Annotated in this window: 49 protein-coding genes (1 of these 49 running past the window's edge); 27 read left to right on the top strand and 22 right to left on the bottom strand. The window is 58.7% G+C overall.

The annotated features are described in order from the left end of the window. On the bottom strand, positions 1–2,133 hold the 5' portion of the coding sequence (locus ACR0C3_RS04525; protein WP_480757367.1) for an FAD-dependent oxidoreductase. Its footprint begins 345 nt before the window's first position; only the first 2,133 of its 2,478 coding nucleotides appear in the window; its start codon is at positions 2,131–2,133; its stop codon lies beyond the left edge, outside the window. A gap of 134 nt (positions 2,134–2,267) precedes the next feature. Here ACR0C3_RS04525 and ACR0C3_RS04520 point away from each other — a divergent pair, with 134 nt between their 5' ends. From ACR0C3_RS04520 to ACR0C3_RS04495, 6 genes are all read left to right on the top strand, one after another. After that, entirely contained in the window at positions 2,268–3,365 is a 1,098-nt protein-coding gene (locus ACR0C3_RS04520; RefSeq protein ID WP_480757366.1) for an aromatic ring-hydroxylating oxygenase subunit alpha, read from the top strand. Between the two features lie 168 nt (positions 3,366–3,533). Beyond that, positions 3,534–3,914: a carboxymuconolactone decarboxylase family protein gene (locus ACR0C3_RS04515; RefSeq protein WP_480757364.1), complete on the top strand. Its 381-nt coding sequence runs from the start codon at positions 3,534–3,536 to the stop codon at positions 3,912–3,914. A gap of 331 nt (positions 3,915–4,245) precedes the next feature. Further along, positions 4,246–5,241: an ABC transporter substrate-binding protein gene (locus ACR0C3_RS04510; RefSeq protein WP_170376958.1), complete on the top strand. Its 996-nt coding sequence runs from the start codon at positions 4,246–4,248 to the stop codon at positions 5,239–5,241. Between the two features lie 69 nt (positions 5,242–5,310). Continuing rightward, complete coding sequence (locus ACR0C3_RS04505; protein WP_170376956.1) at positions 5,311–6,117, top strand: taurine ABC transporter ATP-binding protein; 807 nt, start codon at positions 5,311–5,313, stop codon at positions 6,115–6,117. Further along, positions 6,114–7,379: an ABC transporter permease gene (locus ACR0C3_RS04500; protein ID WP_170376954.1), complete on the top strand. Its 1,266-nt coding sequence runs from the start codon at positions 6,114–6,116 to the stop codon at positions 7,377–7,379. The genes ACR0C3_RS04505 and ACR0C3_RS04500 overlap by 4 nt, the downstream gene beginning before the upstream one ends. Before the next feature lie 202 nt (positions 7,380–7,581). After that, a complete protein-coding gene (locus ACR0C3_RS04495; protein ID WP_480757362.1) occupies positions 7,582–9,588 on the top strand; it encodes an adenylate/guanylate cyclase domain-containing protein in 2,007 nt (668 codons plus the stop codon). 9 nt (positions 9,589–9,597) lie between these two features. Here ACR0C3_RS04495 and ACR0C3_RS04490 read toward each other — a convergent pair whose 3' ends face one another. Both ACR0C3_RS04490 and ACR0C3_RS04485 read right to left on the bottom strand, forming a co-directional pair. After that, a complete protein-coding gene (locus ACR0C3_RS04490; protein WP_480757361.1) occupies positions 9,598–11,739 on the bottom strand; it encodes an ATP-binding protein in 2,142 nt (713 codons plus the stop codon). Then, positions 11,736–12,443, bottom strand: a complete 708-nt coding sequence (locus tag ACR0C3_RS04485) for a response regulator transcription factor (protein WP_480757360.1) — start codon at positions 12,441–12,443, stop codon at positions 11,736–11,738. The genes ACR0C3_RS04490 and ACR0C3_RS04485 overlap by 4 nt, the downstream gene beginning before the upstream one ends. Positions 12,444–12,765: 322 nt before the next feature. On the opposite strand from ACR0C3_RS04485, the gene ACR0C3_RS04480 reads away from it, so the two are divergent. After that, positions 12,766–13,392, top strand: coding sequence for an adenylate/guanylate cyclase domain-containing protein (locus ACR0C3_RS04480; RefSeq protein ID WP_480757359.1), 627 nt, complete (start codon positions 12,766–12,768; stop codon positions 13,390–13,392). A gap of 132 nt (positions 13,393–13,524) precedes the next feature. On the opposite strand, the gene ACR0C3_RS04475 is transcribed toward ACR0C3_RS04480, so the two are convergent. After that, positions 13,525–14,292, bottom strand: coding sequence for a DUF5765 domain-containing protein (locus ACR0C3_RS04475; RefSeq protein WP_480757358.1), 768 nt, complete (start codon positions 14,290–14,292; stop codon positions 13,525–13,527). Between the two features lie 40 nt (positions 14,293–14,332). Here ACR0C3_RS04475 and ACR0C3_RS04470 point away from each other — a divergent pair, with 40 nt between their 5' ends. Continuing rightward, positions 14,333–15,187, top strand: coding sequence for a class I SAM-dependent methyltransferase (locus ACR0C3_RS04470; protein WP_480757357.1), 855 nt, complete (start codon positions 14,333–14,335; stop codon positions 15,185–15,187). 145 nt (positions 15,188–15,332) lie between these two features. After that, positions 15,333–16,295: a fatty acid desaturase gene (locus ACR0C3_RS04465; RefSeq protein ID WP_480757356.1), complete on the top strand. Its 963-nt coding sequence runs from the start codon at positions 15,333–15,335 to the stop codon at positions 16,293–16,295. Positions 16,296–16,303: 8 nt separating this feature from the next. Here ACR0C3_RS04465 and ACR0C3_RS04460 read toward each other — a convergent pair whose 3' ends face one another. The 4 genes from ACR0C3_RS04460 to ACR0C3_RS04445 all read right to left on the bottom strand — a co-directional run bounded on the left by ACR0C3_RS04460 (position 16,304) and on the right by ACR0C3_RS04445 (position 19,424). After that, entirely contained in the window at positions 16,304–17,230 is a 927-nt protein-coding gene (locus tag ACR0C3_RS04460; protein ID WP_480757355.1) for a hypothetical protein, read from the bottom strand. 66 nt (positions 17,231–17,296) lie between these two features. Beyond that, positions 17,297–17,584: a DUF6525 family protein gene (locus ACR0C3_RS04455; RefSeq protein ID WP_170640314.1), complete on the bottom strand. Its 288-nt coding sequence runs from the start codon at positions 17,582–17,584 to the stop codon at positions 17,297–17,299. Next, the gene (locus ACR0C3_RS04450; protein WP_480757353.1) at positions 17,581–18,216 is read right to left on the bottom strand and encodes a DUF1826 domain-containing protein; all 636 of its coding nucleotides are present in this window, start codon (positions 18,214–18,216) and stop codon (positions 17,581–17,583) included. The genes ACR0C3_RS04455 and ACR0C3_RS04450 overlap by 4 nt, the downstream gene beginning before the upstream one ends. Then, the gene (locus ACR0C3_RS04445) at positions 18,213–19,424 is read right to left on the bottom strand and encodes a GTP-binding protein (protein WP_480757352.1); all 1,212 of its coding nucleotides are present in this window, start codon (positions 19,422–19,424) and stop codon (positions 18,213–18,215) included. Before ACR0C3_RS04445 ends, ACR0C3_RS04450 begins: the two co-directional genes overlap by 4 nt. Before the next feature lie 104 nt (positions 19,425–19,528). Here ACR0C3_RS04445 and ACR0C3_RS04440 point away from each other — a divergent pair, with 104 nt between their 5' ends. After that, complete coding sequence (locus ACR0C3_RS04440) at positions 19,529–19,924, top strand: RrF2 family transcriptional regulator (RefSeq protein ID WP_480757351.1); 396 nt, start codon at positions 19,529–19,531, stop codon at positions 19,922–19,924. A 134-nt stretch (positions 19,925–20,058) separates the two neighbouring features. Here the strand turns inward: ACR0C3_RS04440 and ACR0C3_RS04435 are convergent, their stop codons facing one another. Then, entirely contained in the window at positions 20,059–21,072 is a 1,014-nt protein-coding gene (locus tag ACR0C3_RS04435; RefSeq protein ID WP_480757350.1) for a LacI family DNA-binding transcriptional regulator, read from the bottom strand. Positions 21,073–21,303: 231 nt separating this feature from the next. Here ACR0C3_RS04435 and ACR0C3_RS04430 point away from each other — a divergent pair, with 231 nt between their 5' ends. The 6 genes from ACR0C3_RS04430 to ACR0C3_RS04405 all read left to right on the top strand — a co-directional run bounded on the left by ACR0C3_RS04430 (position 21,304) and on the right by ACR0C3_RS04405 (position 27,499). Beyond that, on the top strand, positions 21,304–22,608 hold the full coding sequence (locus ACR0C3_RS04430; protein WP_170481536.1) for an extracellular solute-binding protein: 1,305 nt from the start codon (positions 21,304–21,306) through the stop codon (positions 22,606–22,608). A gap of 72 nt (positions 22,609–22,680) precedes the next feature. Then, positions 22,681–23,562, top strand: a complete 882-nt coding sequence (locus ACR0C3_RS04425; protein WP_170376925.1) for an ABC transporter permease subunit — start codon at positions 22,681–22,683, stop codon at positions 23,560–23,562. Positions 23,563–23,573: 11 nt separating this feature from the next. Next, positions 23,574–24,467: an ABC transporter permease subunit gene (locus ACR0C3_RS04420; protein WP_480757349.1), complete on the top strand. Its 894-nt coding sequence runs from the start codon at positions 23,574–23,576 to the stop codon at positions 24,465–24,467. Between the two features lie 11 nt (positions 24,468–24,478). Then, positions 24,479–25,525, top strand: a complete 1,047-nt coding sequence (locus tag ACR0C3_RS04415) for a sn-glycerol-3-phosphate ABC transporter ATP-binding protein UgpC (RefSeq protein WP_170481540.1) — start codon at positions 24,479–24,481, stop codon at positions 25,523–25,525. After that, the gene (locus ACR0C3_RS04410) at positions 25,525–26,541 is read left to right on the top strand and encodes an endonuclease/exonuclease/phosphatase family protein (protein WP_480757663.1); all 1,017 of its coding nucleotides are present in this window, start codon (positions 25,525–25,527) and stop codon (positions 26,539–26,541) included. Before ACR0C3_RS04415 ends, ACR0C3_RS04410 begins: the two co-directional genes overlap by 1 nt. A 217-nt stretch (positions 26,542–26,758) precedes the next feature. Then, complete coding sequence (locus ACR0C3_RS04405; RefSeq protein WP_480757348.1) at positions 26,759–27,499, top strand: 4'-phosphopantetheinyl transferase family protein; 741 nt, start codon at positions 26,759–26,761, stop codon at positions 27,497–27,499. Between the two features lie 133 nt (positions 27,500–27,632). Here the strand turns inward: ACR0C3_RS04405 and ACR0C3_RS04400 are convergent, their stop codons facing one another. After that, positions 27,633–28,556 carry an SMP-30/gluconolactonase/LRE family protein gene (locus ACR0C3_RS04400; protein WP_170555145.1) on the bottom strand — a complete coding sequence of 308 codons (924 nt, stop codon included), beginning with the start codon at positions 28,554–28,556 and terminating at the stop codon, positions 27,633–27,635. Between the two features lie 220 nt (positions 28,557–28,776). Between ACR0C3_RS04400 and ACR0C3_RS04395 the strand changes: the two genes are divergently transcribed. The 4 genes from ACR0C3_RS04395 to ACR0C3_RS04380 all read left to right on the top strand — a co-directional run bounded on the left by ACR0C3_RS04395 (position 28,777) and on the right by ACR0C3_RS04380 (position 33,088). Beyond that, the gene (locus ACR0C3_RS04395) at positions 28,777–29,826 is read left to right on the top strand and encodes a patatin-like phospholipase family protein (RefSeq protein WP_480757347.1); all 1,050 of its coding nucleotides are present in this window, start codon (positions 28,777–28,779) and stop codon (positions 29,824–29,826) included. Positions 29,827–29,959: 133 nt separating this feature from the next. Continuing rightward, positions 29,960–30,973: a catalase gene (locus tag ACR0C3_RS04390; protein WP_480757346.1), complete on the top strand. Its 1,014-nt coding sequence runs from the start codon at positions 29,960–29,962 to the stop codon at positions 30,971–30,973. 4 nt (positions 30,974–30,977) lie between these two features. After that, complete coding sequence (locus ACR0C3_RS04385; protein WP_170376913.1) at positions 30,978–31,694, top strand: hypothetical protein; 717 nt, start codon at positions 30,978–30,980, stop codon at positions 31,692–31,694. Continuing rightward, positions 31,691–33,088 carry a Dyp-type peroxidase gene (locus tag ACR0C3_RS04380; RefSeq protein ID WP_480757344.1) on the top strand — a complete coding sequence of 466 codons (1,398 nt, stop codon included), beginning with the start codon at positions 31,691–31,693 and terminating at the stop codon, positions 33,086–33,088. The genes ACR0C3_RS04385 and ACR0C3_RS04380 overlap by 4 nt, the downstream gene beginning before the upstream one ends. Before the next feature lie 10 nt (positions 33,089–33,098). On the opposite strand, the gene ACR0C3_RS04375 is transcribed toward ACR0C3_RS04380, so the two are convergent. The 4 genes from ACR0C3_RS04375 to ACR0C3_RS04360 are packed head-to-tail and all read right to left on the bottom strand — an operon-like array spanning position 33,099 to position 37,273. Further along, complete coding sequence (locus ACR0C3_RS04375; RefSeq protein WP_480757662.1) at positions 33,099–33,749, bottom strand: ATP-binding cassette domain-containing protein; 651 nt, start codon at positions 33,747–33,749, stop codon at positions 33,099–33,101. Continuing rightward, the gene (locus ACR0C3_RS04370) at positions 33,745–35,457 is read right to left on the bottom strand and encodes an ABC transporter permease (protein WP_480757343.1); all 1,713 of its coding nucleotides are present in this window, start codon (positions 35,455–35,457) and stop codon (positions 33,745–33,747) included. The genes ACR0C3_RS04375 and ACR0C3_RS04370 overlap by 5 nt, the downstream gene beginning before the upstream one ends. Next, entirely contained in the window at positions 35,447–36,643 is a 1,197-nt protein-coding gene (locus tag ACR0C3_RS04365) for an ABC transporter substrate-binding protein (protein ID WP_480757341.1), read from the bottom strand. The genes ACR0C3_RS04370 and ACR0C3_RS04365 overlap by 11 nt, the downstream gene beginning before the upstream one ends. Before the next feature lie 15 nt (positions 36,644–36,658). Further along, positions 36,659–37,273, bottom strand: coding sequence for a CDP-alcohol phosphatidyltransferase family protein (locus ACR0C3_RS04360; protein WP_480757340.1), 615 nt, complete (start codon positions 37,271–37,273; stop codon positions 36,659–36,661). Positions 37,274–37,610: 337 nt separating this feature from the next. Between ACR0C3_RS04360 and ACR0C3_RS04355 the strand changes: the two genes are divergently transcribed. Beyond that, the gene (locus ACR0C3_RS04355) at positions 37,611–38,585 is read left to right on the top strand and encodes a LysR family transcriptional regulator (protein ID WP_480757339.1); all 975 of its coding nucleotides are present in this window, start codon (positions 37,611–37,613) and stop codon (positions 38,583–38,585) included. Here the strand turns inward: ACR0C3_RS04355 and ACR0C3_RS04350 are convergent, their stop codons facing one another. After that, on the bottom strand, positions 38,586–40,106 hold the full coding sequence (locus ACR0C3_RS04350) for a trimethylamine methyltransferase family protein (RefSeq protein ID WP_480757338.1): 1,521 nt from the start codon (positions 40,104–40,106) through the stop codon (positions 38,586–38,588). It lies immediately after the preceding gene. Between the two features lie 194 nt (positions 40,107–40,300). Between ACR0C3_RS04350 and ACR0C3_RS04345 the strand changes: the two genes are divergently transcribed. Continuing rightward, positions 40,301–42,736 (top strand): GcvT family protein, encoded by a 2,436-nt coding sequence (locus tag ACR0C3_RS04345; protein WP_480757337.1) that lies wholly within the window; start codon positions 40,301–40,303, stop codon positions 42,734–42,736. Here ACR0C3_RS04345 and ACR0C3_RS04340 read toward each other — a convergent pair. Both ACR0C3_RS04340 and ACR0C3_RS04335 read right to left on the bottom strand, forming a co-directional pair. After that, positions 42,733–46,053, bottom strand: a complete 3,321-nt coding sequence (locus ACR0C3_RS04340) for an adenylate/guanylate cyclase domain-containing protein (RefSeq protein ID WP_480757336.1) — start codon at positions 46,051–46,053, stop codon at positions 42,733–42,735. The two genes, ACR0C3_RS04345 and ACR0C3_RS04340, sit on opposite strands and share 4 nt — an antisense overlap. Before the next feature lie 120 nt (positions 46,054–46,173). Beyond that, entirely contained in the window at positions 46,174–47,073 is a 900-nt protein-coding gene (locus ACR0C3_RS04335; RefSeq protein ID WP_480757335.1) for a LysR family transcriptional regulator, read from the bottom strand. A 114-nt stretch (positions 47,074–47,187) separates the two neighbouring features. Here ACR0C3_RS04335 and ACR0C3_RS04330 point away from each other — a divergent pair, with 114 nt between their 5' ends. From ACR0C3_RS04330 to ACR0C3_RS04315, 4 genes are all read left to right on the top strand, one after another. After that, positions 47,188–47,808: a glutathione S-transferase family protein gene (locus tag ACR0C3_RS04330; protein ID WP_480757333.1), complete on the top strand. Its 621-nt coding sequence runs from the start codon at positions 47,188–47,190 to the stop codon at positions 47,806–47,808. Between the two features lie 34 nt (positions 47,809–47,842). Then, on the top strand, positions 47,843–48,319 hold the full coding sequence (locus ACR0C3_RS04325; RefSeq protein WP_170767669.1) for a nuclear transport factor 2 family protein: 477 nt from the start codon (positions 47,843–47,845) through the stop codon (positions 48,317–48,319). Positions 48,320–48,342: 23 nt separating this feature from the next. Further along, on the top strand, positions 48,343–49,968 hold the full coding sequence (locus ACR0C3_RS04320; protein WP_480757332.1) for an FAD-binding oxidoreductase: 1,626 nt from the start codon (positions 48,343–48,345) through the stop codon (positions 49,966–49,968). An 80-nt stretch (positions 49,969–50,048) separates the two neighbouring features. Beyond that, entirely contained in the window at positions 50,049–50,648 is a 600-nt protein-coding gene (locus tag ACR0C3_RS04315) for a rhomboid family intramembrane serine protease (RefSeq protein ID WP_170554824.1), read from the top strand. A 331-nt stretch (positions 50,649–50,979) separates the two neighbouring features. Here the strand turns inward: ACR0C3_RS04315 and ACR0C3_RS04310 are convergent, their stop codons facing one another. The 4 genes from ACR0C3_RS04310 to bcoG all read right to left on the bottom strand — a co-directional run bounded on the left by ACR0C3_RS04310 (position 50,980) and on the right by bcoG (position 55,458). After that, entirely contained in the window at positions 50,980–52,206 is a 1,227-nt protein-coding gene (locus ACR0C3_RS04310) for a peptidoglycan-binding domain-containing protein (RefSeq protein WP_480757330.1), read from the bottom strand. A gap of 152 nt (positions 52,207–52,358) precedes the next feature. Then, entirely contained in the window at positions 52,359–53,783 is a 1,425-nt protein-coding gene (locus ACR0C3_RS04305; protein ID WP_480757329.1) for a carnitine 3-dehydrogenase, read from the bottom strand. Further along, positions 53,780–54,544, bottom strand: a complete 765-nt coding sequence (locus ACR0C3_RS04300) for an SDR family oxidoreductase (protein ID WP_480757327.1) — start codon at positions 54,542–54,544, stop codon at positions 53,780–53,782. The genes ACR0C3_RS04305 and ACR0C3_RS04300 overlap by 4 nt, the downstream gene beginning before the upstream one ends. Beyond that, positions 54,541–55,458, bottom strand: a complete 918-nt coding sequence (gene bcoG, locus ACR0C3_RS04295; RefSeq protein ID WP_480757326.1) for a 3-dehydrocarnitine:acetyl-CoA trimethylamine transferase BcoG — start codon at positions 55,456–55,458, stop codon at positions 54,541–54,543. Before bcoG ends, ACR0C3_RS04300 begins: the two co-directional genes overlap by 4 nt. Before the next feature lie 111 nt (positions 55,459–55,569). Between bcoG and ACR0C3_RS04290 the strand changes: the two genes are divergently transcribed. Beyond that, complete coding sequence (locus ACR0C3_RS04290) at positions 55,570–56,553, top strand: GlxA family transcriptional regulator (RefSeq protein WP_480757324.1); 984 nt, start codon at positions 55,570–55,572, stop codon at positions 56,551–56,553. Positions 56,554–56,564: 11 nt separating this feature from the next. Here the strand turns inward: ACR0C3_RS04290 and ACR0C3_RS04285 are convergent, their stop codons facing one another. Beyond that, the gene (locus ACR0C3_RS04285) at positions 56,565–57,542 is read right to left on the bottom strand and encodes an HpcH/HpaI aldolase/citrate lyase family protein (RefSeq protein ID WP_480757322.1); all 978 of its coding nucleotides are present in this window, start codon (positions 57,540–57,542) and stop codon (positions 56,565–56,567) included. Between the last annotated feature and the right edge of the window lie 129 nt (positions 57,543–57,671).

The following is a 57,671-nucleotide window of genomic DNA, read 5'->3' as shown; positions in this document are numbered from 1 at the left end:
CCCCAGATACTCTTTGTCCAGCTTGAAGAATCGGCCCACATTCGCCTCGGGCAAAGTGACCTCATTGGTCAGCTCACCAGCGCCAGGGAAGGCTTTCTCCATCCGCAAGCTGTTCATCGCGAACGAGCCGTAGTTCTCGATCCCAAATGCCTCACCCGCGGCCCAAAGCGCGTTGTAGACGTCAACGCAAGCTTCATCCGGCATGTGGAATTCCCAGCCCAATTCACCCGCATAGGACATGCGGAAGGCCCAGACCTTGTGCCCGGCGATGGTGATTTCCTGCGCCGACAGCCACCGGAAACCGGCATTGGACAGGTCGGCATCGGTGCATTTGGCCAGCACCTCGCGGGATTTTGGCCCGTTCAGGGACAAAGCCGACCAATCTTCGGAGAGCGTTTTGACGGAGACGGTCTCTCCCGCGAGGTTCTGGTTCAGGTGATCCACAAGGCGTTGCTCAAAGAACGCGGCGCAGACCAGATAGTAGCGATCTTCGGCCATGCGCACGATCGTGGTCTCAAGCTCGATCCGTCCCCTTCGGTTCAAAAAGTGCGTGAGCGTGATCGAGCCATCTTTTTGCGGCATCTTGTTCGCGGTCAGGCGGTCCAGCAGCGCATAGGCGTCCGGCCCCGAGGCCTCAACCTTGGTGAAGGCGGTCACGTCCATGATCCCCACGCGCTCACGCACGGCCTGACATTCCAGTGCAACCATGTCGAAGACCTCGTTACGGCGGAACGAGTAGTGGTCGCGCTGTTCCACGCCATTTCTGGCGAACCAACGGGGGCGTTCGTGGCCGAAGACCTCCTCATAAACCGCGCCTTTTTCCTTGAGGATCTCATATAGCGGAGACGGCTTGATCGGACGTCCCTCAAGACGGTTGAAATGCGGAAAGGGGATCTCGTGGCGCAGCTTATAGTCTTCATGCGCCTTGACGACTTGCCAGTCTTTCTTGGCGTAGCTGCCAAAGCGGCGCGGGTCATAGTCGCGCATGTTGATATCGGCGGCCCCGTGAACCATCCATTTCGCCAGTTCGCGGGTCAAACCCGGACCCCAGCCAATGCCGATCTGCGTGCCGCAGCAGCACCAGTAATTCTTAACGCCCGGTGCAGGGCCAACCATAGGGTTGCCATCGGGCGGATGGCTGATCGCGCCATGCACCTCGCGGGTAATACCCAGTTCGGCAAAGATAGGCATCCGCTCCAGCGAGTTTTCCAGCCACGGCATCACGCGGTCATAGTCGGCCTCAAACAGCCAGTTCTCGTACTCCCAAGGACATTCATCATGCCAGACAGAATTCGAGTTTTCTTTCTCATAAATCCCGATCAGGCCCTTCTTCTGCTCCATCCGGATATAGCCCGACACCATCTTGTCATCGCGGATCACCGGCAGTTCCGTGTCCAGATCCTGAAATTCAGGCACGTTCTCGGTGACAAAATAGTGGTGTGTCATCGAGGTCATGGGCAGCTGCAGATCGGACCATTCGCCCATCTGCCGCGCATAGGTGCCGCCTGCGTTGACCACATGTTCGCAGGTGATCGTACCCTGTTCGGTCTCGACCACCCATTCGCCTGCATCAGTCTGCGTGATGTTGGTCGCGCGGCAATGTCGGAAGATCTTCACGCCTTTCTGCCGAGCACCCGCCGCCATGGCCATGGTCACGTTCGAAGGGTCAACATGGCCATCATCGGGCGTATACAGCGCGCCTAGGACTCCATCGAGATTGTAGAACGGGTGCTTTTCGGCAATAAACTCGGGCCCCACCAGCTCAATATTGAAGCCGAGGGCGCGACCGACGGACAGCGTGTGGCGCAGCCAGTCCATCTCATCCTCGGTATAGGCCAGCCGGAACGAGCCGCAACCATGCCACGTGACGGCCTGACCGGTCTCTTCTTCCAGCGTTTTCGAATAGAGGCCGATATTGTAGTCGACCATCTTGCCCAGCCCATAAGAGCTTGTGGAATGAGTGATCTGACCCGCCGCGTGCCAAGTCGAGCCGCTGGTCAGCTCGGCCTTTTCCAGTAGGATGGTCTCCTCTCCCCATCCTTCGTGGCCAAGGTGGTAGGCCAGGCCACAGCCCATGACCCCGCCGCCAACAATGACGACCTTTGCGCGTTCGGGCAGTTCTTTCTTGGACATCGCAGGATTCCTGTTCCAGAGTCGCAGATTTCTGTGGATTTGATAATCAAACAAATGTACCACGGTCAACACATAACGACACAAATGAACGCTACCAAAGGCAAGCCCCTCGGTTTCCAAGTTGAGGATCCATCATGACCAAGCCGCTCACCCACTCGCTCGAGGCCCGCTACTACACCGATCCCGCTGTCTTCGAAGATGAGATGAACGGGCTGCTGGCGCGGACATGGCAATTCGCAGGACACGCGGCCGATATCCCAAATGTGGGCGACTACTTCGCCTTTCAGATTGCCGGGCAGAACCTGTTTGCCATTCGCGGCAGGGATGAGGTGGTCCGCACCTTCTACAATGTGTGCCAACACCGCGCGCATGAGATGGTGACCGGAACCGGCAATACTCGGGTTGTGGTCTGCCCCTATCACCAATGGACGTATGAACTGACTGGCGGGCTGCGCGCAGGGCCTAACATCAAATCGGTCCCCGGCTTTGAACGGGAAAAAATCTGCCTGACCGAGGTTCGTACCGAGATTTTTCTGGGCTTCATCTTCGTCAATCTCGACAAAGATGCCGCCCCGATGGACGACTGGTATCCCGGCGTGCGCGAAGAGATCGCCGAATTCGTACCCCATATAGATGACCTCGCGCCGCTGGAATGGGTCGAGATTCCGGAGGATTGCAACTGGAAGGTCTCCGTCGAGAATTACTCGGAGTGCTACCACTGCCCATCGAACCACCCCACCTTTGCGGAGGGCGTGGTGAAGCCGGAAACCTATGACATCCGGCCTGACGAACAAGGGGGCTACGTGCTGCGCCATACGACCGAGTGTCAAGCGCTAGACAAAATGACCTATCCGATCGACCTGTCGGTGCCCCATGCCGGCGACTATCAGTCGTGGTTCCTGTGGCCCATGTTCTCATTCCAGTGCTATCCGGGGAATGTGCTAAATACCTATCACTGGCGCGCCGAAACCGTGGACACATGTACCGTCTGGCGGGGCTGGTATACGGAAGGCGGCCATGAAAGCGATGTGATCCGGGGGCTGGCTGTACAGGATCGCGAGACCACAGTGGCCGAGGATATTCGCCTGGTCGAATCCGTGTACCGCGGCCTCAAGTCCAAGGGCTATGTGCCCGGCCCACTGGTTCTGGATCCCAAATGCGGCGTGATGAGCGAACATTCCATCGCCCGGCTGCAACAATGGATGCGGGACGGCGTAGACACACCCGACTGACCTGAAACGCTTTTGGATTCCGTACGGTAGAACCTGCCACTGCGCGGGTTGACCTGCGACTCATTGTTTTTGGATTTGGATATAAAGGCAAGTCCCATCTGGCAGGAGACCCGTCTGCCGGATTGGCTGACCAATAGTCAACGGGTCGCATAATCACGAGGAAGACCTATGGATGACACCCTGTTCGAAATCGGGCTAAAGCAACGCAAATCGACCCTGGGCGCAGAATATGTGGAAAAGAACCTTGCGGCGGCCGATGACTTTACTCGCCCGTTTCAGGAGGCCATGACTGCCTGGTGCTGGGGCTTTGGCTGGGGCGACGACATAATTGACGCCAAAACGCGCTCGATGATGAACCTCGCCATGCTGGGTGCGTTGGGCAAAATGCACGAATGGGAAATCCACTGCAACGGCGCCCTGAACAATGGCGTCACCAAAGAGGAAATTCAGTCGATCATTCACGTGGTCGGAATCTATTGCGGTGTTCCTCAATCGCTGGAGTGTTTCCGCGTGGCGCGCAAGGTGCTGGAGGAACGGGATCTACTATGAAGCCCGCTTTGAAACAGCGATCAGAGGTGTCGATTCCCGCAACAGGCACCAGAGCAATCCCGCTCGACCAGACGTCTTTGGCACAACCGCGTACGGGGACGGTTCAACATGAGACAACGTTGAAAACAAACAGCAATTCCCGGCAGAGCCGCCAAATGGATTTTGCGCGCCTTCGCGCCCAATTTCGCAGCTCTGCCCCCGGTATTTACAGCGCTGCAGCACAATTTGTTTCGCTGTTTCACCATCTTGGGTCTATTGTCTCAGGTATCGGTCCGACAAAAAGTCGGGCCATATAAAAAAATGATCATCACAACAGGGAGAACATAAACCAATGATCAAAAAGTATCTGCTCTCAACGGCCTGCGCAGGTCTTGCCGCGTTTTCGGCATCACAAGCAGCGGCTGCGGATGAAATCACCGTCGCCTATTTCCTCGAATGGCCGATGCCGTTCCAATACGCCAAGGCCAATGGCACCTATGAAGAAGAGATGGGCGTCAAGATCAACTGGGTGTCCTTCGACACCGGGACTGCGATGTCGGCTGCTATGGCATCCGGCGACGTTCAGATCGCTGTAAGCCAAGGCGTTCCGCCGTTCGTTGTGGCCACTTCAGCTGGTCAGGACCTGCAGGCCGTCGATGTTGCGGTTAGCTATTCGGACAACGACAACTGCGTCGTGGCCGAAGCGCTGGAAATCGACAAGACCAACGCCGGCGAGTTGAACGGCAAGAAAGTCGGTGTTCCGATTGGCACAGCCGCGCACTACGGATTCCTGTCCCAGATGGCTCATTTCGGTGTGGATACCAGCTCGCTCGAGATCGTCGACATGGCACCCGCCGATGGCGCGGCAGCCTTTGCTCAGGGCAACCTGGACATGGTCTGCGGCTGGGGCGGCGCGCTACGTCGTATGACTGAACATGGCAACGTATTGCTGACCGGAGCTGAGAAGGAAGAGCTTGGCATTCTGGTGTTCGACGTCACAAGCGCACCGACTGCGTTCATTGAAGAAGAGCCGGAACTGCTGTCCAAGTTCCTCAAAGTGACTGCTGACGCAAACGCGCAGTGGAACGCAGGTGAGTCCAAGGACGAGATGCTGGCCGTGATCGCAAAGGATGCAGGTATGGACCTGGCCGATGCCGAGGCGACCATCGCGACCTTCACCTTCCCGTCTGCCGAAGAGCAGCTGTCTGACAAATGGCTGGGTGGTGGCGCGCATGAGTTCATGGGCGGCGTTGCCAACGTCTTTGTGGATGCGGGCAGCATCGACTCGGCGCTGGACTCCTATGAGGGCGCTGTAAACAGCGCGCCGCTGGCGGCCGCGTCCAACTAATACAACATACATATTCCGGGGGCCGGTCATCCGGCTGGCCTTCGGAAACAACAGCAGGAAGGAAACGGAATGCCTGAACTGGACATCATTGATTTGTCCATGCGCTTTGACTTGCCCAACGGTACCTCTGTGCAAGCCCTTCAGGACGTCACGCTCAGCCTTAAAGAAGGTGAGTTGGTCTCGGTCCTCGGGCCCTCGGGATGCGGCAAAACAACGTTGCTGAACATCGTCGCGGGCTTCCTTGCGCCCACCTCGGGCCGGGTCGAGCTAAATGGCCACGTGGTCGAAGGGCCAGACGCGGAACGCGGCATGGTGTTTCAGAAAGGCGCCTTGTTCGAATGGATGAACGTGCGCGAAAACGTGGAATTCGGCCCGCGCATGAAGGGCATGCCCAAGGAAGAGCGCGATAAGATCTCGGACCATCTTCTTGAGGTAGTCGGCCTTCAGGACTTCAAGGAAAAGGCCGTTTATGAGCTGTCGGGCGGTATGCAGCAGCGCGTGGCCCTGGCCCGGTGTCTGGCGAATGAGCCGGACGTGATCCTAATGGATGAGCCTTTGGGTGCGCTGGACGCGCTGACCCGGGAAAAAATGCAGGGGCTGGTCCTGAAACTCTGGAAAGAGACGGGCAAGACCATCATCCTGATCACCCACTCGGTCGAAGAAGCCCTGTTGCTGGGTGAACGCCTGATCGTGATGGCCCCGCGTCCGGGGCGCATTCACAAGGAATACAACCTGCCTTTCGCGGAACGCGGCGTGAACGCCGACCTTCGCGATGTCAAAAAATCCGAAGGTTTCGCCGAAACCCGAGATGAAATCCTGTCGATGATCTGGGAAATGGAAGAAGAAATCATGGGCCGGACGGAGCAAGCATCATGATCGTACTTCTGTTTTATATCGGCCTGTTCGGCGGCGCGTTTTTGATCGTTCATCTGCTGCGCAAGGGTCTGCAAAGCCGTCAGGACTTTACCAGCCTAAAAACCGTGACCTTTGGCGATGAAAGCGCTGTGCGCGCGGATCGCGCAGCCTCGATCATCTCGATTCTGGTTATCTTCGTAATCTGGGCGGCATTCACAGGATCGAAACTGATCCCGCTACATGTTCCGGGGCCATTTGTGGGCGAAACCCAATTCACCTACACGGTCGAGAATGCAGACGGCACGACTGATGACGCCACCGTCTTCATCCGCGTCCCACCCTTCGGAGAAGACGCAGAAGACTTCGAGGTTGATCCCGGTACGGGCTTCGCCAAAGACGATGCATTTGCTGCGCCAACCGGGCGGTCCTCGACCATCTTGTTTGACAAGAACGACGACGCCAAACGCGCAGATGGCGCAAAGATCATCGCGATCAATGGCAATCCGATCGGTCCTGACGCAAAAGTCAATGTTGGCGACGGCACTGTATCGCTGACCGGGAAGGGCGCCATCAGTTTTACTCCAGCGCAGGGTTTGCAAATGAACCCGATCTGGCTACCTGCGCCGGAAACGGTCGTCGCGCGTTTCTTCGAGATCGCCAATGAAGGCTATCAGAACTTCTCGCTTTGGCAGCATTTAGGCTGGTCGTTGCTGCGAGTAATCGCAGGCTTCATCGCCGGGGCCATCGTGGGTATTCCGCTGGGTTATGCGATGGGCTTGTCGGGCTGGTTCCGCGGTTGGTTCGACCCGATTGTCGAGTTCATGCGACCTGTCCCTCCGCTGGCGCTGATCCCGCTGGTCATCATCTGGTTCGGAATCTGGGAGACCGGCAAGATCGTTCTGCTGTTCCTTGCCGCCCTTTGGATCATGACCATTGCCGCCCGTGCGGGGGTTTCGGGGGTGAATATCTCCAAGATCCACGCGGCCTATTCGCTGGGTGCATCCAAATGGCAGATCATGCGTCATGTGATCGTCCCGAACTCTCTGCCCGAGATCTTCACGGGTGCGCGAGTCGCGATGGGCGTCTGCTGGGGCACGGTTGTTGCGGCGGAGCTGGTCGCGGCGCAGAAAGGGGCTGGTATGATGATCATCGCGGCCTCGAAATTCCAGCTGACCGACATCGTGATCATGGGCATCGTGCTGATCGGCATTATCGGCTACGGCATTGATATCCTGATGCGCAAAGCCGAGAACGTGCTGGTTCCATGGAAAGGTCGTAGCTGACCTAAAATACCAAAAACACCGGCAGATTGACCCGCTCGTCGATCTGCCGGTTTTTCTGTCCAAGCGTTTCTCTCGCAAACTACACAAGTTAGCGCGCAGATTGAAACCAACTGGCAACTGACGGTTGCAGCACCTAGACTTGGCCTCGAACCTGACTGTCCGCATCGCAGCGCCAGTCACTATGGGCCGCCGTGGAGCTTCAATGCGTGTCACTGTTGGGATCGCTGTGTCAATGCTCGTCGCTTTGTCCATCGGCGTGTCAACCTTCATTGTGCATTCTCTGTGGTGGACAACGGCGCGGGACAACAGTCAGATGCTGGCCGCCGAGATCAACAGCCAGATCTCGAACACAGTCCGGATTGAAGTTGGCCTGACCCTCAGATCCGCCGAGGCTGCCTGGGCTGCTGTCCGGACGATCTTCATTCAAAACGTGATCGAGACACGTCAGGCCGACAAACGCGAATTTGTGTTTCTGTCTCAGCTGCAATCTCAACCAAATATCTCGTGGATCACCTTCGGCTGGCCCGATGGTAATTTCTTTGCGGCCCACCGGCTGGGGGATAGCGGGCTTGAGATGATCGAGATCGACGAGAACATTCACGACAGGAAGCTGCGCAGAGACCGCTATATCTTCATCCCTGGCGACATCCAGTTCGAAGAACGCAGCTTTACCGAGACAGATTACGACCCGCGCGAACACCCCTGGTATGACAACTTCATCGACCGCGACACGCCAGATTGGATCGAAGTGCGCGATCTGCCAAACAGCGACAAGACGGTGTTTGCCTATTCCGGCCCAATCGACGTACGCCGCCAGCGGCAAGGCGTGCTGTCGGTTGCCATTGATACCGACCGCCTGTCCCGCTTTCTGGGGTCCCTGCGCCCCGGCGAGTTCGGCGCGGCCTTTATCCTAAGCGCCGATGGCAAGGTCATTGCCGTGCCCGATCCCAACGCGGACGAAATCACCCCGGCCCGCATGGGTGAGGGAGAGCTGTACGAAGTAGCGAAACTCTCGGGCCAGAAACTGCTGGCCGAAGCAGACGAGGTCGTTGCGGGCACCCTGACAAAACGGGTCGTGTACGACGACGTAGCCTATGCGGTCGCTTTGACGCCACTGGGGTTCTATGGCTGGCGTGTGGCGACCGTCATCCCGGAATCGGCCTTTCTGTCCGGGATCGACCGGACGCTGATAAATCTGGTTTACATCCTTCTGGGTGTGGTGGCCTTGGCGACCATCGCCGCGATCTGGCTGGTGCGCCGGGTCGTTGCCAACCCGTTGTCACGCGTCGCTGAAGACCTCAGCCGGATTGAGCGGTTCGATGTCGAGCAGGTCTCACGTCGTCCCTCACGTTTGGTTGAACTTGAGAACCTCTCTGCTGCGACGGCGAGCATGGCGGCCGGGCTGTCGGCCTTTCGGAAATATGTACCGACCGATCTGGTGAAAATGCTGGTCGCCGCAGGTGTGAAATCGCAACCCGGTGGCGAGACCAAACAAATCTCGGTCCTGTTTTGCGATGTGTCTGGCTTCACCGGTCTGGCCGAGAAACACGGCCCAAAGGTCGTGGAACTAATGGAGCCGTTCTTCAACGCGGCCTCCTCTACGATCGAACGCCATGATGGGACGCTCGACAAGTTCATCGGCGACGCGGTGATGGCCTTCTGGGGTGCGCCAAGGCAGAATCCGAACCACGCGGAACACGCCTGCCGCGCGGCTTTGGAACTGGTGGAAGACATTGAAAACTCAGCCCTGAAAAGCCAGTCGGACGAGGCCCTGCATGTTCGGATCGGGCTGAACAGCGGCGAAGCGCTGGTCGGCAATATCGGGTCCGAGCATCGCCTGAACTACACCGCCATTGGCGACGTGGTAAACGTCGCCAGCCGGTTGGAAGGCGTCAACAAAACCTACGGCACCGCAATCCTGATCGGCCCCGAAACCCGGCGCGAAGCGGGCGACGCGATCATTGCCCGTGAATTGGACACGATGGAGATCGTGGGCCGGTCCGAGGAATTGGTCGTCTTTGAACTGATCGCAATGGCCGGCGACACGCCTGAACCGCCCGCCTGGATCGCGGCCTACGAAACTGGCCTGACGCATTTCCGGGCCGGGCGATTTGCCCAGGCCATCAACGCGTTCAAATCTGCCGACACCCTGCGTGGTGGCGACCCGGCATCAGTGGTGATGATCGAACGGGCGCAGGCCGCGCTTTGACAAACCACATCACGAGGCCTGTCGTTTAAGGCCCTGAATGACGACCCCGCAGGATTGAATTAGCTTGTCCAGCTCAGCGCCGTAGTTCTCGGCCCCGCTGCGCAAAAGCCCCTCGACCGATTGTGCCTTGGCGGCCAATTCCGTTTCACCAAAACTGGACACACTGCCATAGACCCGGTGAACGAGGAACTCGATCCGGTCCCTGTCGCCTTGGCCCTGAGCTTTCTTAAGCTCGACATAGCAGTCTTCGAGCGACTCTCGGAATGTCAGGAAAACCTCTTCCAACTCTTCATTGCTCAGGAATTTCCGCAAGCGCTCCTTGGTGTCATCTTTGTTAGGGATGTAGGATATCTCAGGCGACGGCTGCCCGAGTGAGGCCCGCATGGCGCCATAGAGCACCCGCTCATCCAAAGGTTTGGAGACCACCGCGTCAAAGCCAGCGTTCGTATATTCATCCAGATCTTCCGGCATCACATTGGCCGTCACCGCAATTGTCGTGATCGGTTTGTCCAATCCCATTTCCTTGGCGATCCGCTTCAGGTCGCGCGCCAGTTGAACGCCGGTCGTGTCGGGCAGTCGGATATCGGTCAAAATGCAATCGGTGTCATTTGGACGGAAGCGGGTAATCGCCTCTTTGCCGTTGGTCGCTGCGGTGACCGTGTGGCCATCCCTCTCCAGAAGGCTTTTGAGGATCTCCATGCTGGTCGGATCGTCCTCGATGATCAAAACGTTTTGCTTCGTCCCGACAGTGGCTGCAAAACCTGCCATCTCGGATTGCGGGCTTGGGGCTGGGGCCGCGTGGAAAGGCACTTCGACCCGGAACACTGTCCCCTCGCCTAGATTGCTTTTGACTGACACCTGCCCATTCAGCGTTGAGACCAACCCACGTACAATCGAAAGCCCCAGACCGGTCCCGCCTGTTTTGCGTGAGTCGATGTTCGAGGCCTGCGTGAAGGGCTCGAAAATATCTGACACCTGATGTTCGGGCACGCCAATCCCAGTATCGCTGACCGTAAAGGCCACCGACTGCTTTGATTGCTCAAAAGACAACGTAACCGAGCCTTCATTCGTGAACTTCACCGCATTGCCCAGAAGATTCAGCAGAATGTGCCTCAGGTGGCCGCTATTGCCGCTGAGATAAACGCCATCGTCAAACTGCGGGATGATCAACTGTACGTTCTTCGACCGAGCCAGCGGGCGCAAGACGGCCTCGAGGTCTTGCAGAACTTCGGACAGGTTGAAGGTGCGGAACTCGCGATCTTCGGGCTTTTCCTCAAGACGCGCGATGTTGAGGACATCGTCGATCAGATTGCGCATCGCAAGGCTCGAGCGTTCAATCTCATCCAGTCTCTGGTCCAGAGACTCGGGATCCTGCGGGGTCAATTTGATCAGGCGGATATTGCCCACGATGCCATTCAGCGGCGTGCGCAGCTCATGACTTGCGGTTGCCAGAAACTGGGATTTCGCCTCATTCGCCTTTTCCGCATCGTTGCGCGCCTTTTCCAGATAAACACTCTGCACGAAATTCGCTCGCAGTGTGCGCTCGGAAAAGAACTTGGCATAGAGACCGATCAGAACAGTGGAAGCCAAAACGAAGGAGGGGCCAATCCAGGTATCAATACCGCTGCTCAAGCTCGTTTTGTCGAACACCAGATAGTACGAGACCGGTACGAACAGCAAAAGTTGCAACGCTGCCGAGTGGGAAAAGACAAAGGGCAGGAACACGGTGCCCGCAAGGCTAATAAGCGCAAAACGATACAAGAAATCCTTGGATTCATGATCCCCGGAAAAAGCAAAGGCGGCCCAAATGGCAAGATACATCATCGACCAGCCGGTGGAGATGATCACGGGCAATGTGCGCGCCGGAAGTTTGTGAGAGAAAAAGAACAGCCCGAAGATAAACGAGATGATGAACAGCCGTGCGCCCCAAACAGCCAGATCCTGACCCGAGAAGCTGCGGGAATGGAGAACAAAAACTTCAAGAAAGGCAAAGACGACGTAGAAAGACGCACCAAACAGCAGCGCTGTGCGGAATTGCCCACGTGTGGATTCGAAGTACCAATCGCGGTATTGGGCCTCAAACTTCTTATCCAGAAAGTTCTGGGTGACCGCGTTGATCGGTTCGTCATATATGAAAGCGCGGGGTTTCACTGTCGCGTCACCCCGAGGCGATAGCCGACCCCGTGGACCGTCACTATGATCTTGGGACCATCGCCGCCATCCGACAGCTTCCTGCGGATCTTGGCAACCAGAGCATCAATCGTGCGCTCTCCGGCGTCATGGTCCGGCGACAGGGCAACTGCATCCAGCAGTACCGACCGGGACAGCACCCGACCGTTCGCGTTGACGATGGCCATCAGCACGTCGAACTCGGCCCGTGTGACGGGTATGACCTCGTGCTGGGCGTTCCAGACCTGTCGACTGTCCAGATCAATCTCGATCTCGCCCAGCCGGACTCTGGAATCCTGCCGAGGCATCTGAGCCTGCGGGTTTGTGCGCCTGAGGACCGCATTGATCCGGGACAAAAGCTCATCCGGGTCAAACGGCTTGGTCAGATAGTCGTCACCCCCGATGTCCAACCCGCTGATCTTGTCGCTGGCGCTATTGCGGGACGACACGAAGATGATCGGAGGGTGCGCCGATTTCGCCCGCATCGAACGCGCCAGCACCAGACCGTCCTCATCCGGCAACCCGAGGTCTAGCAGCGCGATATCCACCGATTGAGACGCAAGCGTTGTGCGCGCATCCGCAACATTGGACGCCTGAAGAACATTGTAATGCGGCCGAAGGAGCGCGGACGTCAGAGCAAGCAATGACGGGTCGTCCTCTACCAACAATACGTTCAGCTTCTTCAACTCTGTGGTCCTACCTGTCTGTTTCTAAACACAGCTTGGCACGTGTGAGTGTTTACGTCCAAACCATCCCCACACTCTTTTTGGAATATGTTCAGCCACGGACACAAGCCTAGCGTGCGTAAGAACCCGGCCCGTTAACATCTGGTTAACATCTGCATCGCGGTTTGGTGACAATTTGATTTTAATCTCTGTTTCAACGTCCCGATTTGTTGGTGCAGTTATGTTGAATACATCTTTTGAAATTATTGAGCCCATCGACGATCCCGAACTGTCTGAACTTCCAGCGCCATGCAGCAAGCATAGCACTCTGGCAGTCGTTGATATGGAGAGTAACGAACCGGTGGTCGTAAAGACCTTCCCGGTTCGCCCGACGATCATCCACCCTCAGCCGAGCGCATTGATCGACCAAACGTTCGAGGACAATATCGCCGAATACGAGGCTGATGGTGAAAACAAAAGCCTGTTGGTCACAATCATGATGACCGATGTGGTAAACTCGACCGAGATCGTCGCGCGTCTAGGCGATGCCGAGTGGCGCGATATCATGGACGCTCTGGATGCGGCAGCGCTTGAGACTGTTGCAGAACACGAAGGGACACTCGTGAAACTCATGGGTGACGGCATGTTGGCGATCTTTCCCCGCCCCAGCGCCGCCATTGCCTGCGCCAAGGCCTTTCGGGCCACGGCAGACGCGCTTGGCCTAAAACTCCGGGCCGGTATTCATTGTGGCGAGTGCTTGCGCACCACCAACGATGTGACAGGCATCGCAATCGCAATCGCGGCCCGTGTTCTCAGCCTGACACCCGGTGGACAGACATGGGTTTCCAGCACCGTGCGCGATCTGGTTTTGGGTCTGGGGCTGGAGTTTCAGGAAATTGGACCCAAACAGCTGAAAGGCCTGAGTGACGATTGGGTTCTGTATCAATTGGAGGGTGACGCCGAGAAGTAGTCGCCTTCATAGAATTTCTTGCCTCCCACCGGCTTGAGGGGGAACCGGGTCTCCGACCAGAACGGAACTGCGGTTCGCAGGTTAGGCACGAGGTAAAGAAAGTGATGCGCGGGTGAACGGTTTGTTAGGGTATTAGAGTGGTTTTTTATTGGTCCCGTTCACCCAGCGCAGCACAGTCCACAAAGGCCATGATCTTGCTTGCAGCGCCGATTTGAGCGGCGTGAACACGATCATCATGACAATGCCCAGCGAGAACAGACACCAGATCGCAGGCATTTCCGTAGGGCTATCGGTTGAGGCCCAGGCCAGCGTGGGCCCGATAAGCAGTTGAAACCCCGAGACTTTCCATGCGCCCAGAGCGGCGGGCAGCAGAAACATCACCGTAAAATAGACCGGGAAGTTCAGATCATATTGCTGCCCAAAAATCGTTGCAGGCAGGCTTTCACCCAGATCATTCAGTGGCAAATGCCACCCTATGTGCCAGCTTTCCGCCTTCACACACAGATGATCGCTGCACAAAAGACGACCCGGTCGGCACGGGCCTGCCCACTCGAACGGATAAATTTGCAGCAACAGATACGCTCCAGTCACTGCGCCAAGACCTAAGACCACGGGAGCTATCATACCGCGCACATCCTTTGGGATGAAATACAACGCGAGAATGCCGGTAAACAGCGGCTGAAAGGCGATATGTATATAGGCCAGCAACGCGGCGACCTGATTTTGGGGCAATGCGCATTGCCCTTCGACGGAATAGGAATAGCCCTGCAGCACCTCAATCGCGGTGAAATACACCAGCGGAGACCAGAGCAACGGGCTCTCGCCTTGTCGTATGGCCTTGACGGTAGCGATCACCCCGACGGCAGCGATGGTATAGGACGCTGGCCCGCTCCAACACATTGTTATATCAATCCTTCAAACCACTCGTCTTGGGATCAGTATGCATTCGGTCAGCCCTCAAGAAAGCCTTTTTTCGGTCGACGACATTCTTGAGGATTTCGCGCGGTTCGACTTTCCCCTGAAAGACATCTGGCTCAGCGCGGCACGGTTTCATTTCCAGAATCTCGACCCTGAAATCTGCGCCCTGCCCCCCGGCGCGCGGGCGCTAGAGATCGGCTGCGGGGCAGGTATCCTGCTGACCATGCTGCGCCAGCGGAACCCTAACATTTCGCTGGACGCCATTGAGCCTTTCGCCGAAGGCTTCGCACCGATGGAGCATGTTCTGGATCACGCCGCCAAACTGGGCGGAGACATCCAACGCAGTACCTATGAGGCCTTCACTCCGCCGCAGCCCTATGACCTGATCTACATGGTCAACGTGCTGGAGCATTTGCCGGATTGGCGTCATTTCCTGGATACTCTGCCGCGATTTCTGGGCCCACAGGGCCGCTGCCTGATCTTGTGCCCCAATTACGGCTTCCCGTATGAGCCGCATTTCAACATCCCCGCGCTTAGCTCAAAGACCCTGACAGGGCGACTGTTTCGAAAGCGGATTACATGGGTTGAGGACACCTACGAAGTTCATGGGTTGTGGAACAGCCTCAACTTCGTTCGTCTTGCCCAGATCAAACGCCACCTAAAAGGGTCAAGCCTGCGCCTGCGCGTGCGGTCTGAGATCACCGACCGCATGATCGACAGATTCAACGATGATCCGGTATTTCAGGAACATATCGGCGTGTTCAACGCGATCGGGCGCGGGGCTAAAAAACTGGGCCTCACGCAGGTTGTTCGCCTTTGGCCATTCGAGAACATTCAGCCCTACATGTTTCTGGAGTTGTCCCAAACCGACGCCTGAGCCGGGAACCGCAACGCATTTGGCGGAAATCCAAAGCCGTGCTAACGATTGGGGACGCTAAGCGTTTTCATAGTCTCAATCATTTTCAGTGACGGTAATGAGTTCGATCAAGGTTCCAAGGGAATTCACAAAACCAGAAGACAGGATGGCCTTCAAAGCGCTGGCGATCAGCGCGGGCGTCGTCGCTGCAGGGCTTGCTATCCCTGCCCTTTTTCCCGGAGCATGGCTTTCCCTGACCTTAGGTTCGTTTCTGTTTGGAGCCGGTATACTTAGGCTCTACTCCATTCAGCATGATTGTGGGCACTACAGCTTTTTCACAAACCGCACGTGGAATGATCTGCTTGGAAACCTCCTGTGCCTCTTTTCCGGGATCGCCCATAGCGTTCTGAGGTATAATCACAACCTGCATCACCAGCATCTAGGCAATCTGGATCACCGGGACGCTCACGAGGTTTATGTGATGACCCGGCGCGAATATGAGACCGCGCCCCTCTCCAAGAAGCTGTTCTACCGCGCCTACCGGCACCCCATCACCTTGTTCTTGATCGGCCCGGTCCTGATCTACTTCGTCCAATACCGCTGGCCCCGAAACACGCGACGCGTCAGCGTCCGGGATGTTCTTTTGCAGAATATCGCCATGTTCACCTTCTGGGGCCTGATCATTACATTTCTTGGCTGGTGGAGTTTTTACGCCCTGATCCTTGGAAGCCTTCTTGCAGGCAGTTTTGGAATATTTGTCGTCTATGTCGGGCACAACTTCGAAGAAACCTATTGGCGGCAGTCGGGCGACAAAACTGCCCATGCAGCCGCTCTGCACGGTGCGAGTTCACTCCGACTGGGGCCGGTTGTGGATTTTGTGCTGCTGAATTTCGGCTTCCACGACCTGCATCACCTGAACGCCAAAATCCCTTGCTATCACCTCAAGACCTGCAACGCCTCAATCGCGCAGAACTGGAACAGCGCGGCAATCGACATCCGAGACGCGCTCAGTTGCCTGAAATGGAGGCTGTGGGACGAGGATACCAATCGGATGATCCCCTTCCCACATAGTCTGCGCCATGATCTCAGTCTGGACTGGCGCGGCCCGGCACCTTCGGCGGAGCTTTAGACCTGGCGCTACTGTGACGGCAGGCCGGTGTCGGGCATGGTGAAATCGTCCGGCAGGATCACGATATCCTTGGGGTCGACTGTCAGCCTCATCGACGTGGGCGAGGTCACCTCGACCACATTATGGAAATGGGCGTCATAGTCTTCGGGCAGAAGCATGCGATCGTCCCGGTCCCTCGGGTCCGCGCGCAACCAGGTATCGAACCCGGTCAAATCATCGAATTCATCTGCGAAATAGTCATGCAAGCGACGGAAAAGCTTGGGCCAGATTGCCAGATCCTGATAGTTCGCAGGGGTTACCTCGAAGTCTTGACCGGGGGCAGAAGCATCATCGGGATACAGTCCATTTCCAGTCGCGCGGGCCTGATCCGCAATCCCTCCGAGATGCCGGGCAAGTGAGATCGGCAGCGTCAGGTAGAACAGCGGATAGGACTGACCCGCCTCCAGGCTGCGCGCGTTGAAGCTCTGATCCACCCGCTCTGGCATCAGTTTGAATACCTCACCGTCCGGTTCAGGTGCATCACCCGAGTAGACAAAGGCCACAATCCGGCCGTGGCCGTCCAGACCATTGGTCAGGATGTAACCGCGAACCGGGTTATTTTCGACTTGCTTCACCTTGTTGGGCTTGTCATCCCAGAACACCACGTCTCCGAACCCGGCCCAATCCAACAGAAAATCGCGCGACGCCTCCGCGAGTGGTTTGTTCTGATGTGCGCTGCGGAAATGAGTTTCGAGCGCATCCAGCCCTTCAAACCGCAGATTGATCATCCCGCGCCCATTGAAGCCGGGCCGGGGCTGACCCGAACGCCAAAGGTCCTGAACCAGCGACGGGTCATCTGGCTTGAATTTCAGAGTATCTCCGTCAGGTTCCGGGCCCTGCTTTGGAATGTCGGGATAGAAAATATGAAACTCGCCCTTAATCAGCTTATAGGCCATTGCGCCCTCCGTAATTCATCAATCAACAATGATCGGATGGTGACGGCTAAGCGTAACAGTTTCAAGTCAAAGCGACCCCAGAGCGTTGGTGCCTTTAGGGCGCGGCAGGGCCATCACCTTGTCACGTGCCAGTGTACTCGCCTCGGCCCGATTCAGCGATAGCAACGTTTCTTCCGGCGTAAGACCTTTGGCCAGAGCTTTGACCCAAATCCGGCGCGCCGAGACGGGCGACCATGGCAGGGCCGCTTGCGACAACCACTGCCGCAACGGGGCGGGCAAGCTGTCAAAGACGGCCATGGGATCGCCCGCGCGCTTCCTGCGCCGCAAACTGCTTTGCCCCAGATTTCCGGTCATGCGGCCTCGTCCGGGTCTGTGATGGGGTCCAGCACCAGAACAAGCCGGGTCTCGCCGGTTCCTTCGATCGGAGGGGAACGGTGCATAAGACCCGACCGCGGTGTTTCCGGCCAACGTGTTCCACGCAACAGGATCGGAGACCCGGTTTGCACCGTAAAAACACGTTGCGGCTCCGCGCCATCGCGCGAAATGCCGTATTGCGTGCCGGTGCCGCGATAGGTGCAGACCAGTCGTGCCGTGATGGCGTCTATATGGAACTTACGGCAGGCGTTGGTTGTGACAACATCCAGCCGCAACCGCAAATATCGGGCCGAGACGAGGTCTGAGAACACCTCTGCAAGCAAGGTGATGTCTGCCTCCAACCAGTCCCGCTCGGGGCACGCCGGCAAACCGGACATGCCGCAGAGATGGCTGACTGTTTCGGCCACCTTGCCCAACGGAAGGATCACCCTCCCCTTCGGCAGGTCTTCGGGGTCAAGATCATTCAGCCAGCTTTGAACACTGGGGGGAGTTTGACGCCGCCAAAGTGCGGCAGCGCAACCGGGGTTGAGAAAGGCGCTCAGCGCCTCGGGCGTATCCGCAACGCCAACCCCAACGGCCGCACCGATCACGGTTTGGCGTACAATGCTCATGCTGCCGCCTCAGCTCGACGCCAAATCGGGAATGGGTCGGGATAGTCCGGCAAATTGTCGGGACCCAAGGCAGCAACGGCAGGTACGAGGCAGGCATCCAATCGCGCCCTGAGGGCTGGCCAGTCGATCCCCGCCCCGATGAACACGATCTCTTGCCGGCGGTCTCCCCATGGTTCTTGCCAATGGGCCTGTATATAGGCACGGGCACTGTCATGGGTTGGCCGCCGCTCTTCCGGCACCGAGGCCCACCACGTGCCCAAAGGCTGCACGCTGGAGAGCGCCCCAGCCTGCGAAAACTCGGCCACCCAATCGGGACGGGTCGAAGTCCAGAAATGCCCCTTGGCCCGGATTACACCCGGCAGATCGCCGTTCAGAAGCTCAAGGATACGCTCGGGCACGAAGGGCAGACGCGCCCGGTAGACATAAGACGCAACACCATATTCTTCAGTCTCCGGCACGTGGTCAGCAAAGCCATACAGCTCCTTGGCCCACATCGGATGCTCATGGGCTTTTTCGAAGTCAAACAGCCCGGTATCGAGGATTTTCTCAGCCGCCACAGCGGAGTGATTGACCTCGACGATCTCGGCATCCGCATTAAGGCTGCGGATGATCTTGCGGGCCGCGTCGACCTTTTCCGGCCCGGCATCGTCGACCTTGTTCAGGATCACGACATCGGCGAACTCGATCTGATCGGTCAGCAAATGGACGAGAGTGCGTTCGTCTTCCTCGCCCATGGTCTCACCGCGATCCTGCAGGAAGTCATGCGAGGAGAAATCCCCGAGCAGGTTTACCGCATCGACAACCGTCACCATCGTGTCCAGACGCGCCACATCGGACAGGCTTTCACCATACTCATCACGGAAATCAAAGGTCGCAGCCACCGGCAGAGGTTCGGAAATACCCGTCGATTCAATCAGCAGATAGTCAAAGCGCCCCTCGGCCGCCAGTCGGCGGACCTCATCCAAAAGGTCATCGCGTAGGGTGCAGCAGATACAGCCATTCGACATTTCAACCAGCGTCTCGTCCGTCCGGCTCAGCTCGGTATCGGCGCGCACGAGGTCGGCGTCGATATTCACCTCGGACATATCGTTCACGATCACCGCGACACGGCGACCTTCGCGGTTGTTGAGAACCCGGTTCAGCAAAGTGGTCTTGCCAGCCCCAAGAAATCCGGAAAGCACCGTGACGGGAAGGCGCGTATCTGACATATGAGTCTCCATAGCTCTGGATGCGGTTCTTGTAACTTTCATAGTTACTAGATTAATGCAACAGCCAAAGTTACGTTACCGGCAGGTTAGGAGAACCCCCTCATATGAAGCGCAATAGCCGCCTGTCACTTGCCCTGCATACGCTCAGCCATATGGCCGGAGAACCGGACCGTGTGCGCACCTCAACCGAAATTGCGGACCATGCTGGAACCAACCCGGTTGTTGTGCGTCGCGTTTTGGGAAAATTGCGCGCCGCCGGTCTGCTGACGTCAGAGAAAGGCCATGCCGGGGGATGGCGTCTGGCCCGCGGGCCGAGCGAAATCACGCTGGCCGACGTCTACCTTGCGCTGGACGAGCGCGTTGTCGCCAGCGGCCTTGAAGATGAGGCGCCAACCTGTTCTTTGGAACACGCCCTGCAAAAACGAGTACGCGGCGTTCTGGAAGAGATTGAGCAGAGCTTGGTTGAAAGACTGTCAGAGACGTCGATCAAAGAGGTCTGACACAGGCCCCTGCCTGGGTATCGAGACCTCTCTCTGTCTGCAAGAGCGGGCAATCGGCGGTGTGAAGAATACTGTCATACAGCGCGGCGCCGAAAAACCCTTCTCGATTTCGGGCTCCTCAAGCCGTATCAGCGTCAGTGGGTACCGCGCGGAACGAAGAATGGCTCGATCAGCAGGGTCTCACTGGCCTTTGCCGGTTCAGCCAGACGTTTTTCCAGCAAGGTGATCACATGTTCGACCGACAGGTCGATTGGATTGTTGATCGTGCTGAGATTGAACGCGGGCCACCCGGCCATTTCTATATCGTCAAAGCCCACAATCGAGAGTGTTTCGGGCACGTCCACGCCCAGCTCTCGCGCAGCGGTCAACGCCCCGATCGCGCTGGCATCATTGGCACAGATCAGCGCATCGAGGCTGTTATCCCGCAGCAGTTTCTGCGCTGCATTATAACCAGACCCAACCGTGAAATCTCCGACCTCTTCCGCGATCAGGGACAATCCTGCCGCCGCCAAAGTGTTGATCACCCCGGCCCTGCGATCATCTGAAGATCCGAACTCGGCAGCGCCCGCAATGAACCCAAACCGGGTGCGGCCTTTGTCCAACAGAACACGGGTCGCGAGGGTCATCCCCTCTGCATTCTTGCAGCACACATTGTCGATCCCCGCCGCATCCACGATCCGGCCCGACGAGATCATTGGGACCCCGAATTTGCTGCATTGCTCCACAAGCGCGCCGGGCATGCTGCCCCCGCGCAGAATCAGAGCATCCAGCGGATAGCGCAAAACCTGATCCATAGCTGATTCCGCGCTCTCGCCACTGCCATCAATCAGAATCGGCCACTTGTTCAGAGCGTTCAACTGCCCGACCAACCGGTTCACAAACTCTGAGTCGTAGGTACTGCGTTTGTTGCCGACAAAGACCGCCACGAGGTGCGATCGCCCCCCCTTCAACCCTGCCGCCAACGCGTTGGGTTGATACCCCATACGGTCAGCCATATGCATGATTTTTATACGTTTTTCAGCATCAAGGTAAGCCCCGGGCGTAAACGCACGGGACACGGCCGAGCGGGACACGCCCGCCGCATCGGCAACCGCCTGCGCCGTAACGCGGCGCGGTCTGTCCAGTTGTTTTTTGCTGTCATCAACCACGCCTAAGCTGTCCATCTTTTTTGTTTAATTTGTCAATATTGCTAGAAATCTTTCATCGAACTGTCATACGTTAACAGTATGTGGTCACGTGTGCAGTTTGCGGACGTATTCCACTGATGCGGGTCGGAGGCTGCGCGCGAAAAACGCCGCAGGGGAGCCTGCATGAAAACTGGCACATAATGCCAACGGTCTTTTTGCTGCAAAGGGCCGACACCGAACCGGAGGATCGAAATGAACAATCTGAAGTTTTGCGCAACAGCTGCCGCGCTCGCGTTCACCGCGACCGCAGCTTTTGCAGAAACCGAAATCACTTGGTGGCATGCCCATGGCGGGCAGCTGGGGGAAACCGTCAACAAGGTTGCCGAGAAATTCAACGAGTCGCAGGACGAATACACAATCACTCCGATCTACAAGGGCAGCTACGAAGAAACGCTGACCGCCGGGATCGCTGCCTTCCGCGCAGGCGAGCAACCTAACATCATGCAGGTGTTTGACGCAGGCGCCGCCACCGTGATCGCTGCCAAAGGCGCGACCGTTCCGGTTCAGGACCTGCTGGCTGAAAACGGCGTCGAATTCGACATCAACGATTACATCGCAGGCGTGCGTTATTTCTATGCCGACAGCGATGGCAAGATGATCGGGATGCCGTTCAACTCGTCGACCCCGATCCTGTACTACAATGTCGACGCTCTGGAAGCAGCGGGCGTGACCCCCCCGAAGACTTGGGAAGAGTTCCAGTCGACCACCGCTCCGGCGCTGAAAGAGGCAGGCTACATCCCGCTCAGCCAGTCACACCTGCCCTGGATCTTCACCGAGAACTTCATGTCGCGCCACAACCTGCCGTTTGCGACCAACAACAACGGCTATGACGGCATGGACACCGAGATACTGGTCAACAACGACGCGATCAAGGCACACTTCACCGCCGTGACCGAGTGGAAAGACAACGGCATGTTCGAATGGTATGGCACCGGTTGGGGTGACAACGCAAAACCGTTCGAAGAAGGTAAAGTTGCGATGTGGCTGGGTTCGTCGGGTTCCTTCGGCGGGTTGCTGCAGAAAGACCTGGGCTTTGAATTCAGCGCGGTTGAGCTGCCCTATTGGGAAGCCGTCACAGCTGAGCCGACCCAAACCTTCATCGGTGGCGCAGCGCTGTTCGCGATGTCGGGCAAGTCGGACGAGGAAAACAAGGCAACTGCCGAGTTCTTCCGCTTCCTGACCGCACCTGAGACCCAGTATTTCTGGCACCAGGAAACCGGTTATGTCCCGATCACCGAGGCCGCTTATGAAGCCGCCAAGGCAGACGGCCACTATGAGCGCTATCCTGCCGCCGAAGTTGGCGTAAACCAGCTGCAAGCCAAGGCCGGTGACAACACCAAGGGCTACCGCATGGGCTTCTACGTTCAGATCCGCGACATAATGAACCGCGAGTATGGCCGTATCCTGACCGGTGAGACCGACGTGGAAAGCGCGTTCCAGAACATCGAAGCCGAAGCCAACGAATTGCTGGCACGCTTCGCCAAGACTCAGGGCTAAGGTTCTGGGATCACCCCCAAGATGGTCGCGCCTTTGGGCGCGGCCATCCCCCATTTTGCAACTGGACTAACAATGAAACGCGCGGGCTTCGACACTATCTGGCTTCCTGTGGCGCTGCTGCTGCCGCAGCTCATGATCATCGCCATTTTCTTCTACTGGCCCGCTGGATGGGCGCTGCAATCGTCGTTCTTTCTGCAGGACCCGTTCGGGTTCGGATCGACCTTTGTGGGGGCGGACAATTACACCTCATTGCTGGGCAATGATCAGTACAAACGCATCGCGTGGTTTACGGTTGTCTTTTCCATTCTGGTCACCTTCTTTTCGCTGGCCATCGCGCTGTTGCTGGCCGTCAAGGCCGACAAGGTGATCCGAGGGGCGAGATCCTATCGCACCCTGCTGATGTGGGTCTACGCGATCGCACCCCCGGTAGCAGGCTTCCTTGGCATTTTGTTCTTTGATCAAAGTACCGGCCCCATGACCAAGTTCTTCGGACTGTTCGGCTGGGAGTTCAAGCTGGGCGTTGACTACAATGCCACCGCAACGGCAATGATCATCGTCGCGGTGTGGAAACAGATCCCGGTCAATTTCATCTTCTTCCTGTCGGGCCTGCAATCCATCCCTCGTTCAGTTCGCGAGGCGGCCATGATCGATAACCGCTCATCCACGCGGCGGTTCTGGGACGTGACCTTTCCTCTGCTGGCCCCGACCGCGTTTTTCCTGCTGATCATCAACATCACCTATGCCCTGTTCGACACGTTCGGCATCATCGATGCGCTGATGAAGGGTGAGCCGGGCAACAACCCGATGACCCTTGTCTACAAGGTGTATCTGGATGGCTTCCGCGGCAACGACCTTGGCGGATCATCCGCGCAATCCGTTGTGTTGATGGCCCTTGTTCTGATCCTGACCGTCTTCCAGTTCCGGCTGGTGGAACGCCGGATTCACTATACCTGAGGGAGGATATCATGGCCGACACCACACTCAACACGCCCGCCGTGACCCGTAAACCCCGCAGAATCCGCTGGGAAACGATCGGAGATCACTTTGTCCTCATCCTTGGGTCCTTGCTGATGATCCTGCCGCCTCTGCTGGCGCTTACCACGGCCAGCCACGATGCGGTCACCATTCACCGCGAAGGCATCCAACTGGGCCTAGGCGACGACCTGGGCAAGAACTTCAACGCCGCCATGTTTGAAAAAGGCGGATTCACGCAGACCGTTGACGGCACCTTGATGCTAATGAACTCGTTCATTCTGGGCATAGGCTTTGCCGTGGGCAAGATCATCATCTCGATGATGGCCGCCTATGCTATCGTCTATTTCCGTTTGCGCTTTGCAACGCTGGCTTTCTGGGTGATCTTCACCACCCTTTTGCTGCCGCTCGAGGTCCGCATCCTGCCCTCCTACGAAGCGATCCAGAAACTGGGCCTGACCAACACCTATACCGGTCTGATCGTTCCCCTGATCGCGTCTGCCACTGGCACGTTCTTCTTCCGGCAATTCTTCATGTCCGTCCCCGAAGAATTGGCCGAGGCCGCCCGGATCGACGGCGCAGGGCCGTGGAAGTTCTTTATCGACATCCTCGTCCCGCTCAGCCGCACAATGATTGCAGCGATCTTCATCATCATGTTTGTCTTTGGCTGGAACCAGTACCTGTGGCCAACGCTGATCACGACGGATGAAAGCTTCTTCACGCTGGTCCGGGGCATAAAACAGATCGTGCTGACCTACACCGACAGTCAGATCCCCGAGCATGGACAAGCGTTGGCGCTGGCCATTGTTGCGATGATCCCGCCGGTGGCGATCGTCATCTTCTTCCAGAATTGGTTCGTCAAGGGCCTCACAGAATCCGACAAATAAGGAATACGCGCATGGCTCAGGTATCATTAGAGGGCATCCGCAAGGTCTATCCAAACGGCTTCAAGGCCGTTCAGACCACTAGCTTCACCATTCAGGACGGCGAGTTCGTTGTTCTGGTCGGCCCTTCGGGCTGCGGCAAATCCACGTTGTTGCGCATGATCGCGGGGTTGGAGGATATCACCGAAGGAACGTTGAAAATCGGCGACAGGGTGGTCAATGATGTGGACCCTGCAGATCGGGACATCGCGATGGTGTTCCAGAACTACGCTTTGTACCCGCATATGACGGTGCGCAAGAACATCGGCTATGGGCTGAAAAACCGAGGCACGCCTGCCACCGAGATCGCAGCCAAGGTCGAAGACGCCGCCAAAATGCTGAACCTGACTGAATATCTGGACCGCAAACCGGCGCAATTGTCCGGTGGTCAACGCCAGCGCGTCGCCATGGGGCGCGCGGTGGTGCGCGACCCCGCCTTGTTCCTCTTTGATGAACCTCTTTCGAACCTCGATGCAAAGCTGCGCAACCAGATGCGGATCGAGATCAAAGCCCTGCAGCGTCGCCTTGGCACGACGGCAGTTTACGTAACCCATGACCAGGTCGAGGCGATGACGATGGCCGACAGGATCATCGTTTTGAACGCAGGCCGGATTGAGCAGATCGGTACCCCCTCCGAGATCTACCACAATCCGGCTTCTACCTTCGTCGCCTCGTTCATGGGTGCCCCACCCATGAACCTTATCGAGGCTGAAGCGTCGGACGGACAGGTGCGCCTCAACGGCTATGACGGGCTGATGCCCGCGCCACAGGCCGTCAGCGGCCCGGTGACAATGGGTGTACGTCCCGAGGATGTCGAACTGGATGAGAACGGATCCGTCTCGTTCCAGGTCGACATCCTCGAAGAACTTGGCGCGCATCGTCTGCTGCACGGCACGCTTGCGGATCAGCCGTTTACCGTCATGGTCGGCAAGGACCATAGCGTGCACACGGGCGAGACCCGCATCACCCTGAAACACGACGCCCTACGCCTGTTCGACGTGGAAACGGGAAAAGTCCTTTGATCACACAAACTGTCGCGGTTTTGCCCGCTGTCACATCTGACCAGCGGGCTGAAATCTTGGCCGCCCCACGCACAACGACGGCTCATCGGTCGCTGATGGCATCTTTGCCAGCAATGAACGCGCTGCAATTGGGCGGCGAGGCCAAGGCGGCCCAACTGCCGGCGCAGATCACCGTCGCTGCCTGGAATGTTGAACGCTGCCTATTTCCCGAGGAAACCGCTGCGCATCTGGCCCCGATTGCGCCGGATATCGTTCTCTTGTCCGAGGTCGATTGCGGCATGGCCCGCACCGCACAACGCCACACCACCGAAGAGGTCGCTCGTGCCCTTGGCATGACCTACGCCTTTGGCGTCGAGTTTCATGAGCTTGACCTGGGCGGCCCGACAGAGCGCGCCTTTTGCACCGATGATTTCAACACAGCTGGCTGGCATGGCAACGCCGTCCTGTCCTCGGTCCCGTTTGAACGCACGACGTTGATCCGGTTGGACGACCACGGCCACTGGTTCACCCCCGAAAGCGGCGCTGCCGACCCTGAACAACCCCGGGTCGGCGGGCGTATGGCCATTGCCGCCGTGGTGCCTACCGAACAGGGGCCGATCTGCGTAGTCTCTACCCATCTGGAAAGCAATTCCGCCGCTGAACACCGGCAAGTTCAGTTCGAACTTCTGCTAAAGGAGATCGATGCCTTCGCCCCCGACATGCCCGTTCTGATCGGCGGAGATCTGAACACCGGCAACCACCTTCCTCCCGATTTCGACTGGCGCCGTGAAACCTTGTTCGCACTGGCCGAAGATCAGGGCTATTCGTGGGAGTTTACGGCCGCGGGCGACACGACCCGCCCCAGTCTGATAACGCCACACCCCGATCGAAAGATGAAACTGGATTGGATAGCAGGGCGGGGTTTCACGCCCGTAGACAAAGGCGTGCTGAGTTCAATCTCGGCCACTGGCACACCGCTTTCCGACCACGACTGCGTGTGGACAAAAGCCGATATCTCCCCACTTTCAGACGCATGATCCATATCCGGTCTTAGTCTGGCACGCGCCTACGCGTTCTGAGGGCATGAGGGGCGCTAAGCCCCCCAACCCTATGGGCGGGCCGTAGGTTTTAGCTGTCGGCCTCAGATGGTTCCCCACATCTCTCCACAATTCAAGCTGCCCCACTGCGCAGATGTCATACGATTTGAAAATCCGGATTGACGTGGCGCGACGCTTGAGGGAAGCCAAGGGGGCCATGACACAGTCCGCCCAACACCTCTCTTCCCTTGAAACGCTCTCCGACGGGTTCCTGATGGACGTGCGGACCATGGACATCTGGTCTGCAACAGCGACTGCTGTGATCGCCAGGTTTGATCAATCTCGTTTTGAAGATGGCCTTTTCACGACGTTGGACGTCGACCGCCCGGATCGTTTGGACAGGGCCGTTGCAAAGCGAAATTCCGAGTATCTGGCAGGCCGTGCCGTGGCCATGGCCGCTTTGGCGTCGACGGGGCATGCGTCGACGCAGATCGCAACAGGATCCAACCGCGAACCGATCTGGCCCGCAGGCGTCGCAGGTTCGATCACGCATTCAAAGGGGCGCTGTGCGGCGATTATCACCGATCAGCCCGGCACCTTGGTTGGCGTCGATATAGAGGACATCGCAGAAGGATCCTCACTGGATGCGATTTTCAAGGTCGCTTTGCAGCCCGAGGAAACCCGACTGATCCGGGAAAGCGACGCGCAGGCGTTGACGGCAACGCTTGTATTCTCGGCCAAAGAGACACTCTACAAAGCCCTGTTCCCTGCGGTTCAACAGTTCTTTGGTTTTGACCATGCAGAACTACACTGCGCGCCCAGCGAAACCGTCCTGAGGCTGCGGTTGACTAAATCGTTGAATAAAACGGTCACGGCAGGGGCGGTCTTCGACATTGGCTATCGACAACTGGACCGCAGCGTTATTACCTGGCTTATCACACCCACGCCTGCAGACTAAGCCTCGGCAGTCCGGCCAAGGCCTTGTCCTTCTGTTTCTTTGTCGACGGATTACACCTGCGACACATCCTCCGTTATCGGCCGTGGCTCAAGCATATGCTGATCTCGACCGCGCAAAACCGACGGTCCTTAAATCAAGCCGTAAACTCCAGCTTCAACCCCGGACGCGGCCATCTGGCCTTGTAGATTTTGCCCGTGCTGGAGGCGGTGATCCAGATATCCTGCATGTCCTCACCGCCGAAACACATATTGGTCGTGAAAAGATCAGGGATGGCGACATGTTCCGTTGATCCATCGGGGCTGAACACCGTGATCCCGCCGTTGAAAATCGTCGCCACGCAGACCCGGCCATCGGCCTCGACCTTGAGACTGTCGAGCCATTGGTACCCCGGCAAGGTCTGAACCACCTGCCCCGGCATCCCCGGAATCGGGCCGGGCTCGACCTGGCCCTTGCCCGTGATCTTCATCGCCCAAAGCCGCCCAAACACCGTGTCCGAGACGTAGACGGTGCCGCCATCCGGCGACAGCCCGACCCCGTTGGGCATCGGGATCGTAGCAGCCTTGATAAGTGTCTTGCCGTCGATCGTGGCATAGTACAGCCCGCCATAGCGCGTAGATTCCGCGTCCTCGATCCCGGTGTCCGTGAACCAGAACCCGCCATCCTTGTCGAAGACCAGATCGTCGGGCGCGATGAGCCGTTTCCCCTCGTAGGAGTCAAACAGCATCGTGACCTCTCCGGTCTCAAGATCGACCCGATGCACCGACCCACCCTTGTAATGCGGGCGAATGGGTGCGGGAACGGTGATATCGTCGGGTCCGTAGGGCACGAAACTGTAGACACCGCCATTGTTGCAGACATAGGCAGCGCCATCCGGTCCAATTGCCACGCCATTCGGGCCGCCGGGGATTTCGGCCACCACACTGACGGTGCCATCGACGGACAGGCGCACGAGGGTCTGCTCTTTGATATCCACGAACAGGACCGAGCCATCATTCATCGCAACCGGACCTTCTGGAAAGCCCAGCCCGCTGCACATCTCATGTAGTTCCAACGCCATAGCCTCAACTCCCTGATTGCGCCGTGGCCCCGGTGGGGTCGGCCATTACGGGCCAAGCCCGTCCTTTTCGCGGCGAACTGTGCTGACAAATACAGGTTTTCGCAAGGCTTTTTCCAATTTGCTATGCGGGATAAGCCTCAACGGGTCGCAAAACGGCTGGCTTTTCCCAGCCCAATTATCCTAAAACCTCCTACAACTAAAAAGCGATGAGGCGCATCGAATGGTATTCAAACTTGTGTCCTGCGATGGCGGGGGGATCAGGGGCTACCTGACCTGCTTGATCCTGCAAAGCTTGCAGGAGGAGACCGGCGTTCTGGACAAGGCGGACGGGTTCGCGGGGACCTCGACTGGTGGGCTGATCGCCGTGGCGCTTGCGGATGGCCGGACGCAAGGCAAAGATATGGGTCAGCTCATCGGCGAGCTTGCCGCGCATTACCGCGAAGATGCCGACAAGATTTTTCGTGAAAACGAACACAGCTTTCTGGACAAGGCACTGGATGAGGTGCTGCGGCGGTTCAAACTCGGCGGCGGCCCGGGCATCACCGCCTCGCAATACAATGCCACCGGGCTGGAGGAGATCGGGCGCAGTCTCGTGGGAGACCGCAAAGTCAATTCTCTTTCGCCGGATCTGGTTCTGGCGGTCAACACCGTATGCCTTCATCGCAGCGACAAGGTAGGGTGGTCGCCGTTTACTATCACCAACCAGACGCTGGGCTACGAAAAATGGCTGGATATGAGCGATGTCGGCCTGCTGGACGTCGCCATGGCAAGCTCGGCCGCGCCATCCTATTTCCCGCCGCATCAGATCATTTCGGACGGGGTGGACTATGGCTATTTCGCTGATGGCGGGGCCTTTGCCAACAACCCGGTGATGAACGGCATCAACGTGGCCATCGCGGCAGGCCGAGCCGAGGGTTTGGCACATATCGAGGCTCTGTCGATCGGCACCGGGCAACAGCCCACAGATATCTCGGAGGAGATGATCAAGAACCCCGACGACTGGGGCCTGTTGAAATGGTTCGGCATCACGTCGGGCGCGCCTCGGGGGGCTTTGATCGAACTGCTGCTGACCACATCGGCTGAGAACCAGCATTGGATGGCCCATCTTGTGCTGAAAGAGCGGATGGTGCGCCTGAACCCTTCGCTACCCAAGGTCGTGGGGCTGGCGACACACCGACCTGAATCCTACGATCTGATGGAGAAGGCATTCTACACCTGCCGGCAAAGTGAATACTGGACCCATGCCAAAGATATGCTGAACAAATGGTAGCCGACCTCAGTTTTGCTTGATCAAACAGTGGCTTCGCCGGGTTTTATGTAATCTTCCTGTTGCCTTTGCCCGACCAGTGTCTATGGTTAACGCCACATTTTTGGGGTAACTTCAGTTAACAGGTGGTCAAGTCATGAGCGATCCCGGCCTTGCCGAGAAGCTGGTAGAAGTTCTGCATCGTCCTGATGGTGATCTGGCCCTGCGCCCCGTTCACACAATCGGGATCAGTGCGACCGGCTATTTCAAGCCCACACCCATCGCCCGGAATTTCTGCGCCGCGGATCACTTCACCAATGAAAAGACGGATGTGATTGTTCGGTTTTCGAACGGATCGGGCTGCGCCGTGGTGCATGACGGCTGGTCCGATGTCCGGGGGCTGGCGGTGCGGTTTCACCTGTCGGACGGGTCCGATACCGACCTGATCGCTATGAACCTGCCCGAATTCTTCACGCCGACGCCCGAGACGTTTCTGGATTTCGCCGAGGCCGCCAAGCCCAAGCTCTACAATGGTCAGACCCCCTGGCAGAAAATCTGGAGCTACCTTCAACTAATGCTGCCTGAACGCGACCCCTATCCGGGCGAGACGATCAGCCCGGACGAAGGCGCCATCTGGTTTGCCGACCGGAACGCCTATTCTCAGCTTGGTGTGTTACAAGCCGCCCAGATCGGAGCGCCGACCAGCTACGCGCGGGCGGCCTATCACGCCTGCCATACATTCATCGTGACCGGAGCCGAAGGCGTGCGCCGCTGGGTGCGGTTTTCGTGGCAACCCATCGCAGGCGTGCTGAACACCGACCCGGATGAGACCCCCGTGGATGACTATCTGCAGGGTGAACTTAGGGAGCGTCTTGCTAAAGAACCTGCGCGGTTCTCTCTGATGATGACAATCGGTGAGGTCGGAGACGATTTCAACAACTCCTCGCGCCCCTGGCCACCTCATCGCAAACGGATCATGATGGGCGTTCTCACGCTAAACGCTGTGCCTGAGGACCAGATAGAACAGTCTGAGAAGCTCAGCTTCAATCCTGGTTTGCTGACCCCCGGGATTGAGGCCTCGGATGATCCGGTGCTGAAAATGCGCATCGACTCGTACAAAATCTCAAGCGCTTGGCGCGGCGGGTCCCCTTGCCCGTTCTCGAAGGGGTAAGGTCATGACTCGTCAGAACAGTTGGTTCAATCGCTACGTCAACACCCTGCCGGATCGGGGATGGTTCAAGTTCCTGTCACGCTACATCGTTGTGCCCTATTGGCACTGGCGCGACCCCAAGCCTAAACTGCCCGGTGGCCCGCGCCCCTCACCGCAACCCAGCGAGAACGTGCAGCGCATGATGAATCTGATCATGCCGCTGAAAGACCCCTCGCCCGCCGGACGTGCCCATGCTGCACTAGCCATCGCGCAAAATGTCGAAGAGATATTTGCAGGGCTCGACAATGTCGGAACGGTGCATTTCGCCCGATTTCTACTGATCGACGACAAGATATGCATGATTTCGGTCTATGATGGCGATTTCAGCAACTACATTCGGGATTTCATCACCACCATCGGCAGTGTGTTCAACGACGTCATCTCGCTGGTGGACGGGGCGGAACACCTAATCCCGACCGAGCACAACGTCGAAGAGTTCATCGACTGGGTCCATGAGCACGACCTGTTTCAGGCCCCCGATTTCCCGACCGACCTGTTCGGCCTTCAGGATGAGGCCAAAGGGCTGCCTCCGAACCAGCCGCCGCATCGGCTGGAAACCCTCCCGCGTGCGTTTGTTCTGCAACTCTACGCGAACCCTAACCTGTCGCTGGGGGGCGGTTATCGCGCCTATCCGGGCGTTTCCGCCGCGCAAGTGCGCCAAAAATTTGGACAAGGCTGGTGACTGCAAAACTCGATCTCGCCGACATTCAGGGCAACATCCTGCGCGGTTATCGCCGCGATCTGGTGCGCCATCTGTTTCTTGAAGTCACCGACCGCACCGCGGCCCGTCAGTTTCTGGCGACCGCCGTCGATGGCGGCAGTGAAACCGTCCCCGAAATCACCCGAGGTGTGTTGTGGGAGGTCAAGCCGCCCTTCTGTTTCAACATCGGCCTGACCTATGCCGGGCTGCGCGCCCTTGGCACCGCGTCCGAGGATCTGAAAACCTTCCCCAGCGAATTCGTGCAGGGCATGACGAAACGCGCGATGAAACTGGGCGATTTCGGCACCAGCGCACCGGATCACTGGCCGGCTCCGTTTGATCAACCTGACCGGGTTCACATCATGGCGTCGGTCTATTCCGACGTTCAGGATCACCTAGACCTGGTAGAGAAACAGGTTGGCGCGGCCTTCACCATTCTGGGTAAACGCGACGGCCGCAATCTGGCCGATAGCAAGGTGTTTTTCGGCTATGTCGATGGCATTTCCCAGCCCCGGTTCGAGCAGGTCTATGACCCCGAGCAAGCCGGTGTCGATGAACCGATTGACCCGCTGGGCACCGCCCTGCTGGGTTATCCCACACGCCAAGAGGGCGTGGTGTTCCGCGTCCCCTCGCCCAATGCGCTTGGTTTCAACGGGTCGTTCAATGCGTTCCGAGTTCTGGCGCAGGATGCGGCCGGTTTCGAGGCTTATCTGGACAAAGCCGCCGATGATCTGATGGGTCACCCGGATCGCGATAAATTGGTCGATCCGAACAATCTGGAACGCATCGGCGAAGGCCTGGACATCCACGGCGCTCTGCGAGAGGTTGTCGCGGCCCAGATGTGCGGGCGCTGGCGCAACGGCGTTCCATACGAGCTGTCACCGGACGCGCAATGGCCTGAGCATGAGGTCTCGCTGACCAATTTCAACTACAACGCCCATTCCCGCTGTCCTGCCGGATCGCATCTGCGGAGAGGCAACCCGCGCGGCGGTCGGATCGTACAGCGCATCGCCAATTATACGCGACGACTGGTGCGGCGCGGCATGTCCTACGGTCCAGACTTCGACCCCCAAAACCCCGACACGGCTGAGCGCGGCCTGCTAGGCAGCTTCATCGGCGCCAATATCGGCGCACAGTTTGAAGCGGTGATGTGCGACTGGATCAACCTCGGCCTGCACGACCCAACGATAACAGGAGCCAATGACCCTCTGCTAGGGGCCAACACGCCGGAAACCAGCTGGTTCGACCTCAGCCTGCCCGATGGCGGCACGATCCGCCTGCACGGTATTCCCCGCCTGATCCATACACGCGGTGGCGCGTACACGTTCCTGCCCAGCTTGACGGCGATCAAGTACCTGTCCGGATTGACGAACTAGGCAAAGCTGATCATCTCGACGAACACCGCTTTTCAGGCAGAGTCACAACACTGCCTCCTGCGGCATCGGCATCGGCGATGTCATGCGTCACCAACAAAACCGGCAGCCGCGCCGCGCGGGCTCGGGTAAAGACGAGGTCCCGCATTCTGTCCCTGAGGCCGACATCGAGGCGCGAGAAAGGCTCATCCAAAAGCAACACATCGGGCTCCGCCAGAAGCATCCGCATCAGGGCCACTCGGGCGCGCTGACCTCCGGATAGGGTCTCGGGATCACGAGCTTCAAACCCATCCAACCCGATCTCGGACAGGGCGGCCTGAATGCGCGCGGCCCGGTCCGGGGTACGGGGCGGCAGGCCAAAGCCGACATTCTGACCAACAGACAGGTGTGGAAACAACAGATGGTCCTGAAACAGGATCCCAACGCGCCGCTTCTGGGGTGGCAAGGCATTCAGAACCCGCCCGTTCAACGTGATGCGCCCCTCAAGACGAAAGGCGGGCGACAAAGTTCCGGTGATTGCCGCAAGAACGGTAGACTTTCCAACCCCGGACGGCCCCATCAGGCTCAGAACCTCTCCGGGCGCGATGTCAGCTGATAGCTGCACCAGCCCTCTGCCCTCGGCGTGAGAGATCGAAAGCTGATCCAAAGAGAGGCCGTTTTCAATCATGGCGCAGTCCGCTTTTGTTGCGATAAACAATTCTGGGGATCATCAAGGCCAGCAGGAACGGCAGCCATGCCGTGAACGCCAGCGCGATGGTCCAGACCCCTATCGCACGGCGATCGCCGCCTGAAAACAGGGCCAACGCTTCAGTTGTCAACGTGTTCAGCCGCCCGCCCGAGGCCAGAAGAGTGGCCAGATATTGGCCGACTGACACCGCCATCCCCACCGCAAGCGCCGTCAAGATCGGAGCCAGCAACATTGGCAGCCGGATACGCCAAAGCACTCCGACCGGTCCCAGCCCCATAGCGGCGCCAATCGTGGCATAGCGACGGTCGAGCGCGCGGTAAGGGCCTGCCAAGGCCAGAAATACGTAGGGCAGAACGAAGACCAAGTGGGTCAGGATCACGGGAAGGATGCCCTGCGCCGCTCCGATCTGGATCATCAGGATCTGCAGGCCCGGCAGGAAAGCGATCTGAGGCAGGATGAGCGGTAGGTACAGGATCACCATACCTGTCTTGTTCAACTTGCGCCGGGTGCGGAGTTCTGCGTTCAGGCAGCCGATCACCAGGACCAGAGCGACCAGTGCGGTGGCAAACGCCAGCGCCAAGGTGACCAAGGTGACCTCAACCGCGTCCGGGCCGTGGCGCTCCCAGGACATCAGACTGAAGCTGCTCGGTAACGCGTCGGGAAACCTCCAACGTCCGGCGAAGGACCAGATGAACTGGCCGATCAGCCCGCCAAACACCGCGATCCCCGCCGTGAGTGACACCACGAGACCAAGGGTTCTGAGGGTGGTGTCGCGCAAGCCTATGCCGCGCGTTCCGCTTTCAACACCACGGTTGATCAGCTCGGCCACGGCTCTTTCACCACCCCGCCAGACCATGATGGCTGTGGCCACCAGCCCCAACTGAACCAAGGCGGCCGCAGCAGCGGGCGCGCGCAGAGCCAGATCGGGGTCCGTCATCCAGCGCAGGATGAACATGGACAGAGTCGGCGGGCGCGAAGGTCCCAATACCATCGCAACATCCACATTCGACATCGCGTAAGCTAAGACCGCATAGATCGGCAGCCGAATCTGCGTGTAAAGCGCGGGCATCACGGCCAGAAACCACCCTCGGACCCTACCGTAGCCAAGCGCCTGCGTCACGCGCATCCGCTCAGCCGATTTGATCTGAGGCAGCGCGGCCAGTGACATCAGCAACAGGAACGGCAGCTCTTTAATCATCAGCCCCGCAATCAAAGACCACCCGCCGGGGTCTTGCAGGATCAACACGTCCGGAGGGCGGGTCCATCCCGTCAAACCGGGCGAGAAAAACCGCGCAATCCACCCCGATGGCGCAATCAGGAACGCCAGCCCCAGCGCGGCCGCCGCATGGGGTACAGACAAAAGGGGCGACAGCAGCGTCTCAATCCGCGAAAACGCGCGCGTGCCCTGCCAACCTGCGATCAGCAGAAAACACCCGATCAGCGCTCCAAGCGTCGAAAGGAAACCGGTTTTGAACGACAGCCAGAGGGCTTGGCCAACGCCGGGCTCGGCCCAGAGGCGCGTCCATGGATCAAATGAGAACCCGTTTTGTCCGTCCGGGCGCATGCCTCCGAAGGCCGGGAGAATCGTACCCAAAAGCCCAGCGGCGATGGGACCCAGCAGCAACGCTATGGTCAGCGTCGGTGCCAGCCCCCATCGTTTGCCGGGGCTGAGGTCAGTTGCCAACGCCGTAACGCTCGGCCCAATCCGCTTCGATCCGGGTCATCCAACTGGGATGCGGCTCGGGCAAGGCTTGGCCAAGTTTGGCGGGCGACAGGGTTGCCACGCCCAGCTCCAACGCGTCGAACCCGGCGCGATCGTCAGCGGGCAGAGCGGCCATGTCCAGCACGGTGCTAAAGCCCAATACGTCCGGGTCCTGCGCGCGCAGTTGCGCCTCGGGGCTCATCAGGAAATCAGCAACGACCATGGCACCCGCCTTGGCCGAGGCATTGTAGGGGATCGCAACAAAGCTGGCATTGCCCAGCGTTCCATCCTCCAGAACGAAAGTCCGCGCGCTTTCAGGCAGTTGTTGGTTGGCGATGGCAGTTGTCGCCTCACCCGGAGAGAAACTAATCGCCATGTCGACCTCTCCATCATTGATCAGCTGCAGTTGGCTTGGCCCGGTTTGCGGATAGGCGCGACCAGCACGCCAGAGGTCCGGAGTTACATCCTGCAGCCAGTCCCACAATGGCGCCGTCACCTGCGCATAGTCGTCGCCGGCGGGCTGTTGCAGGACGGCCGGGTCCTCGACCAATTCGATCAGCATCTGTTTCAGGAACGTCGTACCCAGAAAGTCAGGCGGCTGAGGGAACGTGAACCGACCCGGGTTCGCCGCCGCCCATTCGCGTATTGCCTCGGCGGATTTAGGCGGTTCGGGCAGAACCTGGCTGTCATAGATGAACACGACCTGCGCCATGGCCCAAGGGCTTTCAAACCCTTCGGTCGGGACGGTGAAATCGGTAGTGACGGTCTTGCCGTCCACATCTAAGAACCGCCAGTTGGGCAGAGCCTCAGCAAAGGGACCGAACAGAAGATCGGCCTCTTTCATGGCACTGAAATTGGCGCCGTTGATCCAGATCAGATCAATCGCACCGTCCGTGTCCTGACCGGCGGACTTCTCGGCAATCACCCGGCTGACCGCGTCAGCGGTATCGGTGAGTTTCACATGCTCAAGCTTGACGCCATGTTCCTCTTCGACGCGGGTTCCGACCCATTCGATGAAGTCATTGATCGTGGTCGAGCCACCCCATGCGTTCCAATAGACGGTCTGACCGTTGGCCTCATCCAGAACGCCCTGCCAGTTTGCGGGATCAGGTTCTGCCCATGCAGTTCCGGCCAGCGCCGCGCAGAGGGCAGCAAATAGATGTTTCATGGGTTTTCCTAGCGTTTATTCCGAGTGAGTGAAGACCTGCCGCGCCAACAGGATGCGCGAAATGGCGGTGACAAAGCAAACCGCGCCAAACGCCCATGCCATGGGGCTAAACCAAGCGGGCAGCAGGCAGATTGTGATGAAGAAGGCAATGGTTTCAGTGCCTTCCAGAAGGCCACCAGTGAAGTAGAGCGACTTTGCACCGTGTTTCTGCGACTCCAGCCCGCGTTTTTCGGCGAGGATCGCATAGCCCAGGAAGGTCGCACCGTTGAAGTAGAAGCTGACCAGCAACCACGCTCCGGCCAGGGCATTTGCCGACGGGTCCGCCCAGACAAACGCCATTGGAATCGCGCCGTAGAACAGAAAATCACAGGTGATATCTAGGTAGCCGCCAAAGTCGGTCTTGCGCCCAGCGCGCGCGATTGCCCCATCCAGCCCATCCGCCAGACGCGACAAGAGGATGAACAGGACGGCCAGAGCCGGCAATCCCAGCACGATCGTCCCAGCTGCAAACAGGCCGAAGCCCAGCCCCGCCAAAGTCACAAGATCAGCCGAGACACCGCGCGCCGCCAAACCCCGCCCAATCGCGTTTAGCGGCGGATCGATCAGAGGGCGGATACGGGCATCAAGCATGGTTGGCCTCGGGGCTGTTTACGGTTGGCACGACGTACTTCTCAGATGTCGTGGATATTGACTGACAGGAAAAGAGCGGCCGTTTTCCATCCTTGTTAGTCTCATTACGAGTTTGCACGGCATTTACGGGATCGTTCCATTGTCTTGCGGTACGACTAAAGAACGATAGGGCGAAAGAAAAAAGGAATACTACGTCCTCACGGTGTTGTGTCATCTGCAACACGAGGCAGCAGTGCTTGTTCAGGCGTCGGGCACGCGCGCTCATTGATTTGATAGACTGCAAACAATAGTTTCAAGACATAGTAGAAATTTTGTTTGAAAGACGTGCCGAGGACCCATGCCCCGCCCTAACGCCAACAAGGACTTGAACCTAAAAGGCTTGGAGTTGTTTCAGATCTGTGCCCAGAAAGGATCGCTTCAGGCCGCAGCCGAAGAAACCGGCCTGACCATCAGCACAGTCTCGCATCATCTGCGCAATCTCGAAGACCACCTTGGGGTGGAGCTGTTCAACCACGCGCGAAGGCCGATGGTTCTGACGCCAAAAGGGCAGGTCTTTCTGCGCAATATCAGTGACGCGCTCTATGCCATCCGCAAGGCCAAGGCCGAAGCATCTGCCGGAAATATAGCCGAGGCGAGTTACCTCAGGATTGGCACGATCGAAGATTTCGACAGCGATATCATCCCGGAACTGGCCGTCTTTCTTTCGGGCCATATGCCGAGCTGCGATTTCATGTACCACACCGATTCCAGCCACGCTATTGTCGAGATGCTGCGCAACCGGCATCTTGATCTGGGGATCACGACCACCCCGGAGGATCGGCTGCGGGACCTACAGGATCGCCCGTTGCTACGAGACCCGTTTGTGGTGGTTCTCCCTCGGTTTAGCGAGAAATCCCTTTCGGACATTGTCGAAGGGCGCACCAAACTTCCGTTCTTGCGGTTTTCCGGCAATCTGATCATCGCCCGGCAGATCGAGTCCCAAATGCGGCGGCTGGGCCGTTCACCGCAGTCAAATTTCGAATGCAGCAACAACCAGACCTTGATGGCGATGGTCGCCGCAGGTGCAGGCTGGACCATCACCACCCCTTTGCTGTTCTCGCGTGCCAAAAGGTTTCACCCAAATCTCAGCATGCACAAGTTTCCGGGCAAAAGCTTTGCCCGCACGCTTGCGATTGTCTCTACACCCGATTGTTCGCGGTCCGTGTTGGACCTGATAGATGGCAAGCTGCGCGCACTGATCCGAGATCACGCTTTGACTGCGCAATATGAGAAATCGCCTTGGCTGGCGGATAGCTTCAAACTGGTGGAATGATCAGATCAGAATATTGAACCGAGACCGGATAGCCTCATCCTGTTCGGGCGTCAGGTAAGAAGGCTTGTGGTCGCGAAGAATCTCGCCCGCGCGGGCCCTTGCCCTACCCCATGCATCTTGCGCGCCATTTTCGGCCCATGTGCGCGGCTCTGCGCGGTCAGCAATTGTGGGGTAGAAGTAGTCCCGCTCCATCGCCGCATGAGTGTGCTGGCCACCCAAGAAGTGCCCATCGCCCAGAACGGCATCGCAAATCGCATCGAACCCGAGGTTCTCGTCCGTCACCTCGACCCCGCGCAAGGCGCGATAGGTGTTGGAGTGCATCTCATCATCCAGCACGAAAGCCTCAAAACTGGCCCCCAACAACGATGCGGTCATGCCGGAGCTTTCGTAGATCAAGTTCCCACCCGCCAAGGCTGCTGCCATGGAGGTTATGCCTTTCTCCATCCCATATTGTGCGTCTATGGCCTTGGCGTCGGTCATTGAACAGGCCACGCCCGAGGGCAAACCAAGCCAATTGGACAGCTGCGCGGACGCGGCATTCAATACCGCGGTCTCTCCGCTGCCGCCGGAGAATGCCCCGGTGCGCAGGTCGATGACCAGAGGCCAGTTCGAGAACACCATCGGAAAACCAGGTTGGATCGCGTGGACCATCAATAGGGCCGCCAAGGTTTCCGCCAGAGATTGCGCCAGAAACCCCGCAAAGGTCGCAGGCGCCGTCGCTCCGGCCTGCGCCGCTGTGATGCATGAGATCGGAATGTTGTGTTTGATGCACTCGTAGGTGACATCCACCGCATCTTCGCCATAACGCATGGGCGATATCATCGGGCTGATATGCGCCTTCATGAACGGGCGTTTGGCAAATTCTCCGGGTCCTCCTGCGGCGATGTCCAGCATCTCGACTATAGGAGCGACGTATTTGGCCAGCGTGAACGACGTCGCCGTCGGTTTGGTGGTGTTCTTGAGCAGCGCGAAAACGGTGTTCACATCCAGATCGAAATTGTCCGGCACATCGGTCGCCACGCAGCAACGTGTGAACCAACTGATATTGGCCAACGTGTCCTGTAGCCGTGTAAAGTCGTGCAGGTCCTTCAGTGTCGAAGGCCGATAGAGCGCGCTTTCCATATCAAGCGTCTGCACCGCGGCCCCACCGGTTCCGAAATACACTTTATTGCCACCAACCTCGATCGACCTCTTGGGATCGCGGCCATGTAAGGTGAAAGTCTTTGCGGCTTGATCAATCGCCTCTTCGACAAGCTCGGGCGGGAACAGAACGCGCCCCTTGCCGTTGTCTACGGCTCCCACGGCCGACAGATCGTTTCGCAATCTGTCCGGCACCTCTCCGATACCCAGTTTCTCAAGCAAATCGAGGGCAGTATCATAGATGCGGCGCAGGTCGGCTTCGCTGAGCGGCTTGTACATCCCACCGATCTGACCCGGCGGGCATGGATCAAAAACGGGCTTGGCTGCCCGTTGTGCCAGACGCCCTTCGCGCCCACCTCGCTTGCTACGCTGTCCAGCCATTCCCAGTCCTTTGAAACGGGGGGTTTGTGACATGAAGCAAGAGGAATTGTTGCCCGTGGCGCAAGATCATCTCTTTTACTTCGAAAAAATAGATTTCTAATTTTGATAACGTCTCATTATACCACTCTCCAATTGCACATGGTGACAAACGGACTTCGTATGCAGGGCAAGCAAACTCCGGAGGCTCAACCGTCATGAAATCCCGTACCAAAGTTGTTGTCATCGGCGGCGGCATTGCCGGATGCTCAACACTCTACAACCTGACACAGGAAGGCTGGAGCGACGTGGTTCTGGTCGAGCGGAACGAGCTGACCAGCGGTACCACGTGGCACTCGGCGGCGCAGGTGACGAATTTCGGCATGAACCAGACCATGGTCGGGCTGAAGACGCATTCGATCAACCTGTACAAAGAACTCTCCGAAAACCCCGAATATCCGATCAACTACCACCACGCCGATGGCGGTATCCGACTGGCCAATACCGAAGCGCAGATGCAGGGTTACCGCCACTTCGCCTCAATGGCGCGTGGGATGGGGGTGCATTTTGAGGTGATCGACGCCGAGGAATGCGCCCGCCGTCACCCTCTGATTTCAACCACAAACCTGCTGGGTGGATTGTGGGACCCTCTGGACGGTGACATCGACCCGGCCCAGCTGTGTCAGGCGCTGGCCTATCACGCTCGCAAGGCCGGGGCTGAGGTGTACCGCAATACTCCGGTCATCGCGCTGACCCAACACAAGGATGACACCTGGACCGTCCATACAGAACATGGCGACATTGATTGTGGTATCGTCGTCAATGCCTGTGGCTACCGCGTGAACGAAGTGGGTGCGATGATGGGGGTTCACCATCCCGTCGCCTCGATGGAGCATCAGTATTTCCTGACCGAAGATATTCCCGGCATTGCCGAAGCCGGTCACCGGATGCCGCTGCTGCGCTGCCCAATCAGTGATTATTACTGCCGACAGGAAAAGGGCGGGCTGCTGGTCGGGTTCTATGAACAGGACTGCAAAACCTGGGGCATGGACGGGATTGATCCGAACTTCGTGAATGCCCTCTGTCCCGACGATCTGGAGCGTGTCATGGACGTTCTTGCCGGAGCGTTTGAGCGTATGCCAGCATTGGAAGAAACCGGCATTCGGTCCATCGTGAACGGGCCGATCACCTATACAATCGACGGAGCGCCTCTGGTCGGGCCGATCCCTGGCAAGCGCAACGCCTTCTGTATCATCGGCCTGCGCGCGGGGTTGGGCGAAGGCGGCGGCCACGGCTGGCTGCTGGCGCAACAGATTGTCCATGGGGAGGCATGTTATGACACATGGTGCCTAGATCCTCGACGGTTCACCGGTCATACGAATGTGGAACTGACTTCACTGAAGGCTATCGAGGACTATCAGAACGAATTCCGGTTCCACTTCCCGCATGAACATCGCCCCGCCGGACGACTGGCCAAGACAACCCCGCTGACGCCCATCTTGGCGGCAGAAGGGGCCGAGTTTACCGTCGTGAACGGGTGGGAGCGGATGGACTACATCAAGCCATCGCCCGATTTTCACCCCACACTCACCTTCAACTTCGATGAGGCGTTCGAAATCGTCGCAGAAGACGTGAAGAACGTGCAGGAAAATGTTGGCCTGTGCGAAGTCAACGGCTTCAACCGGTTCGAGATCACCGGCACCGATCGCCACAGTTTCCTCGATCGTATGTTCTGCGGCACGGTCACCAAGCGCGACGGCCGCGTGGGTCTGGGTTATCTTCTGAACGACCACGGCATGGTCAAGGCCGAAGCCACCGTGGCAAACCTGCTGGCCTCGGATCGAGGGCCAGAGCGGGTGTGGTACGGCTCGGCTGCGGCCAGCGAATATCACGACATGGACTGGCTGACCCAGCACATTCGCGAGGATGAGGATGTTCAGATCCGATCCCTGACCAATGATCAGACCATTCTGGTTCTGGCTGGCCCCAAAGCGCGCGATGTTCTGTCGGCCTGCGCCCGGGGCGACTGGTCGACGACGGCCTTCCCCTGGCTGTCCGTGCGTGAATGTTTCGTCGGGTTTGCCCCGGCCACGGTCATGGGTGTCAGCTTCTCAGGCGAGTTGGCCTATGAAATCCACTTGCCCAACGCCTCACTCTACGCGGCTTATCTGGCCCTGCGGGCGGCGGGTGAGGCCCATGGCATGAAGCTGTTCGGCGCACGCGCGGTGGAATCCATGCGGATGGAGAAGGGATTTCTGCATTGGAAATCCGACATCCTCACGGAATTCGACCCATATGAGACCGGTTTGGATCGGTTCGTAAACCTGAATAAGGGCGAATTCATCGGCAAGGAGGCCCTGTTGGAACGTCGCGCCAGCGGCAAGCGCAAGCAACTCGTGACGCTGCAGATCGACGCCACCCACGCACCCGCTCATGGCGGGGCTTCGTTGATGCATGGCAACACTGTGGTTGGCACCGTCACCTCGGGCGACTGGGGTCATCGGGTCGGGCGGAACCTGGCCTACGCGTTCATTGATCCAGCGCTGGCGGGCGAAGGGACCAACGTTCAGATTGACATGTATGGGGATCTAGTCGACGCGCAGGTCATCCTTGCCTCACCCTATGATCCTGAACACGTACGGATGCGCGCCTAGGCCCTTTCCACCCCAGCCAACAATTCACGAGCGAGGCGCATCTCAACCGTTTGGTCCCCGCCCGAGATCGCTTCAGCCGCCGCCTGAAGCTCTGAGTTTGCAATCGTCGCGCAGTGAAACCGCTCGCAGGTTCGGGCGAAATCTATGGCCGTATGGAGGGCAAACATCCGCGCCTTCTGGTCCTTTGCGCGGGACAAAGCCTGTCGGAATTCCGCCTCGGCTGGACTGGTTGAGGATTTCGCCAGCGCAAAAACCCGGTCGGTTTCTGCCTGTGCCCACCCCTCGTTGGTCAATCGCTGATGTTCACGCGCTTCCGCCAATGCGGTCAGAGCGCCTTCATGGTCGCCCATGGCAAGTGTGACTTCGGCAATCAGTGTCATGAAGAACGGTTTGTGATTTCCCGCTCCGCTGGCCCACCAAGCATCGGTCGCCCTTTTGAGATCCTTGATGGTGTCCGGGCCAGGAGATGCGTAGGCATTGACCCAGCTTCTCCAGACATTGGCTGTCAGGGTCATGAAGGTGAACGCGTGCTTGTTCGACAGCTCTTCCAGTTGCTCCATCTCCCGGGACACAGCGTCCGGATCGCGGCGCAGAAGATGCAGCATACACAGGTAAGTCAGAGCCTGCGCCACGCTATGGGCATGTTCAAGGTCGCGGGCAACCTCAACCGCCTGTGTCTGGATCTCCAGCGCCTTGTCCGGCTCACCGCGCATCCAGGTTGCGAGGCTCAGGAAGCAAGAGGTTATGGCCGCGTGGTCGGATCCATAGACATAGGCCAGATGCGCATCGCGGTCGGGGCGGTACAGCGCCAACGCCTGTTCGAGATGCGCGTGGGCGGGGTCCAGCTCTCCGATATGAAACAGCACCGCGCCCATCGCCCGATGGGCCACCATTTGATGTTGCGTTTCGCCTGATGTGTCCGCCAAGTCCAGAAGTTGCCGCGCCACGACCCGCGCCAAATCATACTCACCCCGAACCAAGTGAAAGGAATAGAGGCCGTTGAGCACCGGGAACAGGTTCTCTGTCTCTTCCATGCGTTCGCACAAGTCCCGTATCCGGGCATAGGTCGAACCGGTCTCATCCGCCGCGATACCTGCCGTCGAGCGCAGAACCCCTGCGCGCAGGGTCTGTATCTCGATCTCTCTCTTGTCACGCTCAACACTGGTCGTTTGGTCGCCCAGCAGATCAAGCGCCAGGGACAGCTGCGTATTCGCCTCGGTATTGGCCGAGCGTTTGACCGCGCGCTGACCGGCCAGATAGCGACAGTCGATCGCCTCATCCACCATACCTGCAAGGGTGTAGTGATGGGCCAGGACTTCCGGGCCTGCATCCTCGACCGCTGAGGTTTTCTGGTCCAGCGTTTTGGCCACCCGTTCGTGCAGAACCCGGCGTTCGGTTTTCAGAAGACTGTTATAGGCGGTGTCGCGGATCAGGGCGTGGCGATAGTTGAAGGTCTGCAACTCGTCATCTCCTGAGGTCGTGACGATGCCAGCCTCAACCAACAGGTCCAAACCGGACCGCAACACGGTATCGCTAAAACGCGACACTTTCGAGATCAACGGGTACGAGAATTGAGGCCCGATCACAGCCCCGATTTGCGCCACTTCCTTGGCCGAGCTCAGGCGGTCCAAACGTGCCATCAACGCATCTTGCAAGGCACTGGGAACCGAGCTTGCCGCAGAGGCCCCTCCGCTGGCGCGGGCGATTGGAGCATCGGGCATATCGCCTGCTTCCAACAGATCCTTCGTCACCTCTTCCACGTAAAGCGGCACGCCGTCGGATCGGGCCGCCACCAGTTCGTACATGGCGTCGGGGATGTCCTGGCCTTGCGCGACCTCATTTGCGATGCGTTTAACGTCCTGAAAATCAAGCTGCCTGAGGACCACTTTGGTCAGATTGGATTGCAACGCCCAACCTGGGTCAAATTCCGGCCGGAAGGTCATCACGACCATCACCGGAAGATCCCTAAGACGGTCCACAAGCCGATCCATCAGGGCCTTTGTCGTCGGGTCGAGCCAATGCGCGTCCTCAAACAACAGCAAAACCGGCTTTTCGGATACATCGGCCAGCAAATGGTCCAGCAACATCTCATTTGTCTGATCCATGATCTGCTGCGGTGTCAGGGTCAGCGGCCCCAACCGATCCTCGAACGGGACCGACAAAAGCGACGCGGCCAATCGCAGGACCTGATCCGAGGGGTCTTTCAAAACCGATGATATCTTGTCCAGTTTTGCCTCATCCGAGTGTTCAGACCTCAGATCGGCAACATGGTGAAGCCGCCGGATGATCGGATAAAACGAACTGGCAAAATGGTACGGCGAACACTGCAGTCGGATTTGCTCATGCGCGCCTTCGGGGGCTTTCTGCCGCAACTCCTCGATCAGTCGCGATTTCCCGATCCCCGGCTCTCCGGACACCAGCACGATTTGACCTTCGCCCTCACTGGCCAGCTTCCACTTGTCGCTGAGCGTCTCATATTCTGTCGCGCGACCGATCAGAGGGCCCAGTGCTGCACCCTCAACACGTCTGAAACGGCTGTCCGTATCGCGCGCGCCGGTCACTTGCCAAGCCTCAACTTCTTTCGTGAACCCCTTCAGTTTAAAAGACCCTTGCAGCACATAGTCGAAGGCCCCACCGGCCAACTGATGGGTCCGAGGCGACACGATCATGGTGCCGGGTTCCGCCATCGCCTGAAGACGGGCGGCCAGATTGGGTGTCTCACCCATCGCGGTGCCGTCTTCGAACATCTTCTCACCGCGTAAATCGCCAACCACGACCAGACCGGTGGCGATCCCGATCCGCACCTGGAGTTTTGCGTGAGTGCGGATCTCAGGCACTTCACGGATGATACGCAACCCGGCGCGGATGGCACGCTCGGGGTCTTCTTCATGGGCCAGCGGAAACCCGAAGAACACCATGATCCCGTCGCCGTAATAGCTTGCAATCTGACCGTCGAAATCCGCGACGGACGCCGCGCAGGTCTCTTTGAACAGCCGTAGAACCTCGGCCAGATCCTCGGGATCGACCCGCTGCGAAATCTCGGTCGAGCCAACCAGATCAATGAACATAACCGTCAGCTGACGGCGTTCGGCCACAATCGACGCGCCCAGCGCCGTGTTTTGAGGTCGGGGGGTGCCGTCAGTGGTTGCGCGTACCGCCTTCATGAACCGCCGCCGTGGCCCAAGAGGCAGGCCAATGGTCACAAGGTCTTCGTCGGTCAGCTCTGTCAGGTCGCCCAGCTCAATCTCATTGTCGGCGAAGGCGCTGGCGTATTTGGCCAGTCCGTGCTTGATCAGCCAACGTTCGATTTCTACCATACCATCCCTTCCACGGCTGCGAGCGTCCCCTTAGTGCAGTGAGGGTCGCCCAGCGCTCGACCCTACGAAAACAAGGGGCAAGGGATTGGTCAAGGGTCTACGCGTCATGGGTCTTGGGCACTACGCCCCGGCGTTGCAGATCAGGTCATCGCTTGCCAGATGGTCGATCAACGCGCGGACCCGCGTGGTCAGCCTGCGGTTTTGCGGGAAAAGTGCCGCCACGACGTAAGGTGTGACACGGTGTTCGGCGAATAGCTCGACCAATTCCCCGGACGTGAGCGCTTCCGCCACAGTGTAGGCCGGGCATCTGGCGATAGCCACTCCTGCAGCGGCTAACCGCGCCGAGGCTGCAGGCGCATTGGCCTGAAGGCGACCATTGACGTGCACCGCCACCTCGTTGCCATCGACATCAAACCGCCAGACCGCAGGGTCGCTCATGTTGCCGTCCAGGATGCACTCATGCGTGGCAAGGGCACTTGGATACGCAGGCGCGCCTGCACGTTCGAGATAGGCTGGAGACGCACACACAATCAGCGGCATCGGCCCCAGCCGGCGCATCTTAAGCGAACTGTCCCGTGTCGGCCCGATCCGGATCGCCAAATCCAGACCTTCTTCGATGATCGACACCCGGCGGTCTGAAAGGTTGAGGTCAATTTCGACCTCAGCGTGCTTTTCGACAAAAGCCGCCAGCGACGGGGCCAGCCGGAGTGAGCCGAACCCTGTCGGCGCGGAAATCCGTATCACCCCGCGCAAAGAGGTCTGCGCATTGCGCACCGCCTCCTCCATTTCGTCAAACCCGTCCAGAAGCGGTTCGCACATCGCCAGGTAGGTCGCCCCCGCATCCGTCAGGGATACGCTGCGGGTGGTTCGGTTCAGAAGCTGAACGCCCAGCGCCTCCTCCAGATCGGCCACATATTTGCTGACCAATCGCGACGACCGCCCCATCCGCTGGGCCGCCAATGTGAACGAGGCATTCTGCGCTACCAGCGCAAAGGCGCGCATTCGGTCTATCTTGTCCATGTTATTGCGCCCTCCTAGGGCTTAATGTTCCCCTAAAACTGCGCATTATCGCCCATTATGGCAAGCTGTATCTATAGCCGCAGAAGCAAATCCGCACATGACAGGAGCTGAAAAATGTCGAACGCAGTACGTATCCACCACTTCCCGAAATCCGGCCACGCGCACCGCGCTCTGGTCTTTGCCAAGCTGGCCGGTATCGCCCATGAGGCCGTTTTCGTCGATCTCGTTGCAGGCGAACACAAATCGCCCGAGTTTCTGGCGATGAACCCCAACGGGCAAGTCCCGGTGCTTGAGGATGGCGATGTTGTGGTCTCGGATTCCAACGCGATCCTCGTGTACCTGGCCCGGCAATACGCGCCTGACTGGGTGCCGAGCGATGCGGTAGGCGAAGCGGCGGTGCAGCGCTGGCTGACCCTCGCCGCGGGTGAGATCGCATTCGGATCCGCCGCGGCGCGGTTGATCACGGTGTTCGGAGCACCTCTGGACGTCGATTTCGCGGCCGCGACCGCAGCCAAGGCAATGCAAAAGCTTGAACAGGGATTGGAAGGCCGCGACTGGCTGGTTGGCGACCGACCGACCATCGCAGATGTGGCCGCCTACTCCTACACCGCCCACGCGCCTGAGGGGAACGTCTCGCTCGACCCATATCCGAATGTGCGGGCATGGATCGCCCGGTTCGAGGCGCTGGATGGGTTCGAGCCGATGCCAGCCACGGCCGTGGGCCTCGTCGCCTGAACGTCTGCGCCAGACACCCCATCGGAGACTTGCAATGACACCCGAAGAACCTCGCCACCCTCTGCCGCCGTTCACCCTAGAAACCGCCATTGAAAAGGTTCGCCTGGCGGAAGACGGCTGGAATGGCCGCAACCCGGCCAAGGTCGCGCTGGCTTACACGCCGGACAGCAAATGGCGCAACCGGGCCGAATTCCCCGTTGGCCGCGCCGAGATCGAGGCGTTTCTGACCCGCAAATGGAACAAGGAACTGGACTATCGCCTGATCAAGGAGCTCTGGGCCTATGACGGCAACCGCATCGCGGTGCGATACGCCTATGAATACCGTGATGACAGCGGAAACTGGTTCCGGGCCTACGGCAACGAGAACTGGGAATTCGACGAAAACGGCTACATGGCCAACCGGTACGCCAGCATCAACGAATTGCCGATCACAGAGGATGATCGCAAGTTCCACTGGCCTCTGGGCCGTCGCCCGGGCGACCATCCGGGGCTGAGCGATCTGGGCCTTTAAACACACACCAAGGAGGTAAGACGATGTCTGGCACGGATACTCCGTTTCACGCGGGCGAACTGGCGGCGCAGATGCGGGCGGGTGCGGGCGACATAGCCCGCAGGGCCGCTCCGTACATTCGCGACCACTTGCCGGACCAGCATCGCGCCTTCTATCAGGCGCAGCCGTTTCTGGTGGCTGCGTCCAGCGATGCAGTGGGCCGCGTATGGGCGACAATCATTGAAGGCGAGGACGGGTTCGTTCATTCGCCTGATCCCCGCAAATTGACCGTAGATACCGTGATCGACCTGCGTGATCCGTTGGCAGAAAGCCTGAGAAAAGGGGCTGATATCGGCGTTGTCGGCATCGAGCTGGCGACGCGCCGACGCAATCGGTTCAGCGGTCGGACCCGTCCAGCCGACACCGGTTTCGCAATCGACGTTCGCCAGAGCTTCGGCAACTGCCCTCAGTACATCAATGAACGCGACTGGCGGCGGGTGGCCACCAATAAACCGGCAGAGGCGGTAGTCTCTGACCACCTCTACCCCGCGCAGATGGCCCGTATCAGCGCCTCGGATACCCTGTTCATCGGGTCCGGTCGGCATGGTCCGCAACAGGCGGCTTCGAACGGGTTTGATGCCTCTCATCGCGGAGGGACACCCGGATTTGTTCGCGTGGTCGCTCCAAACCGTCTGCGTATTCCCGACTATTCCGGCAACAATTTCTTCAATACGATAGGCAATCTGTTAGAGAACCCCCGCATCGGGCTGCTATTCGTCGATTTCGCGACCGGAGGACTGCTGCATCTGTCCGGGCGGGCCGAGATCGACTGGGCTCCGGCCGAGGCGCGTGACCCCAACATTCTGCGCATGATCGACGTACAGGTCGACGCCGTGATTGACCGACCAAACGCGCTGGCTCTGAGATGGTCGGCTGAGCCGACCCCATCGAGACAGCTGGTCGTTACGGACAAGATTGCCGAGGCCGAGGGGATCACCTCATTTCACTTGCGACCCGCAAATGGAGGTCCGCTTGCCGCTTTTGAGGCCGGGCAGCACCTGCCGATTGTGCTCAGCGTTCCGACGCATGACACCAAGCTGCGGCGGACATACACCCTGTCCGGCAACCCCGCTGAGGACCACTACAGGATCACTGTGAAACGCGAACCGAATGGTGCTGCCTCCCGCTTTCTGCACGACGTGGCGCAAGTGGGCAACGTGATCGAGGCCAAACCGCCGGCCGGAGATTTCCTGATCCCGTCCGGCGACACCCCCCTTGTCCTCGTCAGCGCCGGCGTTGGCGTGACCCCGATGATCGCAATGCTGCATCAGATTGTGGCGCAGCACCCTGACCGTCCGGTTTGGTTTATACACGCCGCGCGCAACGGACGGTTTCACGCGCTGCGCGGCGAAGTTGACCACCTGATTGCCACCAGCCCGACCGCACGAAAACGGACCTACTACAGTGCACCTGTCGCCCAGGAGGTAGAGGGGCAGGATTTTGACATCAAGGGCCGGATCACGGCGCAGGAGCTGATTGCATTGAACACCGGTCTCAACGCTCAGTATTTGCTCTGCGGTCCGTTGGATTTCATGACCGACTTGAAATCCGGCCTTGAAGCGTTAGGGGTCGGGGAAAACCAGATCCATTTCGAGGTCTTTACCACCTGAGCGCGTCAGCGCCCACACTCTGATCCGACCATCCTGCAAGGCGTATTGATCGTTGTCACTGCCACGATTATCTATTTCAGATGATTGATAAAAACGGTAAACGTGTTGTTTTTTCGCGGTTCAAGGTCCTGGCGCTCTTCATAGCGGTGCTTTGGGCGATACAGGTTCTCAACTGGACGGTTGGGTACCGCCTGAACCTCGCGTTCGGGCTGATCCCAAGGCAGATCGCCGGGTTGGACGGTATCTTTGGCATGCCACTTCTGCATGCCAGCTTTCCGCATCTCATTTCTAACACGCCTCCGCTGATCCTGATGGGGGCCTTGCTGGCGGCTACAGCAACACGGGCATTGTTGGTCGTGAACGCCGTCATCATCGCTTTGGGCGGAGCGCTGGTCTGGCTGTTCGGAAACACAGCCATCCATATCGGCGCATCCGGTCTGGTGTTCGGGTGGTTCGGCTTTCTGGTCGCGCGGGGATTGGTTGATCGGTCGCCCGTGACCCTTGCCGTGGCCATGGTGGTTGGGGTGCTTTACGGATCAATCCTTTGGGGCGTTCTGCCCGGTCAGCCCGGCATCTCGTGGGAGGCGCATCTGTTCGGCGCAATCGCAGGCGTTGCCGCAGCCTTGCTTGTCCGAACTCATGTACATGCCCCCCGGATTTTGAACGTGGACCAACCATAGACAAGCATCACGGGAAAGGGGTTGATTGCGGATCAGTGACACACCCTTGGCGCCGGGATTTGTCCGATCCTGATCGACGTATTCTCGCCCACCGCATTGCCTGGCGGAATAAGCGGGTATTTCGCTGGCCGCCAATGCCAAACAGCACGCCTTTGAGGTGTTTGCGCACGGGCATTGTATCTTGATGCATTCAGAAGCGCGCGACGCCAAGAATTAAACATACATCGCTAGTTTGCGCTGGACTGAGCGGCACTCGATCATAGTTCCTGCTATCGCAGCGCTGGAAAAAACCGCGGGCGATCCTTGCGCCCGCGGAACAGGTCAGCCAGACCTACTGTGTCTTTGTCATCGCCGCACGTAGCAATTCCGGGCGATCCGATTGTGATGGCAGGAACACAGCCTGAGATCCGGCATCCAGCGCGGACAGGCTTGCGTCATACCACTGCATTGCCAGATCGCGACGCTCTTGCACGCCGAAGCCTTCGCGCAGGTGGTGGCCGATCAGCTCTCCGTAGGCAGGTTCACCCATGGCAACCAGCATCAGGGCCGAGCCCACGGCGCTGTCCATATTATCCTGACGGTAGCCCATCGCGAGACAGACCTTGCTGGTCGCGGCAAGGTCTTCGGGGCTGAGGCCGGAATCCAGAGCCAGCTTGCGCATCTGCGTTTCGGCATCGGCTTTCGACGTCAGCGACAGCGATACAACCTGTGGCGCTAGCATCTCACCGTAGGACTCGCATTGCGCCGCTACTTGATCCGGTGTCAGGCCCTGAATGTCCTGCATCAGATCCTCACCCCTCGCCATGGCGTAGCTGCGCGCCAGACAAAACTGCTCGCTCAGGGCGAAATCTGGGTCCGACATATTCGCCAGCGTCGTGTAGCCGCCATTGGTCGAAGTTTGCAGCATCACCGCACTACAACGGTTGGCCAGAGACGGGCCACCGGTACCGCCCGCAAACAAGCTTGGCAGGGCTGCGGAGGCAGTATCGGTCGCTTCCGGTTCGGGTGCCGGTTCGGCAGGTGCCGCCGTTGCAGTCACAGGTGCCACAGGTTGTGGCGCCGGTTGCGGAGCAGCGGCCACAGCCGTGCCCGTTTGGACTTGCCGACGATAGGCCATCAACAAAGGCTGACCGGAGAGCTGAGTGCTGGCCTGACCGCCACTCGTGCCCCAGTAATAGGCCTGCATCAGGAAATCACGCTGATAGGGTTGGAAATCATACCCGTTGACCGGGTATCCCATGGACGCCTGATACCGTTGGATTGCAGCTCGCGTGCCGGCACCCACCTGACCATCAACACGCCCTGCATTGTAGCCAAAATAGTTGAGCGCCGTTTGCGTCTGCGCCCCTTGCGAGGTGGATGGGATGCCCGACCGATATGTCCGGGTGGTCGAGCGCTGCGCTTTCTTCTTTTGCTGATCTTTGCCGATCGCGTAGCCAACCACGCCTCCTACGACCGCGCCGCCGATAAAGTCACCCGCGTCTGCCCTGGCAATCTGGGGATTCGCGGTCGACAAAGCGAAGGTCAAACAAAGTGCTGCCACTAAACGAAAAATCATAATTTACCTCCAAAACACAACAACAATTGGAGGAAATTATAGCACAACGCCGCCGCGCATGCGGAAAAAAGGCGGATCAGGATCTTTGCAGATCGACCCGCCAGTAGATGCCGCCCCTGGATTCATGAAACCAGAGGCGGCACGCGTTGGTATCAGCCCCGTTGCCCCACATGGCGGCCCGCCCCTTGAGGGGCTGGCAGCCTGGCGTGATCTTCGGCAAAAGCGGTCAGTTTCGCGACCACTCCCTCGGTAGGCAGAGAGGTTTTGCGCGCGTTCAGATCCATATGCAGCAACAGGGTTTCGACGGTGGCCGCGACCTCTCCATCCGGTCCGTGCAGACGGTGGAACAGGTGCATTTTTTTGCCTTCACCGCGCAGAACCTGCGTTGTGACGGTCAGCCGATCCCCTGCATGCAATTCCGCATGGTACTGCACGAAGTTCTCAACCGTGAAGTAGCTGTTGCCCGCCGCGATATAGTCCGCATCCGCGCCGATCATCAGCATGAAATTGTCCGTCGCCTGAGCCGAGACCTCGATATAATGGGCCTCATTCATGTGGCCGTTATAGTCTGTCCAGCTTTGCGGGATGACACGATCCACGGTGATCGGCAGGTCATCACCTTCGGGGTCAGGCAACATCGCTTCGTGCGCGTTCAGAACGCCGCCCGCGCCGCTGCCGGTTTTCTTCAGCGCGCGCATCATCCCGATCAGGTTGTCGTCGCGCAGACGCTCCAATTCGCGGATCGACATATGGCCGGATTGCGCATCCGATTGACCGGCGATCAGGTCGACCAGTTCATCGGTAAATTCCGGCACATCCATCAGCTTGGTCCACGGCCATTGCAGGGCCGGGCCGAACTGCGCCATGAAGTGTTTCATCCCTGCTTCGCCACCCGCGACACGGTAGGTTTCGAACAGACCCATCTGCGCCCAGCGGATACCAAACCCCATACGGATCGCTTCGTCGATTTCTTCAGTCGTGGCGACGCCATCCTTGACCAGCCAAAGCGCCTCGCGCCAGACAGCCTCGAGGAACCGGTCGGCGATATGCGCATCAATCTCTTTGCGCACAGTCAGCGGATACATCCCGATGGACCGAAGGATATCCGACGCCTTGGCGCAAGTGTTCGCATTTCCCACCAGCTCGACCAGCGGTAGCAGGTAGACGGGGTTGAATGGGTGCGCGACGACAACGCGACCGCCGTGTTCGTTCAGTTCAGAGGGTTTGAACCCCGAGGTCGAAGACCCGATCACCGCATCCGCAGGCGACAACTCGTCGATCTGCGCGTGGATCTTGTGCTTGAGGTCCAACCGCTCGGGGACGCTTTCCTGAACCCATACGGCACTGGCCAAAGCCTCGCCCATATCGTCATGAAAGGTCAGAGTACCCTCGGCCGGCAGCGCCTTGTCATAAAGGGCGGGCAAGGCGCGGCGGGCATTGGCAAGCACTTCGCCGATTTTGCGCTCGGCTTCCGGGTCCGGGTCAAAGACCGAAACGTTCCAGCCGTTCAGCAGAAAGCGGGCAACCCAGCCCCCGCCGATCACGCCGCCGCCGATGATGGTTGCTTTTTGTGTCATGGCGCAAGTGTCTCCGTATGGCCATCAATGGACAGAACCTGCCCCGAGATTTTGGTTCCCGCCTCCGAGGCAAGGAAATGAATGCTGTTCGCCACGTCCTGCGCCGTCACCCATGTTTTCATGGACACGCCAGTCACATAGGCGGCGCGCATGGTTTCGATACTCTGACCATGGGCTGCGGCTTCGTTGGCCAGCACACGCTCCATCCGGTCGCCTTCAACAGCACCGGGGCAGATCGCGTTGACGCGGATGCCAAAAGGGCCAAGCTCCATCGCGAGGGTTTTGGTCAGACCGATCAGGGCCCATTTAGCCGCCGCATAGGGCGACCGCATCGGATAGCCCATGATCCCAGCGGTGGACGAGGTCATGACGATCAGGCCACTTTTTTGCACCTTCATGACCCGCGCCGCCCAGCGGCAGGTCAGATATGCACCGTGCACGTTGGTGGCGAGGCATTGCTGCCACGCGTCATAAGCCAGATCTTCGATCGGCCCGGCGGGGCCGCCGGTGCCGGCATTGGCGCAGACCACATCAATGCCGCCCCATTCGGCCTCAACCGAACTTAGGAAAGCGTCCATGGCGGCTTCCGAGGTGACATCGGCAACCACGGCGATACTGCCGGGATGCGCTTCAGCAAAGCTCTGAACCGCGGCAGGGTCTGCGTCGCAGACCGCTACTCGTGATCCGTCTTGAATGAATTGCTCCGCAATGACGCGGCCGATGCCAGCCGCGCCTGCGGTTACAAGAACGCGCCTGCTCATTTTGCGACAGGAGCGCGCTTGGTCAGGCCCAGTTTCTCGCGCACGGCGTCTGGGCCGATGATCTTGGCGCCCATGTTCTCGATCACCGTCACGGCCCGTTCAACCAGTTGCGCGTTGGTGGCCAGAACGCCTTTTTCCAGAAACAGATTGTCCTCAAGCCCAACGCGGACATTGCCACCAGCCAGCACCGATTGCGCAACATAGGGCATCTGATCGCGACCCAGCGAGAAGGCCGACCATGTCCAATCAGAGGGCACCGCATTGACCATCGCCATGAAGGTGTTGATGTCATTGGGGGCACCCCACGGCACACCCATACACAGTTGGACCAGAGCGTTGGGCTCCAGAATACCCTCTTTCACCAATTGCTTGGCGAACCAAAGATGGCCGGTGTCGAAGGCTTCGATCTCGGGCTTTACGCCAAGATCGGTCATCATCTGACCCATCGCCCGCAGCATGCCCGGCGTGTTGGTCATCACATAGTCTGCCTCGGCAAAGTTCATGGTGCCACAGTCGAGCGTGCATATCTCGGGCAGGCATTCGGCAATATGCGCCATCCGCTCCGTCGCGCCGATCATGTCAGTGGCCGCTTCATTGACCGGAAACGGGCTCTCGGTCGGGCCGAACACAATATCACCGCCCATTCCGGCCGTCAGGTTCAGCACCACGTCGACTTCAGCATCGCGAATGCGGTCTGTCACTTCTCGGTACAGGCCCAGATCGCGCGACGGCACACCAGTTTCCGGGTCGCGCACGTGGCAATGCACAACGGCAGCCCCCGCCTTGGCCGCATCAATCGCCGAATTGGCAATCTGCTCGGGCGAGCGCGGTACATGCGGAGACTTGTCCTGCGTCCCACCCGATCCAGTGATGGCACAGGTGATGAAAACTTCGCGGTTCATGGAAAGGGGCATAACTTTGTCCTTCGATCAGCAGGAATCGCGCCTTGGCAGGCGACTGAATGCGGCAACGCTACTTTCAAAACTCCTAAACGGGCGATACATTTCTCGTCAGGAGGAATACTTTTGTCGTCATCCCCTCATGAGCATTTCGAGTTCCTGTTGCTGGACGGGTTTTCCAACATGGTTCTGGCCAGCGCGCTGGAGCCGTTGCGGGACGTCAAGATGCGCGCGCTCTACGCCAGCCCGGGTTGGGAGATCACCAGCCTGAACGGCGAACCCGTGGAAAGCTCGAGCGAAATACAAGTTTCTCCAAATCGGGTCTTCGACCCAGCAAAATCGACCGGAACGCTGGTCATTGTGGCCGGTTACCGCGTCCGGCAGCAAATCAATAGAGAGCTTCTAGTTGCGATCCGACAGGCTGTTCGGACCGCCAAGTGCGTTCTGGCCTTGGATACGGCGGCCTGGATTCTGGCCGAAGCCGGGGTTCTGGACGGGCACCAAGCTACGATCCACTGGCAAGAGTTTGATGCCTTTCGCGAAAGCTTTCCCAAAGTGAACGTGTCCAGCGCCCGGTTTGTCCATTCCGGACCGTTTCTGACCTGCGGAGGGGCCAGCACGGCGCTGGAACTTACGCTCGACCTGATCCAGAACCTGTTTGGCCCAGCCGCCGCGTTTGATGCATCGAACATGTTCATCTACGACCCTGCCCGCCAATCCGAGCTGAAGCGCGGTTCTCAACAATTGCAGGATCGTGGGTCGCCGAAACTGCTGGACGCGCTGAATGTCATTGCCGAAAACGTCGAGACTCCGCTGACAACCTTTGAGCTTGCCGAACGCGTCTCGCTCTCCGAGCGCAGCCTCAGCCGCGCGTTTGCGGATGAGCTAGGAATGACGACCGGCAAATACTACAAGCTCTATCGTCTGCAACATGCGCGCTATCTGGCGCAGGAAACACGCCTGAGTGTCGAGCAGATCGCCCTGCGATGCGGGTTTTCCTGTGCGTCGGCCCTGGGGCGGTCGTTCACCCGTGAATTCGGCCGTCCGATCAGCGCCTTTCGCCCGCAAAACCGAAACGGGCCGTCCGATGGGACAGCCCGCTCCGTCTAACGCTTGGCAGATCACGCGGCTGCGATCTGACCTGCTTTTTCAACCAGCACCTCGGCCTGCCGGATCGATGCATAATCGATCAGGCGACCGTCCAGCGAGACAGCGCCCTTGCCTGCCGCTTCAGCGTCGGCCATCGCGACGAGAATCCGCTTGGCCTTGTCCACCTCGGCATCCGAAGGCGACATGACCTCATTGGCCAGCGCAATCTGGCTGGGGTGAATGGCCCACTTGCCCTCACAACCCAGAACAGCTGCGCGCTTGGCCGCCGCGCGATAGCCAGCGGGGTCCTGAAAATCACCGAACGGGCCGTCGATCGGGCGCAACCCGTTTGCACGTGCCGCGACCACCATACGCGCAAGCGCGTAGTGCCACATATCACCCCAATGGGTCATGCGGCCGCCCTCAGGATCCGCATCCGTCAGGACCGAGTAGTCCGGGTTCACACCGCCAATGATTGTTGTCCGCGCACGGGTCGAGGCCGCATAGTCGGCAACCCCGAAATGCAGGCTTTCGTTGCGTTTCGATGCGGCAGCGATCTCGCTGACATTCTGCATACCAAGCGCGGTTTCGATGATATGCTCGAACCCGATCCGCTTTTTGTAACCCTTGGCGTCCTCGATCTGGGTGACCAACATGTCGACAGCATAGACATCGGCGGCGGTGCCGACCTTGGGGATCATGATCAGGTCCAGACGCTGACCGGCCTGTTCGACCACATCCACCACGTCGCGATACATATAGTGCGTATCTAGCCCGTTGATCCGAACCGACATGGTCTTGTTACCCCAGTCGATGTCATTCAGGGCCTCGATGATGTTATTGCGGGCCTGTTCCTTTTCGTCTGGGGCAACGGCGTCTTCCAGATCCAGGAAGATCACATCCACATCCGACTTGGCCGCTTTTTCAAACATGCCGGGCTGGCTACCCGGGACAGCCAATTCGCTGCGGTTCAGACGGGCCGGAGCCTGTTCGATTGGGTGAAAGCTCATGGTTTAGGGTCCTTGGTTTTACAGGTTCGGATAGATCGGGAAGCGGGCGCAGAGGTCTGCGACTTCGGCTTTGACCTTGGCTTCGACCTCGGCATTGCCGTCTTCGCCATTGGCGGCGAGACCGTCGAC

This window comes from Ruegeria sp. CK3, from assembly GCF_056536565.1.
Note: the sequence above shows the minus strand (reverse complement) of the source record. Positions and strands in the feature narration are given on the sequence as shown.

Coding starts and splice junctions, on each gene's coding strand:
- ACR0C3_RS04520 (WP_480757366.1), top strand. CDS start 2,268: ATGACCAAGCCGCTCACCCACTCGCTCGAGGCCCGCTACTACACCGAT.
- ACR0C3_RS04515 (WP_480757364.1), top strand. CDS start 3,534: ATGGATGACACCCTGTTCGAAATCGGGCTAAAGCAACGCAAATCGACC.
- ACR0C3_RS04510 (WP_170376958.1), top strand. CDS start 4,246: ATGATCAAAAAGTATCTGCTCTCAACGGCCTGCGCAGGTCTTGCCGCG.
- ACR0C3_RS04505 (WP_170376956.1), top strand. CDS start 5,311: ATGCCTGAACTGGACATCATTGATTTGTCCATGCGCTTTGACTTGCCC.
- ACR0C3_RS04500 (WP_170376954.1), top strand. CDS start 6,114: ATGATCGTACTTCTGTTTTATATCGGCCTGTTCGGCGGCGCGTTTTTG.
- ACR0C3_RS04495 (WP_480757362.1), top strand. CDS start 7,582: ATGCGTGTCACTGTTGGGATCGCTGTGTCAATGCTCGTCGCTTTGTCC.
- ACR0C3_RS04480 (WP_480757359.1), top strand. CDS start 12,766: ATGGAGAGTAACGAACCGGTGGTCGTAAAGACCTTCCCGGTTCGCCCG.
- ACR0C3_RS04475 (WP_480757358.1), bottom strand. CDS start 14,292: ATGTGTTGGAGCGGGCCAGCGTCCTATACCATCGCTGCCGTCGGGGTG.
- ACR0C3_RS04470 (WP_480757357.1), top strand. CDS start 14,333: ATGCATTCGGTCAGCCCTCAAGAAAGCCTTTTTTCGGTCGACGACATT.
- ACR0C3_RS04465 (WP_480757356.1), top strand. CDS start 15,333: ATGGCCTTCAAAGCGCTGGCGATCAGCGCGGGCGTCGTCGCTGCAGGG.
- ACR0C3_RS04460 (WP_480757355.1), bottom strand. CDS start 17,230: ATGGCCTATAAGCTGATTAAGGGCGAGTTTCATATTTTCTATCCCGAC.
- ACR0C3_RS04455 (WP_170640314.1), bottom strand. CDS start 17,584: ATGACCGGAAATCTGGGGCAAAGCAGTTTGCGGCGCAGGAAGCGCGCG.
- ACR0C3_RS04450 (WP_480757353.1), bottom strand. CDS start 18,216: ATGAGCATTGTACGCCAAACCGTGATCGGTGCGGCCGTTGGGGTTGGC.
- ACR0C3_RS04445 (WP_480757352.1), bottom strand. CDS start 19,424: ATGTCAGATACGCGCCTTCCCGTCACGGTGCTTTCCGGATTTCTTGGG.
- ACR0C3_RS04440 (WP_480757351.1), top strand. CDS start 19,529: ATGAAGCGCAATAGCCGCCTGTCACTTGCCCTGCATACGCTCAGCCAT.
- ACR0C3_RS04430 (WP_170481536.1), top strand. CDS start 21,304: ATGAACAATCTGAAGTTTTGCGCAACAGCTGCCGCGCTCGCGTTCACC.
- ACR0C3_RS04425 (WP_170376925.1), top strand. CDS start 22,681: ATGAAACGCGCGGGCTTCGACACTATCTGGCTTCCTGTGGCGCTGCTG.
- ACR0C3_RS04420 (WP_480757349.1), top strand. CDS start 23,574: ATGGCCGACACCACACTCAACACGCCCGCCGTGACCCGTAAACCCCGC.
- ACR0C3_RS04415 (WP_170481540.1), top strand. CDS start 24,479: ATGGCTCAGGTATCATTAGAGGGCATCCGCAAGGTCTATCCAAACGGC.
- ACR0C3_RS04405 (WP_480757348.1), top strand. CDS start 26,759: ATGACACAGTCCGCCCAACACCTCTCTTCCCTTGAAACGCTCTCCGAC.
- ACR0C3_RS04400 (WP_170555145.1), bottom strand. CDS start 28,556: ATGGCGTTGGAACTACATGAGATGTGCAGCGGGCTGGGCTTTCCAGAA.
- ACR0C3_RS04395 (WP_480757347.1), top strand. CDS start 28,777: ATGGTATTCAAACTTGTGTCCTGCGATGGCGGGGGGATCAGGGGCTAC.
- ACR0C3_RS04390 (WP_480757346.1), top strand. CDS start 29,960: ATGAGCGATCCCGGCCTTGCCGAGAAGCTGGTAGAAGTTCTGCATCGT.
- ACR0C3_RS04385 (WP_170376913.1), top strand. CDS start 30,978: ATGACTCGTCAGAACAGTTGGTTCAATCGCTACGTCAACACCCTGCCG.
- ACR0C3_RS04365 (WP_480757341.1), bottom strand. CDS start 36,643: ATGAAACATCTATTTGCTGCCCTCTGCGCGGCGCTGGCCGGAACTGCA.
- ACR0C3_RS04360 (WP_480757340.1), bottom strand. CDS start 37,273: ATGCTTGATGCCCGTATCCGCCCTCTGATCGATCCGCCGCTAAACGCG.
- ACR0C3_RS04355 (WP_480757339.1), top strand. CDS start 37,611: ATGCCCCGCCCTAACGCCAACAAGGACTTGAACCTAAAAGGCTTGGAG.
- ACR0C3_RS04350 (WP_480757338.1), bottom strand. CDS start 40,106: ATGGCTGGACAGCGTAGCAAGCGAGGTGGGCGCGAAGGGCGTCTGGCA.
- ACR0C3_RS04345 (WP_480757337.1), top strand. CDS start 40,301: ATGAAATCCCGTACCAAAGTTGTTGTCATCGGCGGCGGCATTGCCGGA.
- ACR0C3_RS04340 (WP_480757336.1), bottom strand. CDS start 46,053: ATGGTAGAAATCGAACGTTGGCTGATCAAGCACGGACTGGCCAAATAC.
- ACR0C3_RS04335 (WP_480757335.1), bottom strand. CDS start 47,073: ATGGACAAGATAGACCGAATGCGCGCCTTTGCGCTGGTAGCGCAGAAT.
- ACR0C3_RS04330 (WP_480757333.1), top strand. CDS start 47,188: ATGTCGAACGCAGTACGTATCCACCACTTCCCGAAATCCGGCCACGCG.
- ACR0C3_RS04325 (WP_170767669.1), top strand. CDS start 47,843: ATGACACCCGAAGAACCTCGCCACCCTCTGCCGCCGTTCACCCTAGAA.
- ACR0C3_RS04320 (WP_480757332.1), top strand. CDS start 48,343: ATGTCTGGCACGGATACTCCGTTTCACGCGGGCGAACTGGCGGCGCAG.
- ACR0C3_RS04315 (WP_170554824.1), top strand. CDS start 50,049: ATGATTGATAAAAACGGTAAACGTGTTGTTTTTTCGCGGTTCAAGGTC.
- ACR0C3_RS04310 (WP_480757330.1), bottom strand. CDS start 52,206: ATGATTTTTCGTTTAGTGGCAGCACTTTGTTTGACCTTCGCTTTGTCG.
- ACR0C3_RS04305 (WP_480757329.1), bottom strand. CDS start 53,783: ATGACACAAAAAGCAACCATCATCGGCGGCGGCGTGATCGGCGGGGGC.
- ACR0C3_RS04300 (WP_480757327.1), bottom strand. CDS start 54,544: ATGAGCAGGCGCGTTCTTGTAACCGCAGGCGCGGCTGGCATCGGCCGC.
- bcoG (WP_480757326.1), bottom strand. CDS start 55,458: ATGCCCCTTTCCATGAACCGCGAAGTTTTCATCACCTGTGCCATCACT.
- ACR0C3_RS04285 (WP_480757322.1), bottom strand. CDS start 57,542: ATGAGCTTTCACCCAATCGAACAGGCTCCGGCCCGTCTGAACCGCAGC.